Below are 56491 nucleotides of genomic sequence, written 5' to 3'. Positions count from 1 at the left end.
CTGGTAATATAAATGTATGTTCTGATGCAATGAATGATGGAACCTGGTTTAAGTTTATAGGAGATGGAAGTCAGTATACAATTAAGGCAACAATGCCTTCGGGTAGTACTTTCGACCCTCAGATTGGAGTTTATAATGGAAACTGCAATAATCTTGTTTGCGTAAATACAGTTGATAATGGAGGTGGTGGTACTGCAGAAACAATTACGATCCCCACAGTCGCAGGAACAGATTATTATATAAACATAGGATCTTATGAAGAAACGATAGATGCACCTGAAGATATTTTTACCATTACGATTACCAAACTTTAGCACATAAAGATATTCTTTGGCAATGAATTAGATCAGAATTTGTAAGCTTGTATTGATGATTATTTTTCGTTATTTGTTTTAATTCTTTTTATGTAAAGTAAACATCGTTTGCAATTATTCTGAATGTCCCGTTAAATCCCGAAAATATTTAACAAACTTTAACTCAAAAATGGCATTCATTATGTTGATTAATGCAAGTATTTATTAGAAATTTACCAACTATTTTAAATTAAGCTATGTCAGATACATACCAGGCAGAAGATATTCGCCAGCTCACGGAGAAAGTAAAGGAAAAGAATTATTTGTTTACGCTTCTGAGACAGGAAATCAATAAAGTTATTATTGGACAGGGATACATGATAGACCGGCTTTTGGTGGGTCTTTTAGGAAATGGGCATGTTTTGTTGGAAGGTGTTCCTGGATTGGCTAAAACTTTAGCGATAAAAACTTTGGCTGATGCCGTTCATGGTGATTTTTCAAGGATTCAGTTTACTCCGGATCTGCTTCCGGCGGATGTGGTAGGAACCATGATTTTTAATATCAAAGACAATGACTTTTCTATAAAAAAAGGTCCGGTATTCGCCAACTTTGTGCTTGCGGATGAGATCAACCGAGCTCCGGCCAAGGTGCAGTCTGCTCTTTTGGAGGTAATGCAGGAGAAACAGGTGACGATAGGAGATGAAACGATGAAGCTTCCGAAGCCGTTTTTGGTATTGGCTACCCAGAATCCTATTGACCAGGAGGGAACTTATTTATTACCTGAAGCGCAGAGCGACCGTTTTATGCTGAAATGTAAAATTGATTATCCTGAATTTGAAGATGAAAGAAAGGTGATGAGAATGGTTTCCACCTCTCACCAACCATCTGTTCAGCCTGTCATTTCACTGCAGGATATCGTAGATGCTAAAGAACTGATCAACCAGATTTATCTGGATGAAAAAATCGAAAAATATATTCTTGATATGGTTTTTGCCACCCGTTATCCTGAAAATTACGGTCTTGCGGATCTTAAAAACTATATTAGCTTCGGAGCCTCTCCAAGGGCTTCCATTAACTTAGCAATTGCTTCCAGAGCATATGCTTTTCTGAAAGGAAGGGCTTTTGTGATTCCTGAAGATGTAAAAGAATTGGCCAAAGATGTTTTAAGACATAGAATTGGTTTAACATTCGAAGCAGAAGCAGAAGAGATATCATCGGAAGAAATTGTTAACAGGATCTTAGCAAAAATCCAGGCACCTTAATATTTATGAATGATGTTGTGATCAGAAAGGCTGTCCTTGAAGATTGTGTTCCTATGTTGGAGCTGATCAGGGAACTTGCCGAATATGAAAAGGCTTTGCATGAAGTTACGGTAACTCTGGAAGAATTTATTGATGCCGGATTTGGAGATGCACCTGTTTGGGGAGCTTTTGTAGCAGAGGTAAATGCTGAAATTGTCGGAATATCCTTATATTATAACAGATATTCAACATGGAAGGGAAGAAGGTTGTATCTGGAAGATCTTGTGGTTACAGAAAGGATGAGAGGTAAACAGATCGGTAAAAAATTATTTGATGCAACCGTGGAATTTGGAAAATCCAATAATTACAGTGGAATGATGTTTCAGGTATTGTATTGGAATGAGCCTGCCATTAATTTCTATAAAAAATACCATCCTAAATTTGATAATGAGTGGCTGAATGTCTCGATTGATTTCAAAGACGGAAGATGGAATAAGGAACAGGAAGTTAAAAATTAAATGCTGAAAATTTTATATTTTCTTCCAGGCCTTGAACGTTAAATTTTCTAGTATTGTATGCAGATAAAAGATATTGTAAAAAAAGTAAAACAAATAGAGATCCGTACCCGAAAGAAGACGGAGGCTACTTTGATGGGACAATATCACAGTGCTTTTAAAGGGCAGGGGATGACCTTCTCAGAAGTCCGGCCTTATCAGTTTGGAGATGAGATCAGAAGAATTGACTGGAATAAAACAGCCCGTTTCCGTGAGCCTTTTGTAAAAGTGATGGAAGAGGAGCGGGAACTTACTATGATGATTTTGGTCGATATTTCAGCTTCCATGGATTATGGGACAAAAATCCAGTTAAAGAGAGAATATGTGGCGGAAATCGCTGCCAGTCTGGGTTTCTCAGCGGCCGGAAATAATGATAAGGTAGGCCTGATCCTGTTTGCCGATAAAGTATACAAAGTCATTCCGCCGCAAAAAGGAAGAAAGCATATCCTTTCTATTATCAGTAATATTTTAACCGCAGATTATATTCCTGCAGTTTCAAAAATAGATAAAGCTCTGGAATATATGATGGGCATTTTCAAGAGGAAATCGTTAGTGTTTCTTTTTTCTGATTTTGAAGATGCTTATGATTCTAAAATGCTTAGGGTGACCTCTAAAAAACACCAGTTGTTAGGAATGAGGATTTACGATGAAAAAGATAACGAGATCCCGGATGTGGGCTATGCATTATTTTATGATTCTGAAACAGGGAAGCAGGTTTGGGCCAATACTTCAAATGCAAGATGGAGATATACTTTTGCTGAAGCCCAGAAACAGAAAGTAAGAGCCATAGAAGAGGATTTTGCCAATAGTTCTGCCAGTTTTATGAATGTAGCTGCAGGTGAGGATTATTCAAAACTATTGTATAATTATTTTCAAAAGAAATAATTGAATTAAAGGGGCTTACAGCCAAAATTGAATTGAAATTGAAAAAAATACTTTTTATATTATGTTCTCTCATCTGTGTTAATGCTTTTTCACAGATACTTTCTTCGCACCTCGAAAAACAGACACTGGCTTTGGGAGAGGTTAATCACTTTGTGATTAAAATTGATAATCTCAATAATCAGCCGGTAGGTGCAGCTCCTAAAAATGAGCTCCTGCCTTTTCATTTTGAAGAGGTGAAGGATAGCATCCGAACGAATGCAAATACTTATGAAAGAAAGATAGAATTTGCGGTTTTTGAGGAGGGAAAATTTACTATTCCGGTATTGGAATTTAAAGTGGGAGATAAAATCCTAAAGACCATTCCCTATGAAATAGATGTTATTAATACGGCTCAAAAAGGAGATCAGATTAATGATATCATGAAGAATAAGGAAGTAAAACTGGAAACCAGGGATTACTGGGAGCTCTATAAATGGTATATACTGGCTGCTTTGGCATTAATTGCATTGATTATTGCGATTATTATGTACCTTAAATGGGGCAGGAAGTCAAAAAGTGAGCCGGTTGTAGCAACAAACCAAACGTTGAAAGAGCTGGATTCGCTTAAAAAGAAAAAATATATCGAAGAAGGCAATTACCGTTCTTTTTATGTAGAACTTATTGATATTTCCAGGAAGTTTATTACCAAACAATATCATTTACCAGCTGATGTATTACTTACGGATGATCTGGTGAATCTTATGAAACAGAATAATACCATATCTCTGGAAAATGAAAAGATAGTGGAAGAGGTATTTTTCAGAGGAGATCTGGTGAAATTTGCTAAAACATTCCCCGATCAGAAGACCATGGAAAGGGATCTTGCAGATATCAGAGAATTTGTAAAAAGATCTTCCAAAGATCTTGAATTTGAAAACTTAAGAAAGGATGTTTAATTTCGAGTTTTATAGTCCGTGGTTTTTGCTGCTTTTTCTGTTGTTTATTCCCCTTTTATTCAGGGATGTGAGCAAACAGAAGAAAAAAGGTATAAAAGTACCTACTGTAAAAAATATGGATAACAGCGGTGGTATTCTTGCTGTGCTTTTTTTACTTAAGATTTCAAAATATATCATACTTTCGGCACTTATTATTGCGATGGCAAGGCCAAGGACCTTTACGATTTCACAGGATAGAGATGATACAAAGGGAATTGATATTATGATGTCCGTAGATGTGTCTTTAAGTATGCTTGCTAAAGATTTGACTCCCGATCGTCTAACGGCACTGAAAGATATTGCTGTAAAATTTGTTGAAAAAAGACCTAATGACAGATTAGGGCTGGTTACCTATTCGGGAGAGGCATTTACTAAAGTTCCTGTAACTTCTGATCATCAGGTGGTCATTGATGAATTGAAAAATCTCAATCCATTGGAGCTTCAACCCGGAACTGCTATCGGTGAAGGGCTTTCCGTAGCGGTGAATCACTTAAAAAACAGTAAGGCAAAGAGTAAGATTATTATTCTTATGACAGATGGTGTGAATACGATCGAAAATGCTATGCCTACACAAGTTGGTGCCGAACTGGCTAAGAATAATAACATTAAGGTCTATTGTATAGGAATTGGAACGAATGGATATGCACTGATGCCTACTCAAACCGATATTTTCGGAGATCTTGTATTTACCGAAACTGAGGTGAAGATAGATGAACCTGTTTTAAGGGAAATTGCTCAGACTACGGGAGGAAAATATTTCAGGGCTACATCAAACAGCAGTCTTGAAGAAGTATATGATGAAATCAACCAATTGGAAAAATCTGATGTAAAGGTTTCCAAACTGTATAATTACCAGGAGTATTTTAAAATATTTCTTTGGATCGCTTTGGGAATGCTTGTTATGGATGCATTGTTAAGATGGGTGTTTTATAAATTTTTGAGCTGATGGATTGGTATTTAGGAAATTATTGGTTTTTGTTGTTGCTGTTGCTTTTGCCGCTGCTCGGATTTTTATTGGTTCGCTATCTTAAATGGAAGAATAAAAGGAAAATCATCTTTGCAGACAATAAGTTTCATGAGGAGCTTTTCGAAAAAAAAATCAGGCTTTACAAAGATTTTCCCGACGCTGTACCTATTAGGAACATTATTTTTAATCTTTGCGATCATCGATTTATTAAATGGTTCTGAGGAAATCAAGACCAATCAGAAATTGAATAATGTCATTTTTGTTTTGGATGTTTCCAATTCGATGAATGCGGAAGACATTAATCCTAACCGCTTGACTGAAGCAAAAAACCTCATGATCAATACCATGCAAAAAATGAGAAGCGATAAAGTGGGGATTGTAATTTTTGCAGGCGAAGCTACTTCCATTATGCCTCTGACCACAGATTATACTTCTGCTGAAACCTATATTAACGCTATTGAAACGAGTTCTATGCAAATCCAGGGAACGGATTTCCTGAAAGCCATGCAGGCAGCCGTGAATAAGTTTAAAAATGTAAGTAAGGGAGCCCGTAAGATTGTTTTACTAAGTGACGGGGAAGACAACGAAGGAAATGATAACGCTGCGATAAAGCTTGCCAATAAGGAAGGGATTATGGTAACATCCGTGGGGATCGGATCCGACGAAGGAGCTCCTGTTCCGGAATATGTTTTCGGACAATTGATGGGATATAAATCCGACAGGACCGGAGAAACTGTTATTTCAAAAAGACAGACCGGCGCTTTGAAAAAAATGGCTGAATCTACCGGTGGATCATATATTGACGGAAATAACGTTAATGAAGCTCCGGACAGGATTATTGATGCGCTGAATAAAAAAAATGTCATCATCAGAAACCCTTGTGAAATCGCAAAACGCCAATCACTACTATCAGTACTTTTTAGGGGTATCTATATTGTTTTTTTTCTTAATTTACATTTTTAATCCAAAGAGAGATTTTAATGTTTAATTTTCTCCATTTTTTCCAGTATTTTTAAAAGATACTTTAACCGAATTTTAACAAATAAAAGCCTGTTTATTAACATATAAAGGAATAATTTTGCATATGATGAATACTAAAATCATTTTTTTATCGTTTATAATTGCTTTTCTCACATCAAATTCCCTGTTTGCTCAGGAAAATTACAGAACATTGGTGTATGAGGGCAATCAGAAATTCAACGGTAAAAATTATGATGGAGCATCTTCTAAATACATGGAGGCTATAAAATCCAATGATAAAGATTTTACGGCCCATTATAATTTAGGCAATGCGTTGTATAAAAGTAAAAAATATGAAGAGGCAAGGGTTGAATTTGAAAAAGCACAAAAGCTCTCTCAAACCTTGCCGGATAAAGCAGCGGCTCTTTATAATTTAGGGAACACTTATATGCAGACAAACCAGCCGGATAAGGCAGCAGAATTGTATAAGCAATCCTTAAAACAGGACCCCTATAACGAAGCTACTCGAAAAAATTATGAAATTGCGAAGTTGAAGGAAAAAGAAAGCCAGGAAAAGAAGAATCAACAGAATAAATCTGGAAAAGGCGGTGGCGGCAAAGACCAACAACAAAATGATGATCAGAAAGGTAATCCAAAAGATCAAAAGCAAGACCAAGGTAAAGGCCAGCAAAATAAGGGAGAAAGCCAGCAGGGAAATAACCCTGACCAGAAGAAGAATAATGAAGGCAAAATGCCCAAAAATCTTGAAAACGCAATATTAAATAAAGTAAGCGAAAAAGAAAAAGAAACCGCCAGAAGAATTTTAAATAAAGATTCTTATTCGATGCCCGAAAGCAACGAGAAAGATTGGTGATGCAACATAAACTGATTTACATAATATTTCTATTGACTTCCGTAATTTCTTACGGACAGGTTAATATTTCCGTAACTCCTGATAAAACGGATTATAGCAGCAAGGATATTGTAAATCTAACCATCGTTCTTGAATTGAACGGGAGTGAATATAACCAGCAGACTCCACTGCGTTTACCCGACTTATCCAAATTCAATATGGTGGGGAGCGGATCTGTTAGCAGTGGCTATATGGATCCCGAAACCAATACGGTTATTACACAATACGTGACCCGGGTAGCTTTGGAGCCTAAACAAAAAGGGAAAGTAAAAATCGGTTCCGTACTGGTTACCATCAACAATAAAATCTATAAAACCGAACCGTTCGATATTTTTGTAAGGGATGTGGAGAAAAAGTCCGTAGCCAGCGCTTCAAATGACGTATATCTTAATATGGAAATTGAAGACAGGGAAGTATATCAGGATCAGCCCACCATTGCTGTATTAAAGGTTTATTCCAGAAATATTGATAATTTCAGAAGGGTAAAAAATATTCGTCTTCCCAACCAGGGAAACATCAATGTTCACGCAATTAATTTCAACAGATCTGAAATTGATCCTTCTGACTATGGAAATATGGCTTCACAGGTTTTAGCCATGTTTATGATATTCCCTAATGAAGCAGGATATGTGGAAGTTCCTTCTGTTTCAGCCTCATTAAGCAGCTATGCCAATAAAAATAAAATACTTTCCAATAAAGTAAAACTTAATGTAAAAAGATTGCCTGAAGGTTCACCGGAATGCTTTAAAAATGCAGTAGGAAACTTTAACGTGAGTGTTTTTAATGCAACTAAAGAAAAAGTTGAAGTTAAAAAACCGTTGAATGTGATCATAAAGGTTTCAGGAGAAGGGAATTTAACGGATATGAGTTTACCTACGATTGCGGAATCTCCGGACTATGAAGTTTTTAAGCCTAAGATTACAACTAAGGTAGTTCCCGGATTAGCAGGGATTAAAGGTGAAATTCTGGCAAATTATGTTGTTATTCCTAAGAAAGCAGGACCCATTTCAATTAAAACGGAACAGTTTGCATTCTTTAATCCGACAAGTAAAGAATATGTAGACCTGGGACAGGAAACATTATCGGTAAACGCTTTCTCCCATGACCAGATCATGGAAGCCCGATCTACGGTTGAAAGAGTAAATGAGTACACAAACAGTCTTTTAGAAACGGTAAATACACCAGTTCTTAAGACGACAACGTTTAAAGTTAAAGAAAAGAATAAGTTTCACTGGAACATTCTTTTAACGAACATTGCTATTCTTCTTACTTTGTTTGTTCTATATCTGTTATTCAAGACTTGGCAAAAAAAGCGTAAATTGATTAAAGAAACTGTAGCTGTAAAACCTCTGGGATCTGTAGCGGAAACAGAAAAGGAGATACGACAAAGGCTTAAAACTGATGTTAATGATTATTTCAGTTATCTGGAAAATCTTAAAGACAGTGAAGACTACCAGAAATTCTTTCAGACGGTTGATGAACTGGATGCAGAAGTAAGGAAAGAGTATTTCCAGGGCTCTTCAAAAGATTTTGTGAGTTTCCTTGAAAGCTATAAAGGGGTGGCTGTTGCTGAAGAATACAGAACTTTATCACAAAAGATCCAGATAGAAAAGTTCTCTCCTGTGAAATCATCAGAAGGAATGGATGAGCTGTTGATCGCTATTGTTAATTTGTATTCAAAGATTAGCAAATAGTTATTTATTTTTCATATTTTTGCGAAATTATTAAATACGAAAGATGGAAATTTTTGATCAGTTTTCTTTGAAAGAAGTTCTAACCTGTTTTATGGTTCTTTTTGCTGTTATTGATATTATCGGGTCGGTTCCTATTGTTGTAAGTCTTCAACAGAAATTCGGACAGATTGAAGCGGGAAGGGCATCAATTACAGCAGGGATTATCATGATGGTTTTTTTATTTGTAGGAAATAAAATCCTCAAATTCATTGGAGTGGATGTTAACTCCTTTGCCATTGCCGGGGCATTTGTCATTTTCATTATTGCTATAGAAATGATTCTGGGAATTGAAATCAATAAAACAACGGAGGCCAAGTCAGCATCTATTGTTCCTATCGCTTTTCCTCTTGTTGCAGGAGCAGGAACATTAACGACGACTTTATCCTTGAGAGCTGAATTTCATGATATTAATATTATCTGTGGAATAATTCTCAATACAATTTTCGTATATTTGGTGCTGAAATCAGCTAAGTGGCTGGAGAAGAAAATGGGAGAAGCTACATTAGCTGTTCTACAGAAAGTTTTCGGTATTATCCTTTTAGCTATTTCAATTAAATTATTTACCGCTAACTTTGCCCAATTGGTGCAAAACTATTTTAATTTTTAAGAATTATGCAGAAGTTTTATAAAGTATTTTTAATACTATTTATCGTTTTCATCGCAATTAATCTTTACGCGTTGGACTGGCAGTCAGAAGTTTTGTCTGAAGATAACCTGAAGTTTGTTTTTTCAATTGCTTCCGCGGTGATCGGACTCATTTTACTTTTCGTATTGAATACCTGGAGTAAGATAGGAGTAAAGAAATAATCTTTTTTAAATAATATAAAAACCACTTTCAATAAAATTCGAAAGTGGTTTTTTATTTCCTATATTTTATGGATTGTGCTGAAGCTTATTTTTCCTGATTTACTAAAGTAAATATGGGCTTTAAAATTAAAGGTGAATACTGTATTGCATAACCAGCTAATAATACGATCATTAGAAATACAATAGCTTTTGTAATTTTATTACTTCTTTTTAACATCATTTTGTTTTTTTTTTTGTTTTATTAGTCACATCAGATCTCAGGATAATAGCAAAGCCTTATCTTAAGTACATATGTTAGTTCAATCAGTTATGGATATAGTTTGAACTACATTTTTTGAATTTTAGTAAAATTTGCGAAAGTGAGGAAAGGTATTAATGAAATAAGAGCATCAGGGATCTTCCTCCTATGATAATAGATAGATTTTTTCATTCATTTGTTTTATGCAAAATTACAAAAAAATAAATGAATCGTATTTTATTTGTTGATTATCAAATGTTTATATTGTTGTTTGTAGATGTTTTATTAGGAAAATTTCCAATAAATCATATAATTGAATATTAGTTTTTAATTTAACCTAGCAATTACACAATAATTTATTTAATTTTCAAAAACTTTTGATCTCTTAGTAAGCGATTACTTAATGTATTCGTTTTTAACCCTTGATCAACATAGGATTTATGGGTAGGTCCTAAAGAAAAGTATCTGGTAGTAGCCTTCAGGATAGGGTGGCTTTCGTCTTGGTTTTATACGAACTGTTGTTCTTGTTATAAGCAACAACAAAGAGCGCCATATTCTTATTTGTGTGAAGGTTCGGATTTAAGAAATCATCAGATTTTTTAAAACAGCTTCAGATTTTAATTCTGTTTCCTGCCATTCTTTTTCAGGATTGCTTTGTGCCGTAATTCCACCCCCTACAAATAAATGCACTGAGTTACTATAAAGTTTTGCACATCTTAAATTCACAAAATACTGTATGGTTTCTTCAGTCTCGATTTTGATATACCCGGCATAAAATTCACGGGGGAATTTTTCATATTCTTCGATCTTTTCCCTGCAGAAGTCTTTAGGGATTCCACAAACGGCAGGAGTAGGATGCAGCTCTTTAATGATATGGTCTACATCTTCAGGTTTGATCTTTGCTTTAAAATCCGTTCTGAGATGTTTAATATTTCCTGAAATATGATCATATGTTGCAGATCTTTCTATATGACCCAATATGGCATACTTCTCAAAAATATCCTGAATATAGTTTGAAACCGGTTTTTGTTCCTCAATTTCTTTTTCGGACCAGGTTTCAGACACCGGTAGTGTGCCTGCCAGGCTCATCGTTTCAAAAGTATGGGTAGTTTTATCAAACTTTCCTAATACCTCTGAAAAAGCTCCCATCCAGGAATTCTCTCCATTCACAAAAACATATCTGAAAGCATTGGGATAAGCATTGCATAGATTTTTAAAACTTTCCTTTACATTGATTTCAGAAAAGTTTTTAATAATTTTTCTTCTCGAAAGAACAATTTTTGGGAGATGGTTTTCTCTGATTACTTTAATGACTTTGTCCAGTTTATCCAGATACTCGTCTTTAGTTTCGCCAGTATAACCATCGGGATCGCTGGGTAAAGAAAATTCTGTGATTGTACGATTATGAAAATCTTCTGCTTTGACTTCGATGATATCACCAATAAAACGGAGATGACCTGAGTTATGAAATGGATAAACGGTTACTGAATTCTTTAAAGATTCTTTATTGGTGGTATATAGCTTTTCGTTAAAAGGAAATTTGAAGTAAATCATGATTCTGCTGCTTTTAGAAAAATGCCTAGAAAAAATAAAAATGCTAAGCTGCTTTTCCGTTATGCAAAGGTATTGTTAGTCTTAGAAACGTCAAAATCAATTGGATTGTTTTTTGAAATTCTTGCGCTATATCATAAAAAAGACTCAAATATACTTGAGCCTTTGTTTTTTTATTGGTAATGAAATTACCGGTTGATGATGTTATTGGTCATTGTGGTGTGGTTGATCAGTTGTCCTTTTTCGTCACGGATCTCAATTTCAGAAACATGCATTGTTTTTCCTTTTCTTATGAAACGTGCCGTACCGGTAATAATTCCATCTTTTTTGCTTCTTAAGTGGTTGGAGTTGATGTTGGTACCGACACCATAGTATTTCTCACCATCGATAAAAATATTGGACAGGCTTGAACCCAACGTTTCCGCTAATACACAACTTGCTCCGCCGTGGAGAATTCCAAATGGCTGATGTACTCTGGGTAAAACCGGCATTGTTGCCGTAAGGACTTCGTTTTCCTGATCAATATCGATAAATTTTATTTCAAGTGCTTTTGCTAAGGTTTCTTCACCCCAGTTGTTAAGAAAGTTCAATAACTCCTCTTTGGTCATATCTTTCATATAGCGGTAATTATTTTATGATTGTGCTCCATTTTCTGCTCCCATGATATTGGGATTCCAGTTGGCAGGAACTTTCGGGACAATATCATTTTTTATATAATAATTCTGGATCTCATCCATAATTTCTGAAAAAGGAGCCGAAGCAATTCTTTCATAAGGGATCGTATATCCGAGATAAATAATCTTCCTTTTAAAATCCCCGGCAGCCAGAACAATAGGAACTTTTGCAGCTAAAGCCATATGGTAAAAACCTTTTCTCCATTTCGGAACCCAACTTCTGGTTCCCTCGGGAGTAATAACCAAACTGAAATCTTCCTTTGCAAATTGCTTGGCAACAAAATTAACAAGATCATTTTTCTGACTTCTGTCGATACCAATTCCTCCCAGACCTTTCACGATTCCGCCATACCATCCTTTGGTATGAGCATCTTTAATGATTATCTTCAATGGCTTTTCCAAAGACCAATAAGCAAAATTTCCTAAAATGTATTCCATGTTATGGGTATGAGGTGCCACTACAAGAATACACCTGTTAAGGCTGTTGACGTCGCCCTGAAGCACGACTTTCCAACCCATCAGTTTCAACATTATTTTGCCGATTAGTTTTTTCATAGATTTCGTATTAAAACAGAAAAAGTATAACCAAAAGGTTATACTTTACAAATATATTGAAATATTATCGCTCTTAAAATAAACCGCTGATTAAATCTACGATTTTCATTATAATTTCTAATGCTACTTGTACCATGGTTGAGGTTTTTTTAATTGATTTGGTTATGAATTAAATAACTATACGAAGGTATGACAATTTTTTAACATAAAGAACTAATAAATAATATTTTTTGTCACTTTTGAGAGAAGAAGAGTGTGAATTTCAAACTGTTGTCTTCCATTCACACCTTCTGCCACTCTCTGCAGTTTATTATTTGGTTTTTATGGAAATTTCGTCTTTTCCATCCTTGATCTGGATGTCTACTTTACCTTTTTTCTTGATGTCAGATTTTACGGAATCCATTATCTTTTCTGCTTTTGAGTTTGGAACTTTTTTTTCCGTTGATAATGATGCTATCCTTATCATTGGAGTTGTACTCTATAGTAGAACCATTAACGGAGATCTTATTTTTCTCGATTCTGATATTTGCCTGATCATCATCAGAATTTTCATCATCGTCATCTATTCCGTCACCGTTCAGGTCCCCGTCGAAATTAATTCCGTCTTTTTTGATTGGAAGTACCACTACATTCTGTGGAACCACAAGTTCATAATCTACATTATAATCTCTGAAACGATGTTCGTATGGATATTTAATATAATTAGGCAGTATTACCTTATTATTTATTACTTCTACAGGAACACTCACATTTAATGGAATATTATATCCCTTTGCTTCTTTTTTAATGATTAAATAAGGTGTTTTTATATCCGCTTTTCTTGTTACGTCAACGTGGATCCAGTCTTTTTGGAAAACGTTTACTTTATCTGAATAAAGGTCATCATCATATCCCAGGAAGTTTTGTGGAATAACGATTTGCTTCATATCTACATAAACACTGTCTGATGTCGTATTGATAGATACCTCTTCGGTGTCTTCTTTGTGGCCTTTTAGAAACATGTCCTTTCTTGCCATGCTCACTCCGAAATAAGTAGATAATGCGATCAATCCAAGGAATAATGCTCCCAAAACCCAACCCGTATTTCTTAATTTTGTTTTAGGCGAAATTAATTTGATACTTAATAAGGCAAATAACAGGGCAGGAATTAAACTTCCTAAAATGATCATGGCCATAATGGTATACTTCATTCCGTCATTGTCGAAATAGAAATTCATTTCGTTAATAGGAGGGAAATCATTAGTTCCCATAAATCCGAAGACTACAAATACTCCGATCAGACAAGAAAAAGAGATCAGTGCGAAGATTCCTCCGAGAACATATCTCACTACGTTCCATATCCCGCTTCCTGCATTATTAATGTAAGGTTTGTTTTCGATGTATATTTCTCCGACTCTCTGAGTAGATTCGTTGGCAAATTGTACCAGCTTATTCGATTCATTTTTAAGATTGTCGAAGTTCATAGGCTTTCCCTTCATTTTCAAAAAATCTGCAGCGGTTTCTGCTTTGGGAAGTACGATCCACAGAATAATATAAAGTAGTGCAATAAGTGAAGAGGATATAGCAGCTGTAAATATACCCAGGATAAATACTCCAAGCCAGATTGCTCTCATGGCAGTAATATCCATTCCTACATAATGGGCCAGACCTGCACACACACCGGCAATCTTTTGTCTTTCAGGATCACGGAATAATTGTCTTTTGTCTGAATATTCTGCACCTGAGTGGCTTGTTCTTTTAGAGTTTTTCTCTGAATAATATGCTTCTTCCTGTTCTTCGATTTTTTCCGGTGTTCCGATTTGTGCAATTACTCCTTCTACATCAGTATCGTTGATAACTTCTCTTTTTCCTAATGAATCTCTGAAGATTTCAACCATTCTTATTTCTATGTCATGCATTACCTCATCTGCTTCTGAAGCATCCAGAGAGCTTCTTAGGGCATTAAGGTAATCGCTTAGCTTTATGTATGCGTGTTCCTCTATTGTAAAAGAAAAACCTGCGAGTCCTATTGAGAGTGTCTTGTTCATAGCTTTGTTTTTTAATTTTTTTGAGTGATTTGGTTTACTGAATCTGTTAATTCGTTCCAGGTATTGAGAAGTTCACCTAAAAACAACTTTCCTTTTTCTGTAATCTGGTAGTATTTTCTCGGTGGGCCTCCTGTTGATTCTTCCCATCTGTAAGAGAGAAACTCACCATTTTTTAATCTTGTTAAAAGAGGGTAGAGTGTGCCTTCTACTACATCCAGTTTTCCTTTTTTTAGTTCATCTATAAGGTCGGAAACATACATTTCACGATGATTGATAAGACTTAAAATACAGAATTCCAGAATCCCTTTTCGCATTTGCGCTTTGGTATTTTCAGTATTCATCTTAATAAGGTTTTAATTAGTTATATTTAGAATCCGGTTCCTAGCTAGTTGAACCTATTCTTATTTTACATTACAAAGATATGTAATTAAAATGGTATTATGCAATACAAAGTAGTGAAATTTTTATTTATTTTTATTTAATTAACTGATTTTCAATTAAATAAATTTTATCTATTTTTTTAAGAAAATCAAAATCAATTAAAATAGAAGATAAATGATGGTCATTCTGAACGCTATTCTTATTTTTGTTATGGAAATTTCAGTCATCTGTATACTGAGCAAAAAAAAATAATTTTGAATAGTTCTGTAATCTTGATCATCTTTATTGTTTTAGGATCTTTTTGCTCCGGTCAGCAGCATTTTGAAATTAAAGATGGATCCTTATTGTATAATGCGGAGATCACTGTTCAGGATTGTGATGCTGATAAATGTAGTGGAAATGGTACAATTGTACTGAAAGATAAAAGGACCTCCCGGACTTTGCAGGAGTTCACGTCTGATGATCTTTATTTTTACCTTGGTAAGGATCAACAACCTAGTGTTAATGTTATTCAGCTTTATGATGAACAGAGCCCGCTGATATTTAAAGATTTTAATTTTGACGGTTTTGAAGACATTGCTATCCGAAATGGTAATGAAAGCAGTTATGGTGGTCCTTCCTATGACGTATATGTCTATAATACGACAAGAAAGCAATTCGTGATCAGTGAGGAATTAACTGATCTTGCCCGCGAAAATCTGGGAATGTTTCAGACAGATCCAAAAAGGAAAAGACTCATAACATTTTCTAAATCCGGTTGTTGCTGGCATTTAACCACAGAATACAGGGTGCTGCCCGGAAAAGGGCTTGATAAGGTCTTTGAACTGGAAGAAGATGCCATGAATGGTGAATCTGTAAAAGTAACCCGACGTGAAAAGATTAAAAATAAATGGATCATAAAAACAAAGAGATATCCAATCAAAGAATATTATAAAGAATAGGAAACATGAAAATACAAAAGGAAATTGATTTTATTCTTGCTGTAGATGCATTAAAAAATGTACAGAGAAGGAATTATAATGCGGATGATTCAAGAAGAGAAAATACTGCTGAACACTCATGGCAGATCATTATTTTAGCACAGGTACTTTTCCCCTATGCTAAAAACAGGGCTGATATCGATCTGTTAAGGGTGATACGGATGCTTTCTATCCACGATCTGGTAGAAATAGAAGCTGGAGATACATTTTTATTTGATGAAAAAGCCATGGTGGGCAAATTTGAAAGAGAAAAATTGTCTGCCCAGAAAATTTTCGGGATTCTTGATGAACCTTTGCGTTCGGAATTCTTTAATTTGTGGCTGGAATTTGAAGAAGAACAGACCCCTGATGCTATTTTTGCCTGTGCAATAGACAGGATCATGCCGTTTATTCTGAATTCGCATACTTCAGGAAAAAGCTGGACAGAAGCTAAGGTAACAGAAAGCCAGATCAGGAATATGCTGGAAAATGCGATCAGCCGGGCTTCTGATGAAATGGGAGAAGCATTCCAGTTTTTACTAAGTAAAAGTTTAGAAACAGAAAAAGTTTTAAGATAAATAAAAACGCAAGCCTTCGGCTTGCGTTTTTTTCTGATTATAGTATCTGTACAGGCTTTTTAAATTCGTCTATAGCTACGAAAGTGAAATCTCCTACAATAGCTCTTTCTCTTTCATACGAATACATCTGTTCTGTATAAATTTCTACGTTTACCTTCATACTGGTAGTCCCGACATGGGAAACTGTTCCTATTAATTCTACAATAGTTCCTGCAGGAATAGGCTTTTTAAAATCAATTTTGTCGCTGCTTACAGTTACCACTCGTTTTCTTGCAAAGCGGGTAGCGGTAATAAATGCCACTTCATCCATCAATTGCATCGCTGTACCACCAAAAAGGGTATCGTAATGATTGGTTGTGTTGGGGAAAACCGCTTTAAAGATTCTGGTTTCAGATGCTTGAATTCTTTCTTCTGTAGTCATATTTCATTATTAAATTAAAGCGGGATGAAATTATTGAAATAAACAGAATAATCCAGGAATTAGTATATTCCTGAAAACATCCATCAGATCAATAAACTTCAGGCCGCGAAAGTTTCTTGTTCAAAGAAAAGGCAGGTCTCCTGACTTGTAACATCTTTAATCCCTTCCCATGCATGGCACAGTGGATCCTACATAAAGACTTTTGTTACTTACAGTTGCGCGACAGCTCGTGATTTTCACACGATTCCCTTTTAATCTGCGTTAGGCAGAACCCATTCCTGTGATGAATAAGTGGTAAGACTTTTTCAAGTGCAAAAATAAGGATAATACAGAGAAGTAAGGTGAATTATTCCGGATTTTTAAAAATAATCTGATGAGCCACCCGGCCCTGTCTGATTGTCCAGAGTGTGGTATACCTGTTTTCACCCGATCCGTTCACCATATAAAGGAAAATATTATCATTATCAATAGCAGCTACACTGATGTTATTGAAATCCATAGTAGGCTGGAACATATTTTTGATGGCTTCTCTCACAAAGACAGAGCCACGCCCCACCTGCTGTACCCGGATCGATTTGATTTCGGTCATCCCTTCCGGAAGTTCTTTGCTTATTCCCCAGGGTTTAACTTTATCAATGGTTAATATCGTTCCATCCGTATCTTTTTCCTGTTTACGGTAGCTGGCATTAGAAGGATAAATATCGATGATTACTTTACTCCTTTGAGCGGTAGGTATTTTGGGATTATTATTATCTGTGAAAATGAGTGATCTTCCGTTTTTGGATTTGGAAGGTGTATATTGAGGCAACTGATCAATAAAGGCTACACGGTCTTTATTCACCATACCTTCCTTATCAAGATTTTCATATCTCACAAAAGGCTTTTCAGTATCCTGCTTATCGGGATATTTGATCCATAGCCATTCTGTTTCTCCGGGAGCCGGTTTTACATAAAGAAAAACATCCCCTTTACGCATTCTGATTTTGTCTACAATTTTTCTGTAATTATCCTTTGCCACCCGTACATTGGCATAGCCTTCTTCTGCTTTTACAACTCCAAAAGGAATTTTTTGCTGCCCTTTTAGGAAGGCTAATGAAAATAAACTGAAGGCAGATAAATAGAATGCTTTGTTTACGGAAATCATCATGAAAAATTTTTGATACTTCAAATATATAAATTAAAAGCATTTCGGAACATAATTATAGCTTCTTAAATCTTCTTTATTTGCTAAAGGAAGTTTTTACAAAAGAAATTTATTCTATTAGGTTGGAGGGGGATAGAAATTTGGTAAGGCGAAATTTTTTGGGAAGAAGGAAGAGTAAAGAGTAAAGAATAAGAGAGTGCTAAAAGCACTCTCCTTTATTATTAAATTAATTTTTAAATTCTTTCAAGTTCATCGGCATCAATGGTCGTTTTAAAGGTTCCATAATTGACAATCACTTTATTTCTTGAAATTTTTTCAATCGTGCCGACACTGGTACTTCCTGTAATACGCACCCGTTGTCCCACTTTCATCCAGATCTCACGATCGGTTTTGCGTTTTTCTTCTATTTTTTCGTTGGTTTCTGCGATTTTTTCAATAACTTCTTCTTTTTTCAGCTGCTGGGTGATCTTTCTTTTTACAATCTGAAGACGTTTGGTTTCATCTTTATCAGCACCTATTTTTCTGAATTTTTCCTGTTCTAAAATCTTCACGAAATCTTTTACCACATCCTTCCTGGATTTTCCCTTAACGTAGCTTTCGATAAAAGATTCGATTTTGTTCCCGAACTGAAGCTTCCGATGTTCTTCTTCATACAGCTTTTGAAAATTGAATAATTTTTGCTGAAGTTGTTCATTCAGCTTTTGAAGGTTATCCCGTTTATCTTCTACCGATTCCTTTCTTTCAGCCAGATCTGTTTTAAGCTTTTCAACTTCAAACTTTTCCTGCTGTAGCTTAACAATGGTTTTATCAAGGTTTACAATATCGTGTTCTACCTTTTTCTTTGCAGAATGGATAATGAATCTGGGAATTTTATTCTTTTCGGCAACTTCAAAAGTAAAGGAACTTCCTGCCTGGCCTACCTCCAGTTTGTACATCGGTTCCAGAGTTTCTTCATTGAATAGCATCGCCGCATTTTCAGCATTAGGGAGTTGTTCTATCACCAGTTTGATATTGGTATAGTGTGTGGTGATAATCGCGAAACTTTTTTTGTCGTAGAAAAATTCAAGGAAACTTTCTGCCAGGGCACCTCCCAGTTCCGGATCGGAACCTGTTCCAAACTCATCAATTAACAGGAGCGTATTGGCGTCTGATTCCCTGATGATTCCGGACATTTTCTTTAATCTCGAAGAATATGTCGAAAGATGGTTTTCTATAGACTGATTGTCTCCAATATCCGTCATGATTTTGTCAAAGAAAAACATTTCGGATTTCGGGTGAGTGGGAACAAGGATTCCACTTTGGATCATCAGCTGTAGTAATCCTACCGTTTTTAAGGTTATTGATTTTCCCCCTGCATTGGGACCGGAGATACAGATGATCCTGTTATGTTCCGTCAGACTCAATGTTTGTGGGTGGATCGTTTTGTTCTCTGCTTTATTCCTTAGCCATAACAATGGATGAAAAGCTTCTCTTAATCTCAGGGTTTTATGGCGGTTGATTTTAGGCAGTACTCCATGGATTAATTCTGCAAATTTGGCTTTTGCCCTCGTTAAATCAAGATCAAAAATGTATTTTTGATACCTCCAGAGCTGAGGTTGAAATTCGGCTAATTCAGCTGTAAGTTTCCTCAGGATCTTATCAATTTCTTTCTTTTCCTCCTCTTCCGCTTCCTTCAATTTAAAATAGTGGCTGACTACGCTGTCCGGCTGTATATAGGTAATGGATCCGGTTTTTGAAAGTCCCAAGACTCTTCCGGAAACCCTTTTTTTTATACGCAGATTTTACTGCTAAGACTCTTTGGTCCTCTATAATACTTTCACGGATGTCATCCAGAAAATCACTTTGCCCATAATTGAACAAGGCCCGGTTGAAATTTTCCTGAATTGCTTTTTTGGCATGCTGAATCTCTGTCCGTAATGTTTTTAGAACGGGTGAAGCTTCGCTTTTTACCTCTCCAAAACGGTTGAAGACTTTATCAACCTTATCAATAATCTCTTTTTTAAATTCAAGAACTGAAACATTTTCCAGAAGATTGGGAAAAGTATCCGGCATGGTGGGAAAGAACTTTTGTAGCTTTCCGATTTGTTCCGTGAGTGTTTTTATCTTGATGAATGCGCTGTTTTCCAGTCGATAGTTCTCAATCAGCATTAATTTCAGTTCCGCTTCAATATCTTCATATTCATCGAATGGGATAGCATTTGAACTTTCAAAACTTGAAAGATATTCCGAAGTTTTTTTTCAAAGAAAGCTCTGCTTCGTCGATTTCCATAGGACGAAGTTGAAGAATTTTTTCTCTCGTTTTCGGAGAATACGCAAAAGGAGAAATTTCCGCGAGCAATTGCGGAAATTCTAATTCGTCTAAATCTTCTTTATTTATATACACAATGCAAATTTAGTGAGAAATTGTGAATTTGATGAAGATGATAATTTGAAAATGAGATATTTTGAAAATTTTATGGTCCTGATCTTTTTTAAATGAATGTTTTAGTACATTTGAAATATGAGAATAGAAACCAATCGTTTGATTTTAAGAAATATTGAAGAAACCGATGTTGAAGACATTCTTAGGATCCGTAGCAATGAAGAAATCAACAGATACATCTTGCGTAATTCACCAAAAACGAATTATGATGCACTGGATTTTATTTTAACGATAAAAAGAAATACCCAAAATAACGAAACTGTATATCTGGGTATTTCTTACAAAGATCAACCCAACCTTATCGGAACGATATGTTTGTGGAATTTTTCTGAAGACAGAAAGATAGCAGAAGTAGGCTATGAGCTCTTGCCGGACTATCACAGACAGGGAATTATGTCTGAAGCATTGGATGCTGTTTTACATTTTGGTTTTAATGAATTAAATTTGCAGGAGATTATAGCTACTACCCATCAAGATAATAATAGTTCAAAAAACCTGCTTTTAAAATATAATTTTGTTTTAGAACAGGATAAAAAAGATGAAGATTTTCCTGAGGGAATTATTTTTAGCTTAAAGAAATAATTGACCTGTAGCGGAGTAATTAGCCAATAGGCATCTAATCAATAAATTAACCCATTTTCAAATTATTGAATTGAAACAATGACCTGGACAGAAGTTTTAGCACCTATAAAAAGTACTGAATATTTTAAAAACCTTTGGGAGAAGGTAAAACAAGAATATGCAACCACCAAAGTATTTCCCCCTAAAAATCAAATTTTCAGGGCACTGGAAATTACACCTTTTGATGATATTGAAGTGGTGATTATCGGCCAGGACCCTTATCATAATGATTACCAGGCTAACGGATTGTGCTTTTCTGTTTCAGAGCAGGTGGCGGCTCCGCCTTCTCTAAAGAACATTTTTATTGAATTGAAAGATGACCTTGGAGTAGTAAGGACTTCTAAAGAGCTGGATGATTGGGGAAAACAGGGAGTACTGTTGCTAAATGCAACATTAACAGTACGTGCTCATTCTCCCAATTCCCATAAAGATTTGGGATGGGAAAAATTTACAGACTTTATCATTAAGGAGATTTCAGATAAAAAAGAAAATGTAGTCTTTGTGCTTTGGGGAGCTTTTGCACAAAAAAAAGCCGAACTTATTGATCCGGCCAAGCACTTTATTTTGAAATCGGCGCATCCTTCACCTTTTTCCGTATACAGGGGTTTTTTTGGAAGCAAGCCTTTTTCAAAAATTAATGAATATCTTATCTCAAAAGGGAAGAAACCTATTTCGTGGTAGTTTTTTCGCGTGTTTTTTTGATGGTAATTCCAATTTTGTATTTTCCCGGAAGTCCTTTTGTTCCTTCTTGTGCAGTCGGATAGGGGGTAACATCTTTTAATGAGATGGTATATCCATTAAATTCTGCAGATTGTACATAGTTTCTTCCCGGATTATCCATTGTGGCTAATGTTAACGTTACAGGTCTCGTTGTAGTCCCCATAACCAGTACATTGGCCACCGCGACACCTGCCCAAATGCAATTAACGCCTTCCGGACAACGGCTGTCTTCGGAAATATTGGTAAAAGTAACATTCATCTGATATTCTTTGAGGAATCTGTTTTCTCCCTCATTGAAGTAAATAATGTCTCCTTCCTTATTCATTGTTTTTTCTTTTGTGTTGGTTGCTGCGGATGGCTTAGACCCCTTTTGTGCATTACAATTGGTAAGCACAAGCATTCCTAAACTGAGTACAATGGTTTTGTATATCATGGTATTTCTTTTTTAAATATAATCAAGCATATTCAATATTACTACCAAAAACATTGCCACACCTACCACAAAACTGAATCCCGTACCGTATATGAATCCGATAAAGGCTCCTTTTGTGGATTTCAGGGCCTTATCCATGTCCTTACTGTCGTGAAGAAGTTCTCCAATAAATACTCCTGCAAACATACCGATCAGAAATCCTAAAGGGATGGGAATAAACATACCTGCAATAGTTCCGACTACTGAACCGATGCTTCCCCATTTTGTGCCGCCATATTTTTTGTTGGTTTTGGCCGGGATCACATAATTTAGAACAGCAGAAGCTGCGGTAAGAATCCCGAAAACCCAGATATACAACATCGGGAGATCCGCATCTGTACCGAATTTGTAAATCAACAATCCGCAAAGGCTGAGTAACAGTCCAGGCAGCACCGGGAGAAAGGTGCCCAGTATACCCAGGACAAGTAAAATAAGACAAAGAATATTAATTAATGTAGTATCCATTCTTTAAAAATATAATGCAATATAAAAAAAGTGGCCTTAAAAAAGCCACCTTTTCATATAAGTTGAGAATTTTCTATAAGTTTAAGATTACATATTGCAGAATCACACCTGCGTTGCCGATGTTTCCTGAAGCATGATTATGGAAAGTGGTATAATAAATATACCCGCTGGTTGAAGATCCCGAGCAAGGCCCCACTGTGGCCCCTAACGCTACCAAATAAGGAACCAGTACCTGAGGAACTGAAATACTGATCTGAATGTTGCCTGGTAAAGTAATACAAACCGTTACAAATGTTGAATTGGGAGCGTTTCCTATTGGAGTGGTAGGAATACCTGTTGCGGAGAAATGATTGGTTCTGATCATCAGGGCATCATTTGATGAGGTTTCTTTAACCAACACTTCCCAATAAGCCGGGTCGTAATTAATTATTTTTTGCCATGCCCCTAAATCATAGTTGATGTTAAGTGTATTAAATCCTAAAGCCGTTGTAAGTCCGGCATTGTTTACCGTAGCATCCAGGGTACCTGTGCTTCCGATGTTTTTAGAACATAACTTGGTATCAGGAACAAACCCTCCGGTCATTGAACAGTTACTCGTATTGCTTGTTCCGCCTACCAGATAGGAAACATCCCAATCCGAAGCATAGATACTCCCGCCATTAGCAACAAAAATGGCTAGATTAGCATCAATTACAGTATAGAGTCCAGGATTTGAAGAGTAATTATTTCTTGAACCACAGTTGAGAAATATAATGTCATATTGTGCAATAGCAGTTAAGTTGGCAAGATCGGCATTAGTAATTTCGGTGGCATTATAGCCTAAAGTCTGAATGATATCCTCAATTTTATCATACGCTCCCTTTACATAAGCTATTTTTGCAACCTGATTGAGCTTGGTTTGGCTGACATCGAGATTTAAGGTTTCATGATCTTTTACAGTTGCGGAAATTTCCGTACGGAAATTACTACCATTACCCGTCTGAATATGGATAGTCCGATTTCCAGCCGGAGCATCCAATGTAAAGTTACCGTTGGCATCTGAAGTGGTATAATAAATTTTATACTGATCGTCAAATGTAAAAACTGAAGCACCTCCAATAGGCTTAGTGCCATTTTGTGACATCACTTTACCGATAAGTTTTCCTGTCTTTATAGCAGGTGGTCCAACGTTTTCGGAAGGTGTTGCAGAATCATCTCCTCCGGAGCAGTTGATAAACAGTGTGAATACACACAATAAAATAAATAAGTAGTTTTTTCTCATATCTGATTGATTTTTATGGGGTTAGTTTGAACCAAATTTAATAAATAATTAAATATAAAATAATATAATATGATAAATTTTGAGTATTATTTATTTTAAATAATGTTTTTTAATTAATTTTTTACCTATTTATTGATGTTTTAAGTAAATTAATAATTTTTTAAAATAATGATTTTAAAATTTTATTAAAAATGAAAATAAAATCCATTTTGGGATAAAAATTGATGGATAGGTTTTAATTAAAATGATCCTTAAATTTCATAAATTTGCGATAATGAAAGACGAGTTACAAGACACCAAAGACTTTTTACAGGATATAAGTGATCAGATCCATTATTTTGTAAGCGCTAATGTGCCCAATGACTTGGTACTTACCTGTCAGATTATCCTTAAATTTTTATTTTTGGCAGGATTTGTCTATGTAATAGATTTTATTTTTAAAATTCTTGTCAATACGATATTCAAATTCTTTTTTGATAAAGAAAAATATCCTGTTCTAAAATCAATCTATCAGTCAAGAATTACAAACTCAATAGTTCATCTAGGTGCATTGAATTTTGCTGAATATGCTCTTAAATCAGTCTTTTGGAGACATCCGAAAAGTTTTGAATTATTGGGGTTAATTGTTAGTGTAGCGATCATTTTTGTTATTGCCGGGATGTTATTCAGGGCATTAACAGCATTGAGGAATTATTTTGTTATCAAACAGGATTTTTATAAGATAATGGCTTTAAATGCTATTTCAGAATCGGTCAAGATATTTGGAATTTTTATTCTTACTGTAGTTGGTATTTGTGTGATTTTCGGAATCAAAGGAGGAACAATTCTGGGAAGTTTGGGGGCTATCACTGCTGTACTTGTACTTGTTTTCAGAGATACTATTTTAGGATTTGTAACAGGGCTTCATGTTGCCACTTCTAAAAACATGAAAGTTGGAGACTGGATTGGTATTCCCAAATACAATATCGAAGGTAATATAGCAGATATCAGTCTTCTAACGACCAAAATCACCAATTTTGATAAAACGGTTTCTACGATTCCTACTTACGATCTGCTGACTACCGAGATCAAAAATCTTCAGATCATGTCCGAATCGAATACCCGAAGGATAAAAAAATCAATTTATTTTAATATCAATTCTTTTAAGTTTTTAAATGATGAAGAAATCAATCGTCTAAAGGATATCAATCTCATCTCCGAATACCTGGAAGGAAAAAGTATAGAAATCAGAAAGGAAAAAGAATCATTGGCTCATAATGATAAAATTGTGAACGGACGACAATTGACCAATATCGGAGTCTTCAGGTATTACGCCCAAAAATATATAGAAAATGACCCGGATATTGATCAAAAAGGAGTGGTGATGGTTCGTCAGCTGGATATTACTCCGCATGGGCTGCCTTTGGAAATATACTGCTTTGCCAACGACTCCAAATGGGAGCGTTTTGAGCAAATCCAGGCAGATATTTTTGACCATCTGTTGGTTGCTTCAAAAGAATTTGACCTGCAGGTAATGCAGGTTGCAGTGAAAGTTTAATAAATAAGAGATTAGACCTTACATGTTGGATATTCAATGGATTTTATCTGATATATAGGATCTAAGCTCTAATATCTACTTATAAAAATGACAAAACTAAGTGTAAACATTAATAAAATTGCAACTTTAAGAAATGCAAGAGGAGGCGAATTGCCAAGTGTAACAGAAGCTGCAATTAAAATTCAGGAATTCGGAGGACAGGGAATTACCATCCATCCTCGACCTGATGAAAGACACATTACCAGAAAAGATGTTTATGATCTGAAACCTTTGGTAACTACGGAGTTCAATATTGAAGGGAATCCACACCGTGCTTTCATCGATATGGTCCTTGAAGTGAAACCCGAGCAGGTAACATTGGTTCCTGACGCAGATGATGCCATTACTTCTAATGCCGGCTGGGATACAAAAAAACACTTAGATTTTCTTACTGATGTTATTGCCGAATTTAAAAATGCAGGAATCCGTACTTCAATCTTTCTTGATCCTAATCCTGGATTAGTAGAATACGCTGCAAAAACCGGAACTGACAGGATAGAATTGTATACAGAAGCTTATGCAAAGGATTATGTTGCGAATAAAGAACAGGCAATAAAGCCATATCTTGAAACGGCTTTAGCTGCCGGCGAATTCGGCCTGGGAGTTAACGCGGGGCATGATCTTAGTCTTGATAATTTAAAATACTTTGCGGATACGATACCAAATTTGCTGGAAGTTTCCATAGGACATGCATTAGTTTCGGAAGCTTTGTATATGGGTATGGAAAATACGATTCAGGCTTATTTGAAGAGATTGGCTAAGTGGTAAGATTTCCTGTGTTTTGGGAATTAATAGAATATTCATCATTTCACATTGCAATTACCACCTAATATCTGATATAAAAATTATGGAAATTTTACATTCAAAAATATTTGGCGAGGATAAATCGTCTACTCCTTTATTGGTCTTTCACGGATTGTTCGGAATGCTTGACAACTGGGGAAGCTTTGGAAAAGATTTAGGGGAGTATCTTCCTGTTTATTTACTGGACCTCAGAAATCATGGAAGAAGTTTTCATTCGGAGAGTATGTCACATGATGATCTGGCTGATGATATTGCGCATTATATGGATCATTACGGAATAGAGAAAGCTCATGTTCTGGGACATTCTTTAGGTGGAAAAGCAGTAATGCAATTTGCGATAAGGTATCCGGAAAAGGTAGAAAAACTTATTGTGGTTGACATTTCTCCAAAAGCATATCCTCCACACCATCAGGGAATTATTAAAGCATTGGAAACGGTGGATTTCAATAATGTAGGTTCAAGAAATGAGGTGGAAGCAGTTCTTAGTCAGTATATTCCTGAGAAATCTACCATTCAGTTTTTAACAAAGAACTTATATTGGGATGATAACAAAAAACTAAATTGGAGGTTTAACCTTAAGACCTTATCCGAAAAGTATAATGAGTTTGTATCCAATGCAATAAAATTTGGAGTGTTTGAGGGTGAAACTTTATTTATTTCCGGGGAAAAATCCAATTATATTCTCCCACAGGATGAATTTGCCATTAAACAACAGTTTCCTAAGGCTAAAATTGTCGTTGTTAAAAATGCAGCTCATTGGGTACAGGCTGACAACCCTACAGAGTTTAGTCATGTAGTAAAGAATTTTTTGGGTTTGGATTGATTTGATTCTCTGTTTGTTGTATTGTTAAAATTTTCTTAAAAGAGTGATATATTTTTTTGCATAAGGGAAATTTTGTACTTTAGATTTATCAAAAAAGTTAAAAATATTTACTTATGAAACCAAAAAAACTAAAAAAACCATTCTTTGCTTCTTTTTTGGAGAAGCAAATTCAAGAGCCTGAGAAAGTAACCGGAGGTGGGGAAATTATTACTTCACCTAATTCAGACAATATTACGATTCCTTCCAAGGATAATATCACTTCCGTTTTGGTTGACAATGTTACTACGGTAAGAAATGATAATGTAACCTTGAAATATCCTTCTGATAGTGATGAAGGTGGACCTTTAGATCATATAGAATTATAGATCAGATCCATTTGTATCAATCGATCATTTTTAATAATTTCAACAAAATACTAAGTTAAACCAAATTAAAACATTATGAAAAACAAGAGTTCAAAGAAAAAACCATTTTTCGCAGCATTCCTTGAAAAACAACTGAAAGATCCTCAATCTGTAACAGGAGGTGGACCAGATATCACAATTCCTGAAAGAGATGTTGTTACTAAGCCAACTTTGGATATGGCTCATACATTGAAATATCCATCAGATGGAGATGATGATTCACCAACAGTGCCATTATAGTGAATTGTTTTAAAGAAAAATAAAACATACTAAAATCATAAGAAAGGAAACTTACACTCTAAGTTTCCTTTTTTAATAAAAAGCAAAAAATGATTCTTTGTATCACGCACTCCAATGACTTTTATACTATAGATATTTTCTTTGAATATCTTACTTCTAAAAATATTCCCTACTTCAGGCTAAATTCGGACCACCTGAATTACCTTCAGAAAATTAGTATTACTGACCATTTGTTTGAATTGACTGACGAGTTTGGAAATACGTTCCGTTCCAGCGATATCAAGGCAGTGTGGCATAGAAAAGGATGGCGTATCAGCATTCCTGAAGAGCTTGATGATGACTATGTGAAAATTTTCATCAATGAATATGGAAATCTTCGTTATAATCTCTACACGGCTCTTGAAGATGTTCCCTGGATCAATCCTTTTGAAGCTGAAAAGAAAACGGATGGAAACAAATTATATCAACTGAAAATTGCTAAAAAAAAATAAATTAACGATACCGAAAACACTTTTCTCAAACGATGAAGAAGAGATTACAGCCTTCTTTCATACATATTGTAATGGGAAAGCTGTGGCAAAGCTGCATGGAGTTATTGCCAAATCTATGGGAGGTGAAAATATGCTATCCACAACGATTATAAGAGAAGATAATTTAGAATCACTGGCAGATATTGCGTATTGTCCTATGATTTTTCAGCCGTATATAGAAAAAGAATATGAACTAAGGATCATGTATGTTGATGGTGAGTTTTTTACGGGTAAAATTAATAATAGTGAACATGCCGATTGGCGTGTTAATCAAGGAAATTATACATGGTCAGCTTACGAATTGCCGGAAGATATTAAGTCTTCTCTTACCTCAATGATGAAAGAAATGGGGCTCTACATGGGAGCGATCGATATGATCAAAGGAAGAGATGAAAATTACTATTTTCTTGAAGTTAATCCACAAGGAGAGTGGGGAATGTTACAAAAAGAACTTAACTTTCCCATTGCGGAAAGAATTGCCGATAACCTTATCAAAAGAATGAGAACCAATGAATAACAAAATTTTAATCATCACCCATACCGGGGACAATTTTTCAATACAAAAAGTAACGGAGTATATTATTAAAAATAATTTTGAGGTCATCCGCCTTGATGTCGATTTATATCCTTTACAAAATAAACTGTCGACTACTTTCCAAGATGGAAAATGGATCAGTATTCTCGAAACTCCGGATGCTAAACATCGTTTAGATGATATTGCTGCGGTGTGGTACAGAAGAGCTTACAATATGGGCGATGGGCTAAAGGAAGAGTTAGATGCCAAATTCTATGGTGCTGCGATGGGTGAAATACGAACAACCCTTTTTGGATTTTTAGAATCCATAGATGTATATGCTCTGGGTAAGCCAAGTGTTTACAGAAGATTAGACAGTAAAGAGGAGCAGTTAAAAATTGCGGATAAGATAGGATTTAAAATTCCGGAAACCTGTATTACCAATAATCCTGAAGAAGCCAGAAATTTTATCCTGAAACATCAGAATGTTATCGGAAAGATGCAATCGGGTTTTGCTATTTATGAAGATGGGGTGGAAAGTGTTGTATTTACCAACGTGATTAAAGAGGACAAGCTGGATGATCTGGATTCGCTGTTGTATTGCCCTATGCAATTCCAAAAGAAAATTGAAAAGAAAAGAGAGCTAAGAGTAACCGCAGTAGGGCAGGATGTATATGCGTTCGAAATTGATTCACAACAGTTTGAAGATGCAAAAGTAGACTGGAGAAAGGATGGGGTAAACCTAATCGATAAATGGGTAAGAACAGATCTTCCCAAAGATATTGAAGCTAAAGTTTTAGAGCTTCTGGATGTATATAATGTTGATTATGGAGCAATGGACATCATTGTTTCTCCTGAAGATGAATATTTTTTTTATTGAAATTAATGGTGCCGGAGAATTTTTCTGGCTGGATAATCTTACGGAAGAAAATCTTATTTCGAAGAGCATTGCTGATCTTTTATGTGATAAAGCACCACGAAGAAATAATATGGTCTTAGCTTAGAATATGTGATTACTAATGTAATCACTATTTATCAATTTGTCATCACATGTTAATTCAATATATAAAAACGGGCTTTAGCCCGTTTTTATCATTTTAATCAAACAATTGGCTTAAGCCAAAACCTGAAAAAGAGTATTTTTCAATAACCTTATAATGTTTGAGTGTAATTAAATAACAAACTAAAGTAAAATTGTCCTTTAAAAATCGCAAATTTGCATTATAGGATTTTACATGATTTTTCAATACATTGAAGAATTGCTGAATCAAAAATATTATTATAATTTAGTCAACAACCAAGTAGGAATATAATTGATGGTTTTTGTAACGGGAGCAACCGGAATTTTGGGTCGTGTAATTATTTTGGAACTTTTAAAAAAAGGAAAAAAAGTACGCGCTGCCAAAAGGAGAACAAGTAATTTAAACGAAGTAAAGCATTCATATCAGTTTTATACAGAAAACTCTGATGATTTTTTTAATAAAATTGAATGGGTAGATGTAGATTTTGATGATATGAACTCTTTAGAAGATGCCCTGAAAGGCGTAGAAGAAGTGTATCATTGTGCTGCAAAAGTAAGCTTTCATCCACAAGATGAGAAAGAAATGTACCATACGAATATCAAGGGTACAGAAAATCTTTTATTTGCTTGTGAAGGTTCGTCTGTTACTAAATTTCTTCATGTGAGTTCTGTGGCTGTCTTGGACGGTTATAATGAAAAAGGGGAACTTGACGAAGAATCTGATTTTAATCCGAAGATTGACCATCCTGCCTATGCCATTTCAAAACATTTATCTGAAATGGAAGTATGGAGAGCTTCAGCCGAGGGCCTGAAAACCATCATCATCAATCCTGCAATTATCATAGGAAGTGGAAACTGGAACCAAAGCAGTGGTGAACTTTTTTCGACTTTTGAAAAAAATAATTTTACCTTTTCCGGGGGATCGTCTTACGTGGATGTCCGGGATGTTGCACGGATTTCTGTAGAGCTGATGGAAAATAATATTTTTGGAGAACGCTTTATTCTGGTCTCGGAGAATAAACGATATGCCGAAACAGGGAATTATATTCGTAAAAAACTGGGATTGAAAAATGCCAGAATATTGTCTAAAGCAGAACTTAATGCCGGAAGAATAGCCAATATCCTTTTTGGGTGGCTGATTCCACAATTAAAGCTGGTTACAAAATCTAATATTGAATCCATCACATCCTTTAATACCATTTCCAACGAAAAAATTAAGCAAAAGCTGAATTATCAGTTCATTCCTATTGAGGAAAGTATTGATTTTCATCTCAATAATTATATTAACGACAAAAAGGGGAATAAATAAATGAATCTTGCAGAGGCTATTATCAGTAAAAATATAGAAAAACACCCGTTAAAGTCAGCGATTGGTTTTAAAACGAAAGAGGTTTGGAAAGAGTTGAGCTGGAAGAAATTCAGTGAGATGATCTTTAAAACAGCAAATGCACTCAAAGAGGTGGGAATTCAGGAGGGTGACAGGGTCGCTATTTATTCCGATAATTCTGCAGAATGGATGGTCTTTGATCTTGCCTCCCTGTCGATCGGAGCTGTTACAGTTCCTATTTATTCTACCAATAATGCTGAGCAGGCAGAATACATCATCAATGATTCTCAGTCTAAAATTGTTTTAGTAGGGAATCAGGCTCAATATGATGCATGTTTTGAACTTCTAAACAAAGAGGGTAGTAGCCTTCAGGGTATTGTGGTTTCTAAAAAGTCGGTGTGGATTAAAAAAGAAGATGCCTCTTATCTGGAAGATTTTATTGCGAAAGCTGCTGCAAAGCCGGAGTTCTGTAAAAAAGAATATGAAGATGTTGCCACACTGATCTACACTTCGGGAACAACGGGAACGCCCAAAGGAGTTATGCTTACCCACGGGAATTTTATAAAAGCTTTTGATGCCCATTTTGAGTTTTTCAGGTTTAAAAACTTTGAAGAGGAATTATCATTAGCCTTTTTGCCGTTGAGTCATGTTTTTGAAAGAAGCTGGAGCTTACTCTCATTATATGGTGGCGCCAGAGTATATTTTCTGGAGGATCCGAAAAATATAGCAAAAGCCTTGATTGAAGTAAAGCCGACTATGATGTGTGCGGTCCCAAGGTTTTTTCAGAAGATCTATGCGGGAGTGAATGATATGGTGACAGAAAGCTCTTCACTAAAGAAAAAGATCTTTAACTGGGCTTTGGAAACCGGTAAGCAGACTGCCGAATTAAGGAGAAATGATCAGCCTGCACCATTAGGACTTAAAATAAAAGAATCTATTGCTAATATGCTTGTCTTTAGTAAAATCAAAGAGAAGATGGGTGGCAGATTATGGTTTTTACCTTGTGGAGGAGCCTCGCTTTCTCCGGAAGTAACACGCTTTTTTGAGTCTGTAGGAATTCATGTAACGGTTGGTTACGGGCTTACTGAAACGACTGCTACTCTGACGCTGTTTCCTTTAACGCATTTTGAGCACGCAACAAGCGGAAGACCTTTACCAGGTGTTCAGATCCGCATTGGGGAAAATGATGAGATCCAGGCAACAGGAAACGGAATTATGAAAGGGTATTACAATAAACCGGATGAAACCAGAGCTGTATTTACATCAGATGGATGGTTCAAAACAGGAGATGCCGGAAAGATTGACGATAAAGGAAATCTGATCATTACCGACAGAATCAAGGATCTGATGAAAACCTCAAACGGAAAATATATTGCCCCGCAGCAAATTGAAAATCTTCTGACCAATAACAATTATATCCAGCAGATTATATTAATTGCTGAGGGAAGACAGTTTGTCTCCGCTTTAATTGTTCCAAACTTCGAATTTTTGGAAGATTATATCAAGAAAAACAATATTCCTTTTACCAGCTGGGAGGACATTGTAAAAAGAGAAGAAATTATCAGTCTCTATAAAGATAAAATTAAAGAATTACAGGAGCCGCTTGCGGACTTTGAAAAAGTGAAAAAGTTTACTTTAATGCCGTCTGAATTCGATATCAATACCGGTGAAATTACTCCGACATTGAAAATTAAAAGGAATGTGGTTTTAAAGAAATACGAGGATATTATTGAAAAAATGTACTAGATGAAATTTTGATCCTATGAAGTTTTAATACTCAAATTGATCTTAGAACTTTTTCGTAGGGAATAAATCAGGCTTCATCATTTTGAATTAAATTATGACAACACAGGAATTTCTAGGAAAAGAAAATTATACAGTTACTTCACAAACGGTTTCGGAAAGCTGTCCGTCAAATATTGCTTTGATTAAATATTGGGGGAAATATGCAGATCAAATTCCAGCCAACCCAAGTATCAGCTATACCCTTAACCATTGTAAAACAAATACAATATTAGAGTTCTTAGCGGATCAGCCCTTTTCAGTTCAAACTTTTCTGTCAGGAAATGAAGAGGCAAAATTCGGAGAAAAAATAGAAAAATATTTTAAAAATATAGAACAGTACTTACCTTGGATTTTAAAAGGAAAGTATATTATTAAAACAGAAAATACTTTTCCGCACAGTTCAGGGATTGCAAGCTCGGCTTCGGGTTTTGGAGCCATTGCAAAATGTCTTATGGCGCTCGATGAGCTTTTTTCAGGGAAAGGATCGAAAGAAGAATCTTTAAGGAAAGCGTCATTTCTGGCCAGACTGGGAAGTGGAAGTGCATGCAGAAGTCTATATAACGGATTGGTCGTATGGGGAAGTTCTGATTTGGTTGAGGGAAGTTCCGATTTGTTTGCAGTCCGATACCCGGATGAAGATATTCATGCTATTTTCAAAGATTTTAATGACTGGGTCCTGCTGATCCATGAAGGACAGAAAAGTGTTTCTTCTACAGTAGGTCATGGTTTGATGAATACAAATCCCTATGCAGAAAGAAGATTTCAGGAAGCAAGAGAAAACTTTATTCCGATGAAAGAGATTCTTAAAAACGGGGATATGGAAAGGTTTATTACATTGGTTGAACATGAGGCCCTTACCCTTCATGCAATGATGATGATGAGCGATCCTGCATTTATCTTGATGAAAACAGGAACTCTGGAAGTCATCAATAAAATATGGGATTTCAGAAAGGAGACGGGGTTACCTTTATTTTTTACTTTGGACGCAGGAGCAAATGTTCATCTGTTATTTCCGAATAATGGTGCTGAAGAAAAGATCAAGACCTTTATTGAATCTGAATTATTGCCACATACCCAAAAGAACGGAGTGGTAAAAGATGTGATGAAGTTTTAAAATATATCATACAAAAAATGCCCGGAAGTAAAACTTTCGGGCATTTTTTATATATTAATGATTGCTTATTTTTTTATCCTAAATATGGATATTTGTAATCTTTAGGAGAAACAAAAGTTTCTTTGATACTTCTTACGGAAGTCCATCTCAGAAGATTCATTTTAGAACCTGCTTTATCATTGGTTCCTGAAGCTCTACCTCCTCCGAAAGGCTGTTGTCCTACTACAGCTCCTGTTGGCTTGTCATTGATGTAGAAGTTACCTGAAGCATTTTCTAAAGCTTTGAAAGCTTCATTTACCGCATAACGGTCTTGAGCAAAAACAGAACCTGTTAATGAATATGGAGATGAAGAATCCACCAGCTGTAAAGTTTCTTTCCAGTCTTTATCTTCGTAAACATAGATACTTAAGATAGGGCCAAAGATTTCTTCAACCATACTTTCGTATTGAGGATTTGTAGTTTCAATAACGGTTGGATTTACAAACCATCCTTTTGAATTATCACATTTTCCTCCGATCACTACATTAGCTTCATTAGAGTTTTGAGCTCTCTCGATATATCCTTTACATTTTTCGAAAGAATTTTTATCGATAACAGCATTGACAAAGTTTGAAGGATCTTCCGGAGAACCGATCTTAATTGTACTCATCTGAGCTTCCATTACTTTTTTTACATCTGCCCAAAGAGATTTTGGAATATATGCTCTTGAAGCCGCAGAACATTTCTGTCCCTGATATTCGAAAGCTCCTCTTACTAAAGCTGTAGCTACTGCTTCAACGTTTGCAGATGGGTGAGCGATAACAAAGTCTTTACCACCAGTTTCTCCAACGATTCTTGGATAGGTTCTGTAGTTATGGATATTATCTCCGATCATTTTCCACATTCCCTGGAAAACTTTTGTAGAACCTGTGAAATGAAGTCCTGCAAAATCACGGTGTGCCAATACTTTCTCAGCAGTTTCTTTACCGTCTGTAAAGATCATGTTGATTACCCCTGCAGGAAGACCTGCCTCTGTTAATACATCCATGATTACTTTTGCAGAATACACCTGCTTATCTGAAGGTTTCCAAACCACTACGTTTCCAAGCATAGCCATACAAGTAGGAAGGTTTCCTGAGATCGCAGTAAAGTTGAACGGAGTTACTGCAAAGCAGAATCCTTCTAATGGTCTGTACTCTACACGGTTCCAGATCCCACTGTCAGAGATAGGCTGCTCAGAATACATTTCCGTCATAAATTCAACATTGAATCTTAAGAAATCTATGAATTCACAAGCTGAGTCAATTTCAGCCTGGTGTACATTTTTAGATTGTCCGATCATGGTTGCTGCATTGATCACGTCTCTGTATGGTCCTGCCAACAGATCAGCAGCCTTTAAGAAGATTGCAGCACGCTGCTCCCATCCAAGCTCGTTCCATTCTTTTTTTGCAGTTAATGCAGCATTGATCGCATCATCCACATGTTGCATTGTTCCTTTGTAGTAAAATCCAAAATCGTGAGCATGATCCTGTGGAGACTGAAGCTGAACTTTCTCGTCAGTTTTTACTTCCTTTCCATTGATGACCATTGGGATTTCTATCTTTTCAGCCCACATTTTTTTGTATGTGGCAATAAGGCTTTTTACTTCAGCTGAACCTGGTACATAAGAGTTTACAGGCTCATTTACTGCAAGTGGAACTTGCGAAATTGCTTTTGACATATATTTTAATTGTTTTAATTAAGTCTGTACTACAAATTTACGATAATTCAGACAAAGAAAAAATAAACCATAGTTTTTATAAATTATCCTTTACATTCATATACTCTATAATAAATGCGGTATTTTACCAGCGAAAATAAATCGTTTTGTGGTGTTTTTGTTTCGATTTTATAATGAGTGAAGGATCTGTATCTCATTTGAATATTAATTAATATTGCCCGGACACAGCTTATACCAGTTTGAAATAATGCAGAATCCTATGATCGAATTCAGTTTTTACAAAAAGATAAACCTGTATACTAGAAAGAATAAGTATATTTAATGTGTTTTAAAACAGTAACTTATGAAAATAATATTCTTTATCGTTTTATGCTTTTCCCAGGTCGTTTTTGCTCAGCAAACCAAGAAAAATGTAAAACAGTCTGGCACTTCATCTTCAACAGACGAACTTCTGAATAATGTTCTTAAAAAGTCAAAATGGAATTTTGATTTAAAGGATCTTGATAATTCTCACATCCTGTTGGATAAAGATAAGATGAAGCCTGATGTTTTATACTTTGTTGATGCTAAGAATTTCCAAATGAATATCAATCAGAAAGACTGTAAAAGTATCGTAAAAGGGACTTATCAGATTCTCAGGAAAACTGAAGAGATAGCAGTCACCTTTGGTCATCGTCCGTTTGTAGTAAATTCCCAAACAAATCAAAAATGCATGGAAAGCCTGATCACCTTCTTAGAAGGTAATCTGGATGTTCTATATAATGAAAAAGAGTCTGTTATTGAAATTAAAGAGTATGATTATCCGCCGAGTACTTCTGTTTCTCAATAGCGGATTACATTTTTTCGTTCTCAAGAATTTTCAGCACTAATTTTTCTTCTTGTGTTAAATCCGCCTTGCCATCATTTACTTCAATGTCTTCCAGCTCGTCAAGGTATTTTTTAATCGTATTATTTTCGTAAAGGTTGATCACCAGTGGATGAACATAGTATTTTCTGCACACCGTGCTGGTGTTGCCAAGGTGTGAAGCTACAATATCCAATGCCTCCTTTACTTTTCTTTTGTATTCCGTATTGCTTTCCGCATAGCCGATTTCTTTGAATGCGATTAAAGCACTGACGGTCCCCGACCAGGTTCTGAAGTCCTTAGCCGTAAAATCTTCGCCGCTGATCTCTTTAATATAATCATTCACCATTCCGGAATCAATGGAATGTCTGTTGCCCTCATCATCATAATACTGGAAAAGTTCTTTCCCCGGAATATCTTTACATTTCTGAACAAGTCTTGCCAGCCTTTTACTTTTCAGATCGACATTGTGCATTACCCCTTTTTTTCCTTTGAAAGAAAAGGTCATTTTCTGCCCGTTGATCTTTACGTGTTTATCTTTTAAGGTGGTTAAGCCGAATGAGCCATATAGTTTCTCATATGCATTATTACCAATCCTGATGTTCGTACGTTGCATAAGGCTTACGATCAGAGCCAGGATTTTTCTTTTTTCAAAATTTCTCAGTGCCAGATCTTTTTCCACATGCAGGCGGATTTCAGGTAAGGCATATCCAAACTGAAGCATCCTGTAAAATTTGGTGTGGTTCCTTAAGGCACTCCATAAAGAATGGTATTTATACTGTTTTCGTTTCTTAATATCAAATCCTGTAGCCTGCAGATGTCCATTGTCCAGGGCACAGATCCAAACATTTTCCCATGCAGGAGGAATTACCAGTTTATTGATCCTGGTGATCTCATCTTTGTCTTTAATGCGTTCACCGTCTTTAAAGTACGAATACTTTTTTCCCCTTCTTTTACGAATAATTCCGGCGGTTTCTGTATCGGAGGTGTAAATAAGATTTACTGCCTTTGCAGAAGCCACCGGATCTTTCATGATCTTAACAATCTTAGAAGGTTTAAGGTGGGAGATCAATTCAAAGTCGTCATTATCCATAATAAAGCATGGTTAAGAGTTTTTACCCTTCGAAAAAATTAATAATAGAATAACGACAACCGCTACAACGAGCAAAATTCCCCACCACATTCCAGCCTTAAAGATAGTCTCGACGGCTTCACAACTTGTTAGTAACAATAAACTGAATATTGCAATACTGTATAAGGGTAATTTTTTCATATTGATTTTTTTAGTGTTTGATTTAAATTCTATGGTGATCAGGTCTCCAGTTTTTGATAGACTTCTTGATCTGATCTCCGGAAAAATTTTCATTCAGAGCCTTATACAAAAGCTCTTTAAATTCATCGTCATCAGCGAACCTCAAAGCGGCGATCTGGTCGAAACTTAATTTTTCATAAGCCTCATCGGATCTTTTATTAAAAATTTCAAAGTACCGTTGTCTGAATTCAAGTCTTACAATACGGTTTTGATTGCCGAGTGCATAGTGCTGCCGCAGCATAATGGCTAAATAGAGAATCAGAAAAATGACTATAGAAAATAGGATCCAGGTAAGTTTGTTCTCACCATCATTCCAGATATTATAAATTCCTACGCATTCCAATATAAACAGCAGAGGAAGATAAATGAAATGGTGTGGAGGATAAAATTTTCTGTGGTTTTTATAATTCTGCTTTCCCATAGGATATGATGTAGCAAGAATCTTTCCAAAATAGAATATTTTTAATAATAATTGTTGTTTTCATTCTTTAAAGTATTTGTTTTTGGTTTAAATGATTTATTTTTTATGTATTCATTAAATTCTTTTTTTTTCTTACATAAATTTTTTTAGCTGTGAATTATTCAGATGTAGACGGGACATTGGAATTTTTATGTCAAGCGAATGAGAATCTCTCAGTTTTATGATCAGTGAAAAAATAAAAAATAACCTTTAATTCGGGAAAAAACGGTTAATAATTTGAATCCGGAAGCTCAAATTTTTTGTAACTTTCGGTTTTAAAAAATTAAAAAATGACTTCAAGGGAAAAAGTAGCTGCGCTTCGTGAAGAAATGCAGAAAAATAATGTTGATGCATTTATAGTATATTCTGCAGATCCGCATATGAGTGAATATTTACCGGAAGAATGGCAGGAGAGAGCATGGCTCTCAGGATTTCTCGGGTCAGCAGGTTTTGTGGTGGTTACCCAAAACAAAGCCGGACTTTGGACGGACGGACGGTATTTTACCCAGGCTGCAATAGAGCTTCAGGACTCGGGGATTGATCTTTTTAAAGATGGAATTGAAGGAACGCCTAATTATATCGACTGGATTATTTCCGAAATTCCTGCGGGCGGGAAAGTAGCTGTTAATGCAGTAGCCACATCCAACGCCAATTGGGAACTCCTTTCTCAAAAATTAAAAAATAAAAATATCGTTCTTGCAGACGCTCCTTTACTGAAGGAAGTATGGAAGGACAGGGGAACACCTTCAAAAAATCCGATTTATACTCAACCGGTAGAAAGATCGGGAAAATCCGTGACTGATAAGCTTTCCGCCATCCGTCAGAAAATGGAAGAACAGGAAGTTACCTATCATATTATTTCCAGTCTTGATGACGTAGCATGGACGCTTAATCTGAGAGGAAGTGATGTACAAAGCAATCCGGTATTTTTAGGCTATATCATCATTACAAAAAATGATGCGATCCTGTTTACCGATCTTGAAAAATTGGAGGTAGAAGCGAGAAAACAACTGGACGATTCTTTCGTAAAAATGATGCCTTATGAAGAGTTTTATAACTACCTTACAACAGTTAAGAACGAAAAAATCCTGGTATCTCCAAACAGCAACCAGTCTATTTTTGAAACACTAAAAGCAGATAATCAGTTTGTAAAAGCTCCTGTCCCGGGTAATTTAATGAAGGCTCAGAAAAATGAAACCGAACTGGAAGGTTTCAGAAAGGTGATGGTAAGAGATGGAGTCGCAATGGTGAAATTCCTTTACTGGCTCACTCATAACGCAGGAAAAGAAGCAATGACAGAATATTCTATCGGTGAAAAACTCCTAGGGTTCCGTGCAGAAGGAGAAAATTTTGTCGGAGAAAGTTTCGGAAGCATTGTCGGGTACAAAGATAATGGAGCCATCATGCACTATTCTGCAAAAAGTGAAGGAAGTAAAGAAGTAACGAATGATGCCAGTATCCTGGTTGATTCCGGAGGTCAGTACCTTGAAGGAACAACTGATATTACAAGAACTTTTGCCTTAGGAAATGTTTCTGAGGAATTTAAGAGAAATTCAACTTTAGTACTGCAGGGAATGATCCGTTTATCCATGGTGAAATTTCCAAAAGGAACTAAAGGCGTACAGCTGGATGCCATTGCAAGACTTCCGCTATGGATGGAGGGAAAAGATTTTAATCATGGAACCGGACATGGGGTTGGAAGTTTTATGAATGTACACGAAGGACCGCAAAATATCAGAAAGGACCTTAATCCGCAGGAACTTCTTCCGGGGATGGTTTGCTCTAATGAACCGGGATATTATCTGGAAGGAGAGTACGGAATCCGTCACGAAAACCTTATTGCAGTAAAAGAAGCTGAAAAGACGGGATCAGGAACTTTCTATGATTTTGAAACCCTTACATTCTGTCCTTTCTTCAAAGATACGATCGTAAAAGAAATTCTTTCTGAAAAAGAGATTGAATGGCTTAATCAATATCACAGCACATGTGAACAGAAACTGTCTCCTTATTTAGAAGGTGACGTTAAAGAGTGGTTTTTACAATTGGTAAGCCCGCTTTAAAAATTGTTAGATCAACTGAAAAGCCCTGTGAATATTATTTACGGGGCTTTTTTATAATTATTTATCCCGGTCTCATTACCTCCCGTTGTAAATCCTGTCAGTAATCTCAAAAAGCTTCTCCGTATTTTTACGGGTGCATTTCTAGGGATTACCCTGAAAATTAGAAATGCCATCCCGTCTATTTTTGTATCAATTAAAACAGACACCACTTCATTTTATATATTTTCAGAACACAAACAGTTGAATCATCTCGTTCCTGAGATGATTTTTTTATGACCGTTGAGATTTAAAAACCCTTCCGCCAACAGCAATCGTAGCCAAATAACCCGTCAATGGACGGATATTTCCCATGTATCAATTTTGCTTTTCAAGGATTTTCCGGAAATATAAAATAATATCTGAATTACACCACCGTATTTTTACGGATATATTTCTAGGGATTCCCCTGATGATTTTCGAAATGATGAAAACTATCTTTGAAATAACAAAAAGAGACACCATTTTCATATCTTCATATATACATTTAATAAATTTAAACGGTAAATCATCTCAGTCATGAGATGATTTTTTTTGTTGAGTATAGGAATAATCAGGTTTTCATTACCTTTGAGCTGTAATTGTAATGACCAGATAATCAAAAATGATACAGGAATATTTTCGAAGCTTTAATTTATTTACCGAGCTTGAAATTGAAGGCATTTTGCAGCTTTTTGAAGTGAGAAGGCTCAATAAAAATGATTATTTTGTTCATGAGGGAGATCAATGCAAGGAAATAGCTTTTATAGAATCCGGTATTTTCAGGTCTTATTATACTTCAAGTGAGGGAAAAGACAATACATACTGCTTCAGGTTTCCTAATGTGTGGATCGCTTCTTATTCTTCATTTATTTCGGGAAATCCGGGCGTTGAAAGTATGCAGGCTATTTCAGAGGCTCATCTTTTGGTTTTGAAAAAAGAGAAGATAGAAAAATTAGTTAACGGGAATCCGAAATGGGTCTTATTCCTAAAAATGATTGCTGAACAGGAATACCTGGAGCTGGAAAAACGTTTTTTTGAACTGCAAAGGGATAATGCTAAACAAAGGTATCTTTCTCTGCTGAAGAATCATCCTAATTACATCCAGGATATTCCTCTTCAATATTTATCTTCTTATCTTGGAATTACACAAAGACATTTAAGCCGTATCCGAAAAGAAATTTCTTTTTAGACATTTGTCCTGTTAAATGATCCTTCAGCTCTCTAGTTTTGTCAAAAAAATCAGAGATGCAGTCAAATATTTTAATTATCGGCGGGAATGGAACAGTAGGGAAAACCATTGCCCTTATTTTCAAATCGAGAAATCCTCACCATCAAGTTTTTATAGGAGGCCGAAGAACAGGAAAATCCGCAAATGATTTATTGGTGGATGTTACCAAGCCCGATACTTTTCAAACGCTTCTGGATCATCAGATCCATTTGATCATTCTTTCCGTGAATGACCAGGAGGATTATATTCTCCGGTTTGCTATAGAAAATAAAATTGATTACCTGGATATTACCAAACCTACACCGGACCTTATGAATGCCTATGAACTGGCGAAAAAACAAAGGATCAACAGCAGGATTGTTTTTAGTTCAGGCTGGATGGGAGGTATCGTCAGTGGATTAACCAATACATTGCCGGGCCAGATAAACAAGGTGCAGCTTTTCGTTTATTACTCTATAAAAGATCTTGCCGGAGAGAGTTCAGCCCATTTTATGGCTGAAAATGTGGCTAAACCTTTCTTTATGTACAAAAATAACCAACCTTTTTCTGTCAAACATTTCTTAAACTCCGAATTGTTTGAGTATTCCTTTGGAATAGGGAAAAGAACAGCCTACAATTTTGACGTGCCGGATTTATATATTTTAAATAAAATTGAGAAAATACCGGATGTAACGGTTAAAATGACCTATAACTCAAAGTTTGTTACCTGGCTGTTGGGTGCTTTTCAATCTATGAGGATCTTCAGTATTTTATCGTTGAAAGAACGCAGGATGATCTTTGGATCAAGCGGAAAGGGAGATCAATCTGTTTTCGATATCGTAATCTCAGGCCATATGGGTAATAAAACAATCAGCCTGAAAAGTACAAACGGTCAGGCAGAATTAACGGCATTATCTGCTGTTCTCCATGCTGAAAAATTACTAGGAAGTGAAAAACATGATAACAGGATTTACTTTAGTCACCAGCTGCATGAACCCCATGATTTAATGAACTCATTAAATGCTTACGAAAGTATCCATATAGAAACAATCGAATGAAAAAAATAGTAATTATCAACGGTCATACTCACAAGAGTTCATTTTGTTTTGCACTTTCAAGTGCTTATAAAAAAGGAGCTGTTAATTCCGGAGCAGCAATTAAAGAAATTGTTATTTCAGATCTGGAGTTTAATCCTAATCTTACATTCGGTTATCAGAAAAGAATGGAACTGGAACCGGATCTGTTGAAAGCATGGGAGGCGATACAATGGGCGGATCATCTGGTTTGGATTCATCCCGTCTGGTGGGGAGGTCTGCCAGCTATTACAAAAGGGTTCATTGATCGGCTTTTTCTTCCGGGTATGGCATTTAAATACAGAGAAAATTCGCTGTGGTGGGATCAACTTTTGAAAGGAAAGACGGCACACATTATTACCACTTTAGATCAACCGGGCTGGTATTACCGGTTGATGTATGGTCGTCCCAGTGTGAATCAGCTCAGAAAATCAACATTGAAGTTTTGTGGAATAAAACCGGTTAAAGTGAGCTATGTCGGAATCATCAAGACCTCTGATGAAAAGCAGCGTGCCCAATGGCTGAAAAAAATACAAAAGGCAGGACAAAGGCAAAAGTAGAATGTATATTAAATATTTATAATAAAGCTTAAATGATTCTGATAGGTTAAAAACTGAAAATTATACTTAAATTGCTGTCCGTTAAAGAAAAATGACAGCAAAAACAGTAGAATATAATGGAATCATTTAATGTATGCGTCTTAAGAAGTTTTTAACCGGATTAACAGCTATTTTTTCCGTTTCATATATCCATGCCCAGGAGATCGATTCATCGTACATCAAGTCCTATCCACAGAAATACAGGATATCCGGATATCTTTCTACCAGTTCCTTAGAGGTAGACGATACGGATAGGCATTATACTCCCAATTACCCTTGAATACAGGTATCGGTTTCGCGATTAAAAATACGATCGTGGGAATTCAGCTGGGATATGGTTTTATTCCTTTAACGGATAAAAAGAAATACGGAAAAACGAAAACGCGTGATTTCCAGATCCATCACTATGGCAGGAAGATGATATTCGATATATTCTTCCAGGACTACAGGGGATTTTATGTGGAGAAAGATAAAGACCAGAATCCGGATATCTATCAGCAAATGTCCGTAAAGCAGATCGGTATGGAGGCAACCTACCTTTTTAATGGGAAACGCTTCTCATCCAAGGCTGCTTTTGACCTGGACGAAATACAGCGGCATTCTGCCGGAAGCTGGCTGGTAGGAGGCGGTGGTTATTATTATCAGTTGAAAGGAATGGAAAGAAGCGGCTCTGAAGGAACGTACGGATTAGAAAATTTTCAATTGGGAGTTAATGGAGGATATGCTTATTCCTGGGTCATGAGTGAGCGTTGGATGATGACAGGAACCATTCAGGCAGGGGCTAATTTTGGGAATGCCCTGAAATCATTGAAAAAAGGCAGGGTTGAAGTGTATCCTACTGCATTTGCCAGGATTGCCGGAAATTACCATAAAAATAACTGGGGTATTTCTTTTGCGATCCTCATTAACAATAAAACCGTCTATCCCGTAAAAAAAGAAGAGCTAAGCCTTACTGCCATTACCATGCAGCTTTCCTATGTTAAACATCTGGATCATATTTTTAAATCCAAAAACAAATAAAAGCTTTGTTGTTTATGAGCATGGTTTCAAATCGTTATTATAGACAATCTGTATAAGCATTTAGCATTAAGATTTCCATTAAAAAACGTAAATTTGCAGCATGAATAACGATACCATTTGTGCGTTGGCTACGGCCAATGGAGTAGGAGCTTTAGGCATTATCAGAGTTTCGGGTAACGATGCTTTATCTGTGGTACAGAAGTCTTTTCCCGGGAAAAATCTGGGGAAGCAAAAATCGCATACCATTCATTACGGGTATTTTATGGATGGGGAAGAGGCTATTGATGAGGTGATGTTATCTATTTTCCTGGCACCCAAAAGTTTTACAACTGAAAACTCTGTGGAAATAGCATTTCACGGATCTCCGCATATTGGAAAACGTATTCTTGAAACCCTTACCAAAAACGGAGCAAGAATGGCAAAGGCCGGAGAATTTACACTTCGTGCTTTTATCAACGGAAGAATTGATCTTTCCCAGGCAGAAGCTATTGCAGATGTCATTGCTTCTGAGAATGAAGCATCCCGGAAAGTGGCCATCAACCAGCTGAAGGGAGGAATTACCAACGAGATATCAATTCTGAGAACTGATTTGCTGAATTTTGTTTCATTGATCGAGCTGGAATTGGATTTCGCAGAAGAAGATGTGGAATTTGCGGACCGCTCAGCCCTCAATCAGCTCTTAAGCAAAATTGAATTAAAATTAAACTCCCTCATCGAAAGCTTTCAGTACGGAAATGCTATTAAAAACGGGACTGCTGTTGCCATCATTGGTAAGCCGAATGCGGGTAAATCCACATTATTGAATGCCCTCCTGAAAGAAGAAAGAGCGATTGTCAGCAGTATTGCAGGAACCACCAGAGATACGATCGAGGAGGTTTTACATATTAAAGGACATGCATTCCGTCTGATCGATACCGCAGGATTGCGTGAAACAGCGGACGAAATTGAAGCGATAGGGGTTAAAAAAGCCAAAGAGAAAGTTGAAAATGCCAATATTCTCGTTTATCTGGCAGATGCCGCTACGGAAGATTTCACGGAAGATATTGAAATGATCCGGTCTTTGATAAGAGAAGATCTAAAGCTGATTATTTGTGCCACTAAAATTGATGAGGTTATTCCGACAAAATATGAGAATGTGGAAAATGTTTTCAGAAAGGAAATCAATCATGAATTTGATTTTATCAAAATCTCAGCAGTAGAGAATCAGAATATCCAGGACCTGAAAAATGAATTGTCATCCTATGTTGAACAATTGAAATCCCTCGAAAATAATGTGGTGATCACCAACCAGCGTCACTTCGAATCGTTACACAAATCTTTAAGTGCAGTACACAAAGTAAATGAAGCAATCACTTTCCGGATTTCCACAGAGTTATTGGCGTATGAACTTCGTAATGCATTGGAACATTTAGGAGAGATCTCCGGGGAGGTGACGAATGATGAAGTGCTGGGGAATATTTTTTCTAAGTTTTGCATTGGGAAGTAGCCTATCTCTGTAAAGCCGTATAAATACTACGTTTAATCAGTGTTTTATAAAAATGCGAAGTGACATTTAATGACATTTAAGCCTGTTTTTTGTCTTTAAGTTTTCAGATGTGGTTAAAAACAAAACATTATGAAAACAACATTTACACAATTCTTTATCCTATTAGCTTTTTCTTTATTACTGTACTCTTGTTCTTCTGAGGGACATTACCATGATGGGAAGTATCAAACAAAAATTATGTTTGTAGAAGTAAATTATCAAATTAATGGAAATGAAATTACCATTGACAACTCATTAACAGGAGTTTCAAAATTAGTATGTAGACAATACCCTGATAGAATTGGGTACACAGAAGATAACGGTACTACACGGGTTTTAACCGCTTTAGAAAATGGAGATTTAAAATTTTCAGATATGGTTGTTCTTCATAAAATAGATGAAGTAAAAAAAAACTTCCAATGATAACGCTATTGATAGTAATTCGAAAGAAAGTATATATCACCAAAAATCAACTACGAATGAATCAGGGAATGCTTCAAATACAGATTTTAATAGAGAAGCTGAGAAGCAATATAAAAACCACATTAAAGATATCCTCAGAGCAGGAGATATAGTTGATAATGAAGAATCCTTTAAAGCCGATTTAAATAATGATGGACAAGAGGAAATCATCAAGTATTACACCTTGGCAACGATTGGAGGGGGGTGTATGTATGTTGGCAGAGGAATTTTAGTTTATGAAAATACCAAGATTGGTGTGGTTGGAAGTATTTATGAGCCAAGTTATGCCTTTGAATTCACAGGGGTTGTAAATGGGGAAATTACTATATCAAAGCTTGATTTTGGTAAGAATGATATGTGTTATCCAATCGCTACAAAAGGAAGGTTAGCATTTAAAAATCATCAGCTATACTTTGAATAAAAGATAAATGGATTATTAATAAAAATAACACGACAAGTTCTGTCGTCCAATAAAAATATATTTGTTTATGAAATAAGTAATTCAAAACAATACGGAAAACCCTAAGGTGTGAATTATAAAATATTTTTATATTAGCTACCTAAAGAAATACAAACACTAAATGAAAAAGAAATTTATTTTCAAGCTACTGCTACTAGTAGTCCTCTGCATCTCGCTGTATTCATGTGTTCATGATGAATTCACCGCTTCATTAGATCCAAGTTCTAAAGAATATACTAGCAAAAGCCTTTGGAAAGAGGACGAAAAGTATATTAAAAATGTAATAAAAGTCTATCAGGAAAATGAATCTAAAATCAAAAAAGGCAGTGGAACACCTTATTGGGATTATGCCACAACAATGGATAGCTTTGATGAAAGTTTTTTGATGGTTCCCGTAGTAGATAATGGAAAAGTTATTTCTGTACTTCAAGTTCCCAGACATGGCACTAAAATTTACTTCATATACAGACAATCACACAATGAGATTAGTTTTTTCCAAAATTATATTTCTCCAAGAGTTAAAAAAGCAATAAATACCAACACAAACAATAGTAGTAAGGGCACATTAGTTTGTTCAACCAAAACGATTTCTACATGGTATCCAAATAATGAATCTAATCCTGATCCAGAGGGAGGAGATGGATATTGGGTATCCAGTAATGTTACAACTTGTAGAGTTATAGATGCCCCAATAGAAATTTCTGATTGCTTAGGTATTGTAGATCCTGTAACAGGATTGTGTGATATGGGTACTGGCGGAGGAGGTACAGGCTATCCATACCCAAATACTCCTGACACTCCTTGTGATAAAATAAGAAGTAATCTAGCTAAACCTCAGGTACTTGAAAAGATTAATGAACTACAAAAACAAGCCCCTAAAGGAGGTGAACTTGGAGTAATGTTTAAGGCAGACGGAACAGCTAGCGCAACAATTACAGGAGGAACTCATAGTGTAAATTTTGGAGACAAAACAGGATATCAAGGAGGTTACCATAACCATACCCCTTCAGGAATATCAATGTTTTCCCCTAATGATATAGATCAATTATTAGGTTTTGCGAGAGTACAGCCTACTTCTGATCCAGCAAATGCAAACAATGCTTATTTAGGTATGGTGGCTCCTAATGGTATGCATTATGTAATACAATTTAATGGAACTTATCAGGATGCAGTAAAAACTTTTACACAGCTAGATCTAGATAACTATAAAATTAATTATCAGGATGTAAACGATTTGCTACTATTAGATTCACAATATTCAAGTGACCATTTAAAGCTAAATGAAAAGGGTGTGGAAAAACTTTTTTTTTGAGACTTTAAAAGATATGGGATTAGATGGGAAAATTAGCCTCCAGAGAATTGAGAATAATGGCGCAATTAAAAATATTAATTTAGATAACAACAATCAACCAATTCCAACAAATTGTTAATACAAAAAATATGCAAACAATAAGTTTTAAAACAACATTACTTTTTGGCCTTTTTATAAGTTTTTTATCTTGTAAAGCACAAGAGTACCCATTGAATACGGATTTTAGGAATATCCCCACAAATTCTTATTTGAAAGATTTAGATAACGAATTAAATCCTTATGTAGGTAACTATAGAGCTAATTTCCAAGGAAAAGAAATCATTTTGTACATTACAAAGGAATCTCACAAATTAATTGAATATAAAAATCAAAAGTTTTATAGAGATGTTCTATCAATTAAATATGTTATTAAAAATTCAGCAGGAACTATTTTACAGGACACCCAAAATATGATTCCGCAAACTAATCAATCATATCACACAATTTATAGTACTAGAATTAATCCATTTCTCAATTCGGTAATGCTTACCTATAGTGGTACTAATTGTGGAGTGGGTTGGGGTAGTATTAAATTAAAAAAGATAAATTCTACTCAACTTTCTTGGGAATATAGACCTAATGATATTATACTTGATAGTAGCAGATGCCCTAGCGGAACAGATATAAATATCTACTTACCTGAAACAAAAGATTTAGTTTTTACTAAACAGTAAAGCAAACTAATCTTAACTCTAACTTAAACTAACCTTTATCAATTTTTGGTAGAGGTTTGTTTTTTTGTGATCACTTGGAAATCTCTTATTTGCTAAAATATAACAAAATCATTCACTAATCATGATACTACTTTTCTCGAAATGTGTATAAACAATTAGTTTGTTTGATTAATATTTTTTATTTACACACATATATATATTGGTCACAATCTCAAACTACTAACATCTTCCTCTATTTCATATCATGACTATATTTTTTCGGTTTTTTACCCAGATGCTTTTCAAATACCCTTGAAAAGTGACTTAGGTTTTCAAACCCCATTTGATAGCCTGTTTCTGATACCGACAGTTTTTCATCCCGCAAAAGCCGTGCAGCTTCTTTCATACGTAGGTGCTGATAGTAATCGTAAATTCCCATACCATAGACCTGCTTGAATATCCGGCGGAGCTTAAGTTCGTTCATTCCGGCCATTTGTTTCAGTTCTGCAATACTGGTTGGCTGGCTTAATGAGGAAACAATTTTGTCGCGTACCTGATAAATAGATTGTATTTCCTTCCGACTTAGTTTTTGATGGGTAGAATTTTCCCGCTTTCGTAAACTCTCAAATAAATAAAAAAGCAACTCCATAGCCTTGATTTTATAGTAATAGCTTCTCATTGTTGCCGGAGTTTCTTTTTTTACAATATCATTTACGGTGCGCAAAATATCATCGGTCATCAATTCTTCAATCAGAAAGCTGTTGGTATTATCGAAAAGAAACTGAAAATATTCGGATTCCTCTTTTAAAAAACTCTTCAAATACTCGGCACTGATGCTAATTGAAACATAGGTAGCCTGTGTATTTTCTGTGAAATGAATTTTTTGCGGTATCGTAAATGGAAATATACGTACAAATGTTGCATCTGAAGGCGGTTTGATTGTACCGGACGTATTTAGATTATGATCTTCAAAGATGTTGTAAAATAAAAAACCGATACTGTCCTTAATAACGGATGTTGCAGTTTGACGTGTAAAATTCCTTTTAGCGATTAGTGAACCAAAATGCAGCGCCATATCGGGTAAAAAAATAAAAGCTTTAAAAAGTTTGACCTCGAAATGCTGTAGCTCATCTTTTGTCGTCAGTCCTACCTTGCTTGCATACTCAAGAATTCTGCTGTCTATATCTTTATGACCTTCGTCTTTCATATTTTTACGACTATTTTTAGTAGTTATTGAGGTATTTTAATCGTAAAGTTACCGGTAATTTTGATATAACAAATGTTATAGAACAATTAAATTCTTAAGTTATGAAAAAACAAGTTTTGATATCAGGTGCAAGTTTCGCCGGATTAACTTTGGCTTATTGGTTAAATAAATATGGTTATGAGGTAACTGTCGTAGAAATAGGTAAAGGTCTTCGGAAAGGAGGTTCACCTATCGATGTCCGGGGTAAAGCACTGGATGTGGTAAAAGAAATGGGAATATTACAAAAAATTAAAGACCGTGAGTTTATCCATACCGATGAAATCGTGGATGCTAAAGGCGACACATTGAGTCGTTTTTCAATAAATGCAATGGAAGAATATCTTGGTGATATTGAAATCCATCGCAGTGACCTGGTAGAACTTATTTTTGATATTGTACCTAAGAAGGAGGTAGAATTTATTTTCGGAAACAGCATAAAGACATTGATCCAACATGAAGATGGTATTGAGATATCCTTTGAAAAGGGGGAGAACAGAAGTTTTGATTTTGTATTTGGGGCAGATGGCACCCACTCAATAGTAAGAAAACTGGTGTTTGGTGCTGAAGAAAATTTCAAAAAGTTTTTCGGTGTTTACTTTGCTTTTACCAAAGCAGATCATATACAAACAGGCAGGTCAGGTAATACGGGAATCGTATATCGTGAGCTGGGTAAGCAGGCTGTAATATACCATTTCAAAGATGGAGCTAATGCAATACTGATGTTCAGAGCTCCGGAACTGGATTGGAATTACAGAAATACAGAACAACAAAAACAAATTCTGAAAGAATATTTTGGGAACAATACGAATTGGAAAATTCCTGAAATTTTAGATTCCATGCTTCATTCCGACGATTTATATTTTGATGAGGCGAACCAGATCCATATGCCGACCTGGATTAAAGGACGTGTAGCCCTGGTTGGTGATGCTGCGCACGCGCCAAGTTTTTTTTACGGGAATGGGTACAAGTCTCGCATTGCAAGGCGCGACTTTGTTAGCAAAGGAGCTTGATGCAAATGATGATTATAAAACTGCTTTCAAAAAATACAATGAAACCTTCAAACCTTTTGCGGAAAGCATTCAATCTCGGATTAAATGGGGGTTAAAAGTTCAGTTACCTGAAACAGAAGAAGAATTACAGGCATCTTTCCTGGCGTTTAGTAATGATAATAAAAAATAACCCCTTATGAATTGATTCCAACACATATTGGGGTTAAGAATTTTGGGTATTTACAAGGATTTGGAATAAGTAGGCCTTGCGTGTACGTTTAATTTTTAAGTAATCTAAAAGTATCTGTTATACCTTCAATAAAGGCCTCTGGATTTTCCCATGGACCAAAGTGTCCACCCTTTTTAAATGCTTTAGCATAGATTGTGTTAAATTGTGATGCCATAGGACCGTTTTCGAAAATACCAACACGGTTTTCCTCAGTACCCAGAGGCGGGTAAGCGTCTCCTGTAAGGAAAGTAAATCCCGCTGGAGCTTCTACTATTGGAGTTCTATTATGTGATGGCTTCCAGGGATATCTGTTAGCATTCGAATAAACACGTATAGAAGAACCAATAGCCTGATTTACCCAGTAGATCATGGCAAATGTAATGATATCATCTTTCGAAAAAACATCTTCAAAATTTCCATGGATGTCGCTCCATTTTTTCCAACGTTGTAGAATCCATGCCAACATTCCAACAGGAGAGTCATTTAATCCATGTGTGATGGTCTGAGCATCAAGCATATGGACTGCAACATGGGAAGCATAGGTACGCTGGAACTTGATGATGCCTTCACGTAGCTCGGGAGAGGCTTCCTTAGGTATCATCTGTCCTTCTGTTAAGTCCCATGGTCTTTCGCTTTGAAAAATTGTTAATGGCATTTCCTGTCCCAAATGGATACCGATAAGCTCTTCTGCATATTTATGTCCCAATTGAGCGGTTACCAGCATTCCATAATCACTTCCTGAAGCAGCATATTTTTTATAACCCAAAGTTTCTGTCATCAGTTTATGCCAAAGTTCTGCCATCTTCGAAAAATTCATTTCTCCATCTTTTACAGGCGTAGAAAAACCAAATCCAGGAAGCGATGGGACAATCACATCAAATGACTGTTCAGGATCTCTACCGTAGGAAGCCGGATCGGTAAGCTGGCGAATGACTTTACTCCAGTGCCAATAAGTCCAAGGCCAGCCATGGGACAGGATAATCGGTGTAGGATTTGGTCCTTTACCTTTTTCGTAAATAAAATGGATAGCCTGGCCATCAATTTCTATTTTATGCTGATTAAAAGAATTTAGTTCCTTTTGCGCCGCTTCCCAGTCATAACTATTAATCCAATGATGAACAATATCTTTGAGGTATGCCGTACTGATGCCATAATAAGAATCTTCATTATTTAAATCCTCTGACCAACGTGTTGTTTTTAATCTGGTTTCCAGGTCGTTAATGATTTCCCGGGATACATTAATTTCGAAAGGTTTTAAGTCTGTATTCATTTTTCTTTTTTTAATATGTGAAATCTAATTTTAATCTGGTTTGTATGAGTTTTTTTATAAACCATGTGTCTTTGATTTTAACAAAATCACCATGATAATGTCCAAAACCATGTAATGTTCTAAATACTGGTACATTGCTGTCTTTCAATAATATATTTTCTTCATTTTCCGGTCTTATGAGATGATCTTCCATAGAAAATACTGCATGGACCATTTCTTTAGATTCGATGTCTATTTCAAAAGAAAATAAATGATGAATTGCTGTCGCATTTCCCACACTTTCCGAAATCTTATTTTCTATTTCTCTTCTCCCTGCCATTTGGACGAGTGTTTCACCGTTAACATCTAATGGAGTAAATATTCCATTCTCCGTAAATAAATTTGCAAGTTCAGTGAAGTTTTTGCTGTCGGCATGACGGACATATTTTGCCATGACTGTTCTTATATCGTCTGTGATTGTTAATTTTTCTAAATGTGTTATATTCATTGTTTATATTTTATAATTCTCAGACAAATTTATAGTAAAAATGATATACTTTTGTTACCAGTATAATAAAGTATACCAGTTACATTGAATATATCACAGAACCTTTTGTTTAGAGAAAGAGATAAAAACAATTGATAATAGTATTATAAATCTCCAATTTTGTGTCAGAAGTAATTTCTGTTACCAATTTCATCTGTAATGTAAGTAAGTAATTCTACGAAATAGAATAAGGTATTGATAGCATAATGACAGGCATATACCAAAAATATAGGAAATAAATTGGTGAACAAAACCGTTTGTACTGTATTAGTTGTGCTGGTGTAATATGATCCCAAATGATGGTAGATCCTTTGGAAAATAATTCGAGAAAATGATTATGCAAAAGGAAATAGATGGTATTTTAAATACAGCCAAGGGAATACTGAGTCCGATATTATAAAAATATTGGCAAGTTTTTCTGCTTTCTGGAATTTGTATTTGTGAAGAAGAAAAGAGTATAGTTCCTGTTACTGATCATAGGAGGAATTTCCGGCTTTAGCACATTGATCTAGGGATTGTTAGTCGTAATAACAAACATGATCAAAGGTTCATCGCCTGTGTTTTCGATGGAATGATAGCCTATTGAACTGATGGCTGTAATATCACCTTTCTGAAGTGTTTTTTTACGCTCGGGTCCGTGAGTTCCTGTTCTTTCCCGGTATTCTCCTGTTCCATGAACAACGACATAAAGTTCTTCTTCATTTCTTGCATGGTGGCTATGATATCCGGATTCGTCTCCTTTGTTCAGCAAGACCATATAAGCAGCCAGGCGATTATTGGCCAGCTCTTTATCGCCGAACATTTGTAACATATAAACGGTTCCTTTTCCGCCATACATACCTTCACGTTTATCAACGCGGGTAATGGTTCTTTCATCTTTTTGGAATGCCATTACATACAGGTGGATATACTTTGAAACTTCTTGTATAACGTGGTCAAATTCTGCTCCTTCAGATAGTATTACGGTATCGGCCATTGTGAGGTCATGATTAATGGATAAAATAGGATTTCAAGGTACCAAAAATTAAGCAGCATTGCAAGCAATTCAGTATGTATCATTATATGTTCCGGATCATAAAAAGAGATTCGTCAATATCAATAACGTTTTCAGCAAATAAGAAGTAAACGGTATTCGCCATCTTTTTCAATGGGGGCCCTGTGAACACAAGGAAGAACTTTTTGTTCCGGATGATCTACTGCCAGTCGCCAAAGATTCCCTGATCCGAGACTGACCGGTTCAGCATTAAGCTTTGGCTGATAGTGCAGGTCGAAGAAGTACTCTTTCAGGAAATCTTCAAATTCTGCTTCCGGACCGTTATGTAATTTTCTAAGCTTTTCCCTGATCTCGGGGATCAGAATCTTTTGCTCCACCTGGTCATTGGGTATAATTTCACTGGGAGCACCGTGATAAGTACACAAAAAAGTATCGGTGCCGATGGGGGAGCGGTCTACATGATATGAATATACATCGGTTGAGATGAAATCCAGTTCTTCGTCCCGGTCATAATTTTTAAGCAGGTTGAGGGAAGGCAGTGCCCCGAAGTCTTCCAATAAACGTAAATCATTGAGAATCGTTTCCCTCGCAGTAATTCCTTTTTCTGAAAGTGGTAATGCCAAAAGATCGTCAGTGGAAACTTCCGTAATATGATCTTTTAAATGAAGCTTAGAGACAATTTCTTTAAAGTCTCCGGTTAAATTCCTGTGCCAGCAGATTGCATTCATAGTTCCGTAAAAATCGGTATCGATGAGTTCTGAAAAGGAAGATACCACTTCAATTTGTTTGCTGCTGGAAAATATAGGATTCATATGATGGAATAAACTGTTAAGCCGTTTAATACTTTACAAAAGTAAGGAATTGAAGATAACTGTAAATTGACTTGTCTTCAACAGGGCTGGATATAAAAATTGAAAAGCAGGTTTTTATACCTGCTTTTTATAATGTGATGGAAAAGACACTAGTCTTCCAAAACAGGTGCCTCTTCAATAAGCGCTTTTAAAGATTCAGGAAGAAAAGGCCTGCCACCGGTTGCAGGCACACAAGTTCCGGTAAAAGTTGCTTTTGTCGTCACCTTACCATTCAGGATAATGGATTGCTTAAAATGAATCTTAGGAGCGTCACCTTTATCCCTGAACAGTTCACAGGTTACCGTAAAAGTATCTCCTTTTTTCAGAGACCTGAGAAAACTGATCGTGTATCCTGATAAAACCATATTAACCCCATTTTTTGCTTCATTTTCAAGGTTAAATCCCAAAACCTCATCAATATACTGGTGTCTGCAATATTCCATATAAAACGGATAATATAAACCGTCCATAATTCCCTGTACATCAATGTGCTCTTCTTTAGTCACATATTCTTTTGAATATTTCATAATGATAATTCTATATTTAATATATAAAGCTAATTATAATTGGCGCCAAATCAAAATTGAACGAAGAGATCTTAACCTACACAAAGAAAATTTAATAATATTTTAATGTATTATATTTCTCTATGTGTTGATATATTGTGATTTATTTATACTTTTGTTTCCATTATTTCATCCCGATTGTACCCGCTTATTTCCTATAATATATGACAGATCGTTGAAGATTCCTTACCATTGGAATTCCGGTCACGTCATGATGGTAGCCAATAAACAGATCATTTTAATAATAAAAATAAAACATGAAAAAAGCAATTTTTATCCTGCTAGCATTAAGTACACTGGCTTGTGCTCCTGAAAATTCTGATGATTCACTGGTAAAATCGGGCAATGTTTTCCAAAGTTCCGACTTGTCCGTCACATCCAAAACCTCAAGGCCCCAGACCTGGGCACAAAAAGTTTCAGGTTCTCCTTTTGATAATCTGTATAAAGTAAATAATGATGTGTATAGAAGTGAGCAGCCTGACAATGCGGGCTTTAATTTTCTTGAGCAAAAACATATTGCTTCGATCCTTAATCTGAGGGAAGGTCATACAAATCATGTGGGAGGAACTAATTACACAGGTAACCTGTATAATGTTCCCATGAATGCTTCATCCGTATCAGATGTTGAGATCATTAAAGCTTTGCGGATAATAAGAACCGCCCCAAAACCTATTGATGTGCATTGTGCTCATGGTAGTGACAGAACCGGTGTTACGATGGCGATGTACCGTATTATTTTCCAGAACTGGAGTAAAGAGGATGCCACTGAAGAAATGACAGAAGGGGGCTACCATTTCCATTCCCAATACACCAATCTTATCGATTATATCAGGGATGTGGATGTTGATTACATCAAAGAACAGGTATTTAATTAATATCGATCTATAAAATATAAGGTCCGGTATCATAAGATAACCGGACCTTATCGTTATGATACTATTTTTCTTCGGAATTGTAATGGTAACAGGAAATCCATTAAATTTGACTATCCTGCTATGATAAACAGGACATAACCAATGTAGTCATTACACCGGCGTAATTTTAATATAAAAACGATCCATGGAAAGAAGAGAATTTTTGAAACAGTGTTCAGTTGCTGCATCCGGCTTGGTTCTTGCGAATA

62 protein-coding genes, 2 pseudogenes and 1 riboswitch (2 of these 65 only partly in view) are annotated in these 56491 nt (G+C 35.8%); of the genes and pseudogenes, 43 read left to right on the top strand and 21 right to left on the bottom strand.

Features of this window, described 5'->3' with window-relative positions:
* The 11 genes and pseudogenes from ACJ5H0_RS07490 to ACJ5H0_RS07440 all read left to right on the top strand — a co-directional run.
* Positions 1 to 314: the 3' portion of a hypothetical protein gene (locus tag ACJ5H0_RS07490; RefSeq protein ID WP_411248508.1), read on the top strand. 856 nt of this gene lie to the left of the window's left edge; the window shows 314 of its 1170 coding nt (coding positions 857–1170); its start codon lies off the left edge, out of view; the stop codon is at positions 312 to 314.
* A gap of 236 nt (positions 315 to 550) precedes the next feature.
* Positions 551 to 1555 (top strand): AAA family ATPase, encoded by a 1005-nt coding sequence (locus ACJ5H0_RS07485; protein ID WP_172279551.1) that lies wholly within the window; start codon positions 551 to 553, stop codon positions 1553 to 1555.
* A 5-nt stretch (positions 1556 to 1560) separates the two neighbouring features.
* Positions 1561 to 2052, top strand: coding sequence for a GNAT family N-acetyltransferase (locus ACJ5H0_RS07480; RefSeq protein ID WP_411248506.1), 492 nt, complete (start codon positions 1561 to 1563; stop codon positions 2050 to 2052).
* Between the two features lie 57 nt (positions 2053 to 2109).
* Positions 2110 to 2973 carry a DUF58 domain-containing protein gene (locus ACJ5H0_RS07475; RefSeq protein WP_411248504.1) on the top strand — a complete coding sequence of 288 codons (864 nt, stop codon included), beginning with the start codon at positions 2110 to 2112 and terminating at the stop codon, positions 2971 to 2973.
* A gap of 38 nt (positions 2974 to 3011) precedes the next feature.
* Entirely contained in the window at positions 3012 to 3908 is an 897-nt protein-coding gene (locus ACJ5H0_RS07470; RefSeq protein WP_411248502.1) for a BatD family protein, read from the top strand.
* Entirely contained in the window at positions 3901 to 4893 is a 993-nt protein-coding gene (locus ACJ5H0_RS07465; protein ID WP_172279543.1) for a VWA domain-containing protein, read from the top strand. The genes ACJ5H0_RS07470 and ACJ5H0_RS07465 overlap by 8 nt, the downstream gene beginning before the upstream one ends.
* Positions 4893 to 5902 (top strand): annotated as a pseudogene (locus ACJ5H0_RS07460) (vWA domain-containing protein). Before ACJ5H0_RS07465 ends, ACJ5H0_RS07460 begins: the two are co-directional and overlap by 1 nt.
* Before the next feature lie 96 nt (positions 5903 to 5998).
* On the top strand, positions 5999 to 6748 hold the full coding sequence (locus ACJ5H0_RS07455) for a tetratricopeptide repeat protein (protein ID WP_411248500.1): 750 nt from the start codon (positions 5999 to 6001) through the stop codon (positions 6746 to 6748).
* Entirely contained in the window at positions 6748 to 8481 is a 1734-nt protein-coding gene (locus ACJ5H0_RS07450; RefSeq protein ID WP_411248498.1) for a BatD family protein, read from the top strand. The genes ACJ5H0_RS07455 and ACJ5H0_RS07450 overlap by 1 nt, the downstream gene beginning before the upstream one ends.
* A 43-nt stretch (positions 8482 to 8524) precedes the next feature.
* Entirely contained in the window at positions 8525 to 9127 is a 603-nt protein-coding gene (locus tag ACJ5H0_RS07445) for a MarC family protein (RefSeq protein ID WP_172279537.1), read from the top strand.
* A 5-nt stretch (positions 9128 to 9132) separates the two neighbouring features.
* A complete protein-coding gene (locus ACJ5H0_RS07440) occupies positions 9133 to 9327 on the top strand; it encodes a hypothetical protein (RefSeq protein WP_172279535.1) in 195 nt (64 codons plus the stop codon).
* Positions 9328 to 10144: 817 nt separating this feature from the next.
* On the opposite strand, the gene ACJ5H0_RS07435 is transcribed toward ACJ5H0_RS07440, so the two are convergent.
* The 5 genes from ACJ5H0_RS07435 to ACJ5H0_RS07415 form a co-directional block, all read right to left on the bottom strand.
* The gene (locus ACJ5H0_RS07435) at positions 10145 to 11119 is read right to left on the bottom strand and encodes a chorismate-binding protein (RefSeq protein WP_411248496.1); all 975 of its coding nucleotides are present in this window, start codon (positions 11117 to 11119) and stop codon (positions 10145 to 10147) included.
* 185 nt (positions 11120 to 11304) lie between these two features.
* Entirely contained in the window at positions 11305 to 11733 is a 429-nt protein-coding gene (locus tag ACJ5H0_RS07430; RefSeq protein WP_172279531.1) for a PaaI family thioesterase, read from the bottom strand.
* 15 nt (positions 11734 to 11748) lie between these two features.
* Positions 11749 to 12345 carry a 1-acyl-sn-glycerol-3-phosphate acyltransferase gene (locus ACJ5H0_RS07425; protein WP_411248493.1) on the bottom strand — a complete coding sequence of 199 codons (597 nt, stop codon included), beginning with the start codon at positions 12343 to 12345 and terminating at the stop codon, positions 11749 to 11751.
* A gap of 383 nt (positions 12346 to 12728) precedes the next feature.
* Positions 12729 to 14372 (bottom strand): PspC domain-containing protein, encoded by a 1644-nt coding sequence (locus ACJ5H0_RS07420; protein ID WP_411248491.1) that lies wholly within the window; start codon positions 14370 to 14372, stop codon positions 12729 to 12731.
* A gap of 11 nt (positions 14373 to 14383) precedes the next feature.
* Entirely contained in the window at positions 14384 to 14713 is a 330-nt protein-coding gene (locus ACJ5H0_RS07415; protein WP_089027279.1) for a PadR family transcriptional regulator, read from the bottom strand.
* A gap of 294 nt (positions 14714 to 15007) precedes the next feature.
* On the opposite strand from ACJ5H0_RS07415, the gene ACJ5H0_RS07410 reads away from it, so the two are divergent.
* Complete coding sequence (locus tag ACJ5H0_RS07410; RefSeq protein ID WP_411248489.1) at positions 15008 to 15694, top strand: XAC2610-related protein; 687 nt, start codon at positions 15008 to 15010, stop codon at positions 15692 to 15694.
* A 5-nt stretch (positions 15695 to 15699) separates the two neighbouring features.
* Positions 15700 to 16290, top strand: coding sequence for an HD domain-containing protein (locus ACJ5H0_RS07405; RefSeq protein WP_273648639.1), 591 nt, complete (start codon positions 15700 to 15702; stop codon positions 16288 to 16290).
* Between the two features lie 37 nt (positions 16291 to 16327).
* On the opposite strand, the gene ACJ5H0_RS07400 is transcribed toward ACJ5H0_RS07405, so the two are convergent.
* The 3 genes and pseudogenes from ACJ5H0_RS07400 to ACJ5H0_RS07390 form a co-directional block, all read right to left on the bottom strand.
* On the bottom strand, positions 16328 to 16711 hold the full coding sequence (locus ACJ5H0_RS07400) for an acyl-CoA thioesterase (protein ID WP_089027276.1): 384 nt from the start codon (positions 16709 to 16711) through the stop codon (positions 16328 to 16330).
* A gap of 113 nt (positions 16712 to 16824) precedes the next feature.
* Positions 16825 to 17002, bottom strand: a riboswitch (cobalamin riboswitch).
* Positions 17003 to 17057: 55 nt separating this feature from the next.
* Positions 17058 to 17858: a hypothetical protein gene (locus ACJ5H0_RS07395; RefSeq protein ID WP_411248487.1), complete on the bottom strand. Its 801-nt coding sequence runs from the start codon at positions 17856 to 17858 to the stop codon at positions 17058 to 17060.
* Between the two features lie 230 nt (positions 17859 to 18088).
* Positions 18089 to 20238 (bottom strand): annotated as a pseudogene (locus ACJ5H0_RS07390) (endonuclease MutS2).
* A gap of 117 nt (positions 20239 to 20355) precedes the next feature.
* Between ACJ5H0_RS07390 and ACJ5H0_RS07385 the strand changes: the two are divergent.
* Entirely contained in the window at positions 20356 to 20859 is a 504-nt protein-coding gene (locus tag ACJ5H0_RS07385; protein ID WP_411248485.1) for a GNAT family N-acetyltransferase, read from the top strand.
* Between the two features lie 78 nt (positions 20860 to 20937).
* Positions 20938 to 21579, top strand: a complete 642-nt coding sequence (locus ACJ5H0_RS07380) for a uracil-DNA glycosylase (protein WP_172279513.1) — start codon at positions 20938 to 20940, stop codon at positions 21577 to 21579.
* Here ACJ5H0_RS07380 and ACJ5H0_RS07375 read toward each other — a convergent pair.
* The 3 genes from ACJ5H0_RS07375 to ACJ5H0_RS07365 form a co-directional block, all read right to left on the bottom strand.
* Positions 21566 to 22051, bottom strand: a complete 486-nt coding sequence (locus ACJ5H0_RS07375; protein WP_411248483.1) for a hypothetical protein — start codon at positions 22049 to 22051, stop codon at positions 21566 to 21568. The genes ACJ5H0_RS07380 and ACJ5H0_RS07375 overlap by 14 nt on opposite strands.
* Positions 22052 to 22063: 12 nt before the next feature.
* Entirely contained in the window at positions 22064 to 22555 is a 492-nt protein-coding gene (locus ACJ5H0_RS07370; protein ID WP_411248481.1) for a DUF456 domain-containing protein, read from the bottom strand.
* A gap of 73 nt (positions 22556 to 22628) precedes the next feature.
* Entirely contained in the window at positions 22629 to 23816 is a 1188-nt protein-coding gene (locus tag ACJ5H0_RS07365) for a carboxypeptidase-like regulatory domain-containing protein (protein ID WP_411248479.1), read from the bottom strand.
* 274 nt (positions 23817 to 24090) lie between these two features.
* On the opposite strand from ACJ5H0_RS07365, the gene ACJ5H0_RS07360 reads away from it, so the two are divergent.
* The 12 genes from ACJ5H0_RS07360 to ACJ5H0_RS07305 all read left to right on the top strand — a co-directional run bounded on the left by ACJ5H0_RS07360 (position 24091) and on the right by ACJ5H0_RS07305 (position 33954).
* Positions 24091 to 25353, top strand: a complete 1263-nt coding sequence (locus ACJ5H0_RS07360) for a mechanosensitive ion channel family protein (RefSeq protein ID WP_172279507.1) — start codon at positions 24091 to 24093, stop codon at positions 25351 to 25353.
* 87 nt (positions 25354 to 25440) lie between these two features.
* Positions 25441 to 26160, top strand: a complete 720-nt coding sequence (locus ACJ5H0_RS07355) for a pyridoxine 5'-phosphate synthase (RefSeq protein WP_172279506.1) — start codon at positions 25441 to 25443, stop codon at positions 26158 to 26160.
* Between the two features lie 79 nt (positions 26161 to 26239).
* Positions 26240 to 27019, top strand: coding sequence for an alpha/beta fold hydrolase (locus ACJ5H0_RS07350; RefSeq protein WP_411248477.1), 780 nt, complete (start codon positions 26240 to 26242; stop codon positions 27017 to 27019).
* A gap of 113 nt (positions 27020 to 27132) precedes the next feature.
* On the top strand, positions 27133 to 27384 hold the full coding sequence (locus ACJ5H0_RS07345) for a microviridin/marinostatin family tricyclic proteinase inhibitor (RefSeq protein WP_306613767.1): 252 nt from the start codon (positions 27133 to 27135) through the stop codon (positions 27382 to 27384).
* A gap of 75 nt (positions 27385 to 27459) precedes the next feature.
* On the top strand, positions 27460 to 27663 hold the full coding sequence (locus ACJ5H0_RS07340) for a microviridin/marinostatin family tricyclic proteinase inhibitor (protein ID WP_273648630.1): 204 nt from the start codon (positions 27460 to 27462) through the stop codon (positions 27661 to 27663).
* Positions 27664 to 27752: 89 nt separating this feature from the next.
* Positions 27753 to 28154 carry an MvdC/MvdD family ATP grasp protein gene (locus tag ACJ5H0_RS07335; RefSeq protein WP_411248474.1) on the top strand — a complete coding sequence of 134 codons (402 nt, stop codon included), beginning with the start codon at positions 27753 to 27755 and terminating at the stop codon, positions 28152 to 28154.
* The gene (locus tag ACJ5H0_RS07330) at positions 28138 to 28710 is read left to right on the top strand and encodes an ATP-grasp domain-containing protein (RefSeq protein WP_411248473.1); all 573 of its coding nucleotides are present in this window, start codon (positions 28138 to 28140) and stop codon (positions 28708 to 28710) included. The genes ACJ5H0_RS07335 and ACJ5H0_RS07330 overlap by 17 nt, the downstream gene beginning before the upstream one ends.
* A complete protein-coding gene (locus ACJ5H0_RS07325) occupies positions 28703 to 29587 on the top strand; it encodes an MvdC/MvdD family ATP grasp protein (RefSeq protein ID WP_411248471.1) in 885 nt (294 codons plus the stop codon). Before ACJ5H0_RS07330 ends, ACJ5H0_RS07325 begins: the two co-directional genes overlap by 8 nt.
* Entirely contained in the window at positions 29568 to 29711 is a 144-nt protein-coding gene (locus ACJ5H0_RS07320; RefSeq protein ID WP_411248469.1) for a hypothetical protein, read from the top strand. Before ACJ5H0_RS07325 ends, ACJ5H0_RS07320 begins: the two co-directional genes overlap by 20 nt.
* Before the next feature lie 312 nt (positions 29712 to 30023).
* A complete protein-coding gene (locus ACJ5H0_RS07315) occupies positions 30024 to 31037 on the top strand; it encodes an NAD-dependent epimerase/dehydratase family protein (RefSeq protein ID WP_411248467.1) in 1014 nt (337 codons plus the stop codon).
* Positions 31038 to 32801, top strand: coding sequence for an AMP-dependent synthetase/ligase (locus ACJ5H0_RS07310; RefSeq protein ID WP_411248466.1), 1764 nt, complete (start codon positions 31038 to 31040; stop codon positions 32799 to 32801).
* Positions 32802 to 32895: 94 nt separating this feature from the next.
* Complete coding sequence (locus ACJ5H0_RS07305; RefSeq protein WP_411248464.1) at positions 32896 to 33954, top strand: diphosphomevalonate decarboxylase; 1059 nt, start codon at positions 32896 to 32898, stop codon at positions 33952 to 33954.
* Positions 33955 to 34027: 73 nt separating this feature from the next.
* Here ACJ5H0_RS07305 and pruA read toward each other — a convergent pair whose 3' ends face one another.
* Complete coding sequence (pruA, locus tag ACJ5H0_RS07300; protein ID WP_411248462.1) at positions 34028 to 35653, bottom strand: L-glutamate gamma-semialdehyde dehydrogenase; 1626 nt, start codon at positions 35651 to 35653, stop codon at positions 34028 to 34030.
* A gap of 343 nt (positions 35654 to 35996) precedes the next feature.
* Here pruA and ACJ5H0_RS07295 point away from each other — a divergent pair, with 343 nt between their 5' ends.
* A complete protein-coding gene (locus ACJ5H0_RS07295; protein ID WP_411248459.1) occupies positions 35997 to 36482 on the top strand; it encodes a hypothetical protein in 486 nt (161 codons plus the stop codon).
* Positions 36483 to 36486: 4 nt separating this feature from the next.
* Here ACJ5H0_RS07295 and ACJ5H0_RS07290 read toward each other — a convergent pair whose 3' ends face one another.
* Both ACJ5H0_RS07290 and ACJ5H0_RS07285 read right to left on the bottom strand, forming a co-directional pair.
* Positions 36487 to 37590, bottom strand: a complete 1104-nt coding sequence (locus ACJ5H0_RS07290; protein ID WP_172279495.1) for a DNA topoisomerase IB — start codon at positions 37588 to 37590, stop codon at positions 36487 to 36489.
* A 202-nt stretch (positions 37591 to 37792) separates the two neighbouring features.
* A complete protein-coding gene (locus tag ACJ5H0_RS07285; protein ID WP_411248457.1) occupies positions 37793 to 38230 on the bottom strand; it encodes a DUF6526 family protein in 438 nt (145 codons plus the stop codon).
* 329 nt (positions 38231 to 38559) lie between these two features.
* Here ACJ5H0_RS07285 and ACJ5H0_RS07280 point away from each other — a divergent pair, with 329 nt between their 5' ends.
* Complete coding sequence (locus tag ACJ5H0_RS07280; protein ID WP_172279494.1) at positions 38560 to 40329, top strand: aminopeptidase P family protein; 1770 nt, start codon at positions 38560 to 38562, stop codon at positions 40327 to 40329.
* Between the two features lie 38 nt (positions 40330 to 40367).
* Here the strand turns inward: ACJ5H0_RS07280 and ACJ5H0_RS07275 are convergent, their stop codons facing one another.
* The gene (locus tag ACJ5H0_RS07275; RefSeq protein ID WP_411248455.1) at positions 40368 to 40502 is read right to left on the bottom strand and encodes a hypothetical protein; all 135 of its coding nucleotides are present in this window, start codon (positions 40500 to 40502) and stop codon (positions 40368 to 40370) included.
* A 467-nt stretch (positions 40503 to 40969) separates the two neighbouring features.
* Here ACJ5H0_RS07275 and ACJ5H0_RS07270 point away from each other — a divergent pair, with 467 nt between their 5' ends.
* The 10 genes from ACJ5H0_RS07270 (at position 40970) to ACJ5H0_RS07225 (ending at position 48718) form a co-directional block, all read left to right on the top strand.
* A complete protein-coding gene (locus ACJ5H0_RS07270; RefSeq protein WP_172279490.1) occupies positions 40970 to 41536 on the top strand; it encodes a Crp/Fnr family transcriptional regulator in 567 nt (188 codons plus the stop codon).
* Positions 41537 to 41592: 56 nt separating this feature from the next.
* Positions 41593 to 42612, top strand: a complete 1020-nt coding sequence (locus ACJ5H0_RS07265; protein WP_411248453.1) for a saccharopine dehydrogenase family protein — start codon at positions 41593 to 41595, stop codon at positions 42610 to 42612.
* The gene (locus ACJ5H0_RS07260) at positions 42609 to 43187 is read left to right on the top strand and encodes an NAD(P)H-dependent oxidoreductase (protein WP_411248451.1); all 579 of its coding nucleotides are present in this window, start codon (positions 42609 to 42611) and stop codon (positions 43185 to 43187) included. The genes ACJ5H0_RS07265 and ACJ5H0_RS07260 overlap by 4 nt, the downstream gene beginning before the upstream one ends.
* 133 nt (positions 43188 to 43320) lie before the next feature.
* Positions 43321 to 43506 carry a hypothetical protein gene (locus ACJ5H0_RS07255; RefSeq protein ID WP_411248450.1) on the top strand — a complete coding sequence of 62 codons (186 nt, stop codon included), beginning with the start codon at positions 43321 to 43323 and terminating at the stop codon, positions 43504 to 43506.
* Positions 43503 to 44246, top strand: a complete 744-nt coding sequence (locus ACJ5H0_RS07250) for a DUF4421 family protein (RefSeq protein ID WP_411248448.1) — start codon at positions 43503 to 43505, stop codon at positions 44244 to 44246. Before ACJ5H0_RS07255 ends, ACJ5H0_RS07250 begins: the two co-directional genes overlap by 4 nt.
* A 100-nt stretch (positions 44247 to 44346) precedes the next feature.
* Positions 44347 to 45732 carry a tRNA uridine-5-carboxymethylaminomethyl(34) synthesis GTPase MnmE gene (gene mnmE, locus ACJ5H0_RS07245; RefSeq protein WP_345992637.1) on the top strand — a complete coding sequence of 462 codons (1386 nt, stop codon included), beginning with the start codon at positions 44347 to 44349 and terminating at the stop codon, positions 45730 to 45732.
* Positions 45733 to 45861: 129 nt separating this feature from the next.
* Positions 45862 to 46194, top strand: a complete 333-nt coding sequence (locus ACJ5H0_RS07240) for a hypothetical protein (protein WP_411248445.1) — start codon at positions 45862 to 45864, stop codon at positions 46192 to 46194.
* Between the two features lie 223 nt (positions 46195 to 46417).
* Complete coding sequence (locus ACJ5H0_RS07235) at positions 46418 to 46654, top strand: hypothetical protein (RefSeq protein ID WP_411248443.1); 237 nt, start codon at positions 46418 to 46420, stop codon at positions 46652 to 46654.
* Positions 46655 to 46814: 160 nt separating this feature from the next.
* Complete coding sequence (locus ACJ5H0_RS07230; protein WP_411248441.1) at positions 46815 to 48005, top strand: hypothetical protein; 1191 nt, start codon at positions 46815 to 46817, stop codon at positions 48003 to 48005.
* A gap of 128 nt (positions 48006 to 48133) precedes the next feature.
* Positions 48134 to 48718 carry a hypothetical protein gene (locus tag ACJ5H0_RS07225; RefSeq protein ID WP_411248439.1) on the top strand — a complete coding sequence of 195 codons (585 nt, stop codon included), beginning with the start codon at positions 48134 to 48136 and terminating at the stop codon, positions 48716 to 48718.
* A 232-nt stretch (positions 48719 to 48950) separates the two neighbouring features.
* Here the strand turns inward: ACJ5H0_RS07225 and ACJ5H0_RS07220 are convergent, their stop codons facing one another.
* Positions 48951 to 49904, bottom strand: a complete 954-nt coding sequence (locus tag ACJ5H0_RS07220) for an AraC family transcriptional regulator (RefSeq protein WP_411248437.1) — start codon at positions 49902 to 49904, stop codon at positions 48951 to 48953.
* A gap of 101 nt (positions 49905 to 50005) precedes the next feature.
* On the opposite strand from ACJ5H0_RS07220, the gene ACJ5H0_RS07215 reads away from it, so the two are divergent.
* Both ACJ5H0_RS07215 and ACJ5H0_RS07210 read left to right on the top strand, forming a co-directional pair.
* Entirely contained in the window at positions 50006 to 50953 is a 948-nt protein-coding gene (locus ACJ5H0_RS07215) for an FAD-dependent monooxygenase (protein WP_411248435.1), read from the top strand.
* Positions 50901 to 51122, top strand: coding sequence for a hypothetical protein (locus ACJ5H0_RS07210; RefSeq protein WP_411248433.1), 222 nt, complete (start codon positions 50901 to 50903; stop codon positions 51120 to 51122). The genes ACJ5H0_RS07215 and ACJ5H0_RS07210 overlap by 53 nt, the downstream gene beginning before the upstream one ends.
* 88 nt (positions 51123 to 51210) lie before the next feature.
* Here ACJ5H0_RS07210 and ACJ5H0_RS07205 read toward each other — a convergent pair whose 3' ends face one another.
* The 5 genes from ACJ5H0_RS07205 to ACJ5H0_RS07185 all read right to left on the bottom strand — a co-directional run bounded on the left by ACJ5H0_RS07205 (position 51211) and on the right by ACJ5H0_RS07185 (position 55329).
* A complete protein-coding gene (locus tag ACJ5H0_RS07205; protein ID WP_411248431.1) occupies positions 51211 to 52431 on the bottom strand; it encodes an epoxide hydrolase family protein in 1221 nt (406 codons plus the stop codon).
* Positions 52432 to 52441: 10 nt separating this feature from the next.
* Entirely contained in the window at positions 52442 to 52918 is a 477-nt protein-coding gene (locus ACJ5H0_RS07200) for a nuclear transport factor 2 family protein (RefSeq protein WP_172279450.1), read from the bottom strand.
* Positions 52919 to 53465: 547 nt separating this feature from the next.
* Positions 53466 to 53933: a cupin domain-containing protein gene (locus ACJ5H0_RS07195; protein ID WP_172279448.1), complete on the bottom strand. Its 468-nt coding sequence runs from the start codon at positions 53931 to 53933 to the stop codon at positions 53466 to 53468.
* Between the two features lie 131 nt (positions 53934 to 54064).
* Positions 54065 to 54763, bottom strand: coding sequence for a DUF1826 domain-containing protein (locus tag ACJ5H0_RS07190; protein ID WP_411248429.1), 699 nt, complete (start codon positions 54761 to 54763; stop codon positions 54065 to 54067).
* Between the two features lie 149 nt (positions 54764 to 54912).
* Complete coding sequence (locus ACJ5H0_RS07185) at positions 54913 to 55329, bottom strand: acyl-CoA thioesterase (protein ID WP_345992661.1); 417 nt, start codon at positions 55327 to 55329, stop codon at positions 54913 to 54915.
* 296 nt (positions 55330 to 55625) lie between these two features.
* On the opposite strand from ACJ5H0_RS07185, the gene ACJ5H0_RS07180 reads away from it, so the two are divergent.
* Both ACJ5H0_RS07180 and ACJ5H0_RS07175 read left to right on the top strand, forming a co-directional pair.
* Positions 55626 to 56243: a phosphatase domain-containing putative toxin gene (locus ACJ5H0_RS07180; protein WP_411248427.1), complete on the top strand. Its 618-nt coding sequence runs from the start codon at positions 55626 to 55628 to the stop codon at positions 56241 to 56243.
* 184 nt (positions 56244 to 56427) lie between these two features.
* Positions 56428 to 56491: the 5' portion of a glycosyl hydrolase gene (locus ACJ5H0_RS07175; protein ID WP_411248425.1), read on the top strand. It continues 2810 nt past the right edge of the window; 64 of the gene's 2874 nt are visible here — the first part of the coding sequence; its start codon is at positions 56428 to 56430; the stop codon falls past the right edge of the window.

Origin of the sequence: Chryseobacterium proteolyticum, assembly GCF_046591535.1 — a bacterium.
Taxonomy (GTDB): domain Bacteria; phylum Bacteroidota; class Bacteroidia; order Flavobacteriales; family Weeksellaceae; genus Chryseobacterium; species Chryseobacterium proteolyticum.
The sequence above is the reverse complement of the archived record's forward strand: the minus strand, read 5'-3'. Positions and strand labels throughout refer to the sequence as shown.

Bases quoted from the DNA above. Each gene is read 5' to 3' on its own strand.
- ACJ5H0_RS07485 (WP_172279551.1), top strand. From the start codon at position 551: ATGTCAGATACATACCAGGCAGAAGATATTCGCCAGCTCACGGAGAAA.
- ACJ5H0_RS07480 (WP_411248506.1), top strand. From the start codon at position 1,561: ATGAATGATGTTGTGATCAGAAAGGCTGTCCTTGAAGATTGTGTTCCT.
- ACJ5H0_RS07475 (WP_411248504.1), top strand. From the start codon at position 2,110: ATGCAGATAAAAGATATTGTAAAAAAAGTAAAACAAATAGAGATCCGT.
- ACJ5H0_RS07465 (WP_172279543.1), top strand. From the start codon at position 3,901: ATGTTTAATTTCGAGTTTTATAGTCCGTGGTTTTTGCTGCTTTTTCTG.
- ACJ5H0_RS07455 (WP_411248500.1), top strand. From the start codon at position 5,999: ATGATGAATACTAAAATCATTTTTTTATCGTTTATAATTGCTTTTCTC.
- ACJ5H0_RS07450 (WP_411248498.1), top strand. From the start codon at position 6,748: ATGCAACATAAACTGATTTACATAATATTTCTATTGACTTCCGTAATT.
- ACJ5H0_RS07445 (WP_172279537.1), top strand. From the start codon at position 8,525: ATGGAAATTTTTGATCAGTTTTCTTTGAAAGAAGTTCTAACCTGTTTT.
- ACJ5H0_RS07440 (WP_172279535.1), top strand. From the start codon at position 9,133: ATGCAGAAGTTTTATAAAGTATTTTTAATACTATTTATCGTTTTCATC.
- ACJ5H0_RS07435 (WP_411248496.1), bottom strand. From the start codon at position 11,119: ATGATTTACTTCAAATTTCCTTTTAACGAAAAGCTATATACCACCAAT.
- ACJ5H0_RS07430 (WP_172279531.1), bottom strand. From the start codon at position 11,733: ATGAAAGATATGACCAAAGAGGAGTTATTGAACTTTCTTAACAACTGG.
- ACJ5H0_RS07425 (WP_411248493.1), bottom strand. From the start codon at position 12,345: ATGAAAAAACTAATCGGCAAAATAATGTTGAAACTGATGGGTTGGAAA.
- ACJ5H0_RS07420 (WP_411248491.1), bottom strand. From the start codon at position 14,372: ATGAACAAGACACTCTCAATAGGACTCGCAGGTTTTTCTTTTACAATA.
- ACJ5H0_RS07415 (WP_089027279.1), bottom strand. From the start codon at position 14,713: ATGAATACTGAAAATACCAAAGCGCAAATGCGAAAAGGGATTCTGGAA.
- ACJ5H0_RS07405 (WP_273648639.1), top strand. From the start codon at position 15,700: ATGAAAATACAAAAGGAAATTGATTTTATTCTTGCTGTAGATGCATTA.
- ACJ5H0_RS07400 (WP_089027276.1), bottom strand. From the start codon at position 16,711: ATGACTACAGAAGAAAGAATTCAAGCATCTGAAACCAGAATCTTTAAA.
- ACJ5H0_RS07395 (WP_411248487.1), bottom strand. From the start codon at position 17,858: ATGATGATTTCCGTAAACAAAGCATTCTATTTATCTGCCTTCAGTTTA.
- ACJ5H0_RS07385 (WP_411248485.1), top strand. From the start codon at position 20,356: ATGAGAATAGAAACCAATCGTTTGATTTTAAGAAATATTGAAGAAACC.
- ACJ5H0_RS07380 (WP_172279513.1), top strand. From the start codon at position 20,938: ATGACCTGGACAGAAGTTTTAGCACCTATAAAAAGTACTGAATATTTT.
- ACJ5H0_RS07375 (WP_411248483.1), bottom strand. From the start codon at position 22,051: ATGATATACAAAACCATTGTACTCAGTTTAGGAATGCTTGTGCTTACC.
- ACJ5H0_RS07370 (WP_411248481.1), bottom strand. From the start codon at position 22,555: ATGGATACTACATTAATTAATATTCTTTGTCTTATTTTACTTGTCCTG.
- ACJ5H0_RS07365 (WP_411248479.1), bottom strand. From the start codon at position 23,816: ATGAGAAAAAACTACTTATTTATTTTATTGTGTGTATTCACACTGTTT.
- ACJ5H0_RS07360 (WP_172279507.1), top strand. From the start codon at position 24,091: ATGAAAGACGAGTTACAAGACACCAAAGACTTTTTACAGGATATAAGT.
- ACJ5H0_RS07355 (WP_172279506.1), top strand. From the start codon at position 25,441: ATGACAAAACTAAGTGTAAACATTAATAAAATTGCAACTTTAAGAAAT.
- ACJ5H0_RS07350 (WP_411248477.1), top strand. From the start codon at position 26,240: ATGGAAATTTTACATTCAAAAATATTTGGCGAGGATAAATCGTCTACT.
- ACJ5H0_RS07345 (WP_306613767.1), top strand. From the start codon at position 27,133: ATGAAACCAAAAAAACTAAAAAAACCATTCTTTGCTTCTTTTTTGGAG.
- ACJ5H0_RS07340 (WP_273648630.1), top strand. From the start codon at position 27,460: ATGAAAAACAAGAGTTCAAAGAAAAAACCATTTTTCGCAGCATTCCTT.
- ACJ5H0_RS07335 (WP_411248474.1), top strand. From the start codon at position 27,753: ATGATTCTTTGTATCACGCACTCCAATGACTTTTATACTATAGATATT.
- ACJ5H0_RS07325 (WP_411248471.1), top strand. From the start codon at position 28,703: ATGAATAACAAAATTTTAATCATCACCCATACCGGGGACAATTTTTCA.
- ACJ5H0_RS07320 (WP_411248469.1), top strand. From the start codon at position 29,568: ATGAATATTTTTTTTATTGAAATTAATGGTGCCGGAGAATTTTTCTGG.
- ACJ5H0_RS07315 (WP_411248467.1), top strand. From the start codon at position 30,024: ATGGTTTTTGTAACGGGAGCAACCGGAATTTTGGGTCGTGTAATTATT.
- ACJ5H0_RS07310 (WP_411248466.1), top strand. From the start codon at position 31,038: ATGAATCTTGCAGAGGCTATTATCAGTAAAAATATAGAAAAACACCCG.
- ACJ5H0_RS07305 (WP_411248464.1), top strand. From the start codon at position 32,896: ATGACAACACAGGAATTTCTAGGAAAAGAAAATTATACAGTTACTTCA.
- pruA (WP_411248462.1), bottom strand. From the start codon at position 35,653: ATGTCAAAAGCAATTTCGCAAGTTCCACTTGCAGTAAATGAGCCTGTA.
- ACJ5H0_RS07295 (WP_411248459.1), top strand. From the start codon at position 35,997: ATGAAAATAATATTCTTTATCGTTTTATGCTTTTCCCAGGTCGTTTTT.
- ACJ5H0_RS07290 (WP_172279495.1), bottom strand. From the start codon at position 37,590: ATGGATAATGACGACTTTGAATTGATCTCCCACCTTAAACCTTCTAAG.
- ACJ5H0_RS07285 (WP_411248457.1), bottom strand. From the start codon at position 38,230: ATGGGAAAGCAGAATTATAAAAACCACAGAAAATTTTATCCTCCACAC.
- ACJ5H0_RS07280 (WP_172279494.1), top strand. From the start codon at position 38,560: ATGACTTCAAGGGAAAAAGTAGCTGCGCTTCGTGAAGAAATGCAGAAA.
- ACJ5H0_RS07275 (WP_411248455.1), bottom strand. From the start codon at position 40,502: ATGGCATTTCTAATTTTCAGGGTAATCCCTAGAAATGCACCCGTAAAA.
- ACJ5H0_RS07270 (WP_172279490.1), top strand. From the start codon at position 40,970: ATGATACAGGAATATTTTCGAAGCTTTAATTTATTTACCGAGCTTGAA.
- ACJ5H0_RS07265 (WP_411248453.1), top strand. From the start codon at position 41,593: ATGCAGTCAAATATTTTAATTATCGGCGGGAATGGAACAGTAGGGAAA.
- ACJ5H0_RS07260 (WP_411248451.1), top strand. From the start codon at position 42,609: ATGAAAAAAATAGTAATTATCAACGGTCATACTCACAAGAGTTCATTT.
- ACJ5H0_RS07255 (WP_411248450.1), top strand. From the start codon at position 43,321: ATGCGTCTTAAGAAGTTTTTAACCGGATTAACAGCTATTTTTTCCGTT.
- mnmE (WP_345992637.1), top strand. From the start codon at position 44,347: ATGAATAACGATACCATTTGTGCGTTGGCTACGGCCAATGGAGTAGGA.
- ACJ5H0_RS07240 (WP_411248445.1), top strand. From the start codon at position 45,862: ATGAAAACAACATTTACACAATTCTTTATCCTATTAGCTTTTTCTTTA.
- ACJ5H0_RS07230 (WP_411248441.1), top strand. From the start codon at position 46,815: ATGAAAAAGAAATTTATTTTCAAGCTACTGCTACTAGTAGTCCTCTGC.
- ACJ5H0_RS07225 (WP_411248439.1), top strand. From the start codon at position 48,134: ATGCAAACAATAAGTTTTAAAACAACATTACTTTTTGGCCTTTTTATA.
- ACJ5H0_RS07220 (WP_411248437.1), bottom strand. From the start codon at position 49,904: ATGAAAGACGAAGGTCATAAAGATATAGACAGCAGAATTCTTGAGTAT.
- ACJ5H0_RS07215 (WP_411248435.1), top strand. From the start codon at position 50,006: ATGAAAAAACAAGTTTTGATATCAGGTGCAAGTTTCGCCGGATTAACT.
- ACJ5H0_RS07210 (WP_411248433.1), top strand. From the start codon at position 50,901: ATGGGTACAAGTCTCGCATTGCAAGGCGCGACTTTGTTAGCAAAGGAG.
- ACJ5H0_RS07205 (WP_411248431.1), bottom strand. From the start codon at position 52,431: ATGAATACAGACTTAAAACCTTTCGAAATTAATGTATCCCGGGAAATC.
- ACJ5H0_RS07200 (WP_172279450.1), bottom strand. From the start codon at position 52,918: ATGAATATAACACATTTAGAAAAATTAACAATCACAGACGATATAAGA.
- ACJ5H0_RS07195 (WP_172279448.1), bottom strand. From the start codon at position 53,933: ATGGCCGATACCGTAATACTATCTGAAGGAGCAGAATTTGACCACGTT.
- ACJ5H0_RS07190 (WP_411248429.1), bottom strand. From the start codon at position 54,763: ATGAATCCTATATTTTCCAGCAGCAAACAAATTGAAGTGGTATCTTCC.
- ACJ5H0_RS07185 (WP_345992661.1), bottom strand. From the start codon at position 55,329: ATGAAATATTCAAAAGAATATGTGACTAAAGAAGAGCACATTGATGTA.
- ACJ5H0_RS07180 (WP_411248427.1), top strand. From the start codon at position 55,626: ATGAAAAAAGCAATTTTTATCCTGCTAGCATTAAGTACACTGGCTTGT.